Source organism: Luteimonas sp. RIT-PG2_3 (assembly GCF_054902115.1).
Window position 1 is genome coordinate 1 of sequence record NZ_JBUBPF010000007.1, and the last position, 57,464, is coordinate 57,464.

General features: G+C 67.3%; 50 protein-coding genes and 1 tRNA gene (1 of these 51 running past the window's edge). 32 read left to right on the forward strand and 19 right to left on the reverse strand.

Annotated elements, in window-relative coordinates; all coding sequences use genetic code 11:
- The 4 genes from ACYX7E_RS12230 to ACYX7E_RS12245 all read left to right on the forward strand — a co-directional run.
- The coding region (locus tag ACYX7E_RS12230; protein ID WP_462080863.1) for a hypothetical protein at nt 1-276 on the forward strand (276 nt) is incomplete at its 5' end.
- An 89-nt stretch (nt 277-365) separates the two neighbouring features.
- A complete protein-coding gene (locus ACYX7E_RS12235) occupies nt 366-1,925 on the forward strand; it encodes a phospholipase D family protein (protein WP_462080864.1) in 1,560 nt (519 codons plus the stop codon).
- Nucleotides 1,926-2,132: 207 nt separating this feature from the next.
- The gene (locus tag ACYX7E_RS12240; protein WP_462080865.1) at nt 2,133-3,233 is read left to right on the forward strand and encodes a Glu/Leu/Phe/Val dehydrogenase dimerization domain-containing protein; all 1,101 of its coding nucleotides are present in this window, start codon (nt 2,133-2,135) and stop codon (nt 3,231-3,233) included.
- A gap of 94 nt (nt 3,234-3,327) precedes the next feature.
- Nucleotides 3,328-4,485 carry an acyl-CoA dehydrogenase family protein gene (locus tag ACYX7E_RS12245; protein WP_462080866.1) on the forward strand — a complete coding sequence of 386 codons (1,158 nt, stop codon included), beginning with the start codon at nt 3,328-3,330 and terminating at the stop codon, nt 4,483-4,485.
- A gap of 348 nt (nt 4,486-4,833) precedes the next feature.
- Here the strand turns inward: ACYX7E_RS12245 and ACYX7E_RS12250 are convergent, their stop codons facing one another.
- Nucleotides 4,834-7,692, reverse strand: a complete 2,859-nt coding sequence (locus tag ACYX7E_RS12250) for a S8 family serine peptidase (RefSeq protein WP_462081017.1) — start codon at nt 7,690-7,692, stop codon at nt 4,834-4,836.
- Nucleotides 7,693-8,115: 423 nt separating this feature from the next.
- Between ACYX7E_RS12250 and ACYX7E_RS12255 the strand changes: the two genes are divergently transcribed.
- From ACYX7E_RS12255 to ACYX7E_RS12285, 7 genes are all read left to right on the forward strand, one after another.
- Nucleotides 8,116-9,288, forward strand: coding sequence for a thiolase family protein (locus tag ACYX7E_RS12255; protein ID WP_462080867.1), 1,173 nt, complete (start codon nt 8,116-8,118; stop codon nt 9,286-9,288).
- 125 nt (nt 9,289-9,413) lie between these two features.
- On the forward strand, nt 9,414-9,746 hold the full coding sequence (locus tag ACYX7E_RS12260; protein ID WP_462080868.1) for a hypothetical protein: 333 nt from the start codon (nt 9,414-9,416) through the stop codon (nt 9,744-9,746).
- 165 nt (nt 9,747-9,911) lie between these two features.
- Nucleotides 9,912-10,301 carry a hypothetical protein gene (locus ACYX7E_RS12265; RefSeq protein WP_462080869.1) on the forward strand — a complete coding sequence of 130 codons (390 nt, stop codon included), beginning with the start codon at nt 9,912-9,914 and terminating at the stop codon, nt 10,299-10,301.
- Nucleotides 10,302-10,689: 388 nt separating this feature from the next.
- The gene (locus tag ACYX7E_RS12270) at nt 10,690-12,297 is read left to right on the forward strand and encodes a carboxyl transferase domain-containing protein (RefSeq protein WP_462080870.1); all 1,608 of its coding nucleotides are present in this window, start codon (nt 10,690-10,692) and stop codon (nt 12,295-12,297) included.
- A 33-nt stretch (nt 12,298-12,330) separates the two neighbouring features.
- The gene (locus ACYX7E_RS12275) at nt 12,331-13,578 is read left to right on the forward strand and encodes a DUF6519 domain-containing protein (protein WP_462080871.1); all 1,248 of its coding nucleotides are present in this window, start codon (nt 12,331-12,333) and stop codon (nt 13,576-13,578) included.
- Nucleotides 13,579-13,783: 205 nt separating this feature from the next.
- Nucleotides 13,784-14,329: a bactofilin family protein gene (locus tag ACYX7E_RS12280; RefSeq protein WP_462080872.1), complete on the forward strand. Its 546-nt coding sequence runs from the start codon at nt 13,784-13,786 to the stop codon at nt 14,327-14,329.
- Nucleotides 14,326-14,709: a hypothetical protein gene (locus ACYX7E_RS12285; protein WP_462080873.1), complete on the forward strand. Its 384-nt coding sequence runs from the start codon at nt 14,326-14,328 to the stop codon at nt 14,707-14,709. The genes ACYX7E_RS12280 and ACYX7E_RS12285 overlap by 4 nt, the downstream gene beginning before the upstream one ends.
- Nucleotides 14,710-14,772: 63 nt before the next feature.
- Here ACYX7E_RS12285 and ACYX7E_RS12290 read toward each other — a convergent pair whose 3' ends face one another.
- Genes ACYX7E_RS12290 through ACYX7E_RS12300 form a run of 3 tightly spaced genes read right to left on the reverse strand, consistent with a single transcriptional unit; the run spans nt 14,773 to nt 17,113 of the window.
- Nucleotides 14,773-15,012, reverse strand: a complete 240-nt coding sequence (locus ACYX7E_RS12290) for a DUF6587 family protein (protein WP_462080874.1) — start codon at nt 15,010-15,012, stop codon at nt 14,773-14,775.
- Nucleotides 15,013-15,014: 2 nt separating this feature from the next.
- Entirely contained in the window at nt 15,015-16,871 is a 1,857-nt protein-coding gene (gene feoB, locus ACYX7E_RS12295) for a ferrous iron transport protein B (protein WP_462080875.1), read from the reverse strand.
- Complete coding sequence (locus ACYX7E_RS12300; protein ID WP_462080876.1) at nt 16,868-17,113, reverse strand: FeoA family protein; 246 nt, start codon at nt 17,111-17,113, stop codon at nt 16,868-16,870. Before ACYX7E_RS12300 ends, feoB begins: the two co-directional genes overlap by 4 nt.
- Before the next feature lie 117 nt (nt 17,114-17,230).
- Here ACYX7E_RS12300 and ACYX7E_RS12305 point away from each other — a divergent pair, with 117 nt between their 5' ends.
- The 7 genes from ACYX7E_RS12305 (at nt 17,231) to yeiP (ending at nt 25,489) form a co-directional block, all read left to right on the forward strand.
- A complete protein-coding gene (locus ACYX7E_RS12305) occupies nt 17,231-18,019 on the forward strand; it encodes an enoyl-CoA hydratase-related protein (protein WP_462080877.1) in 789 nt (262 codons plus the stop codon).
- A 2-nt stretch (nt 18,020-18,021) separates the two neighbouring features.
- Entirely contained in the window at nt 18,022-18,438 is a 417-nt protein-coding gene (locus ACYX7E_RS12310; protein ID WP_462081018.1) for a VOC family protein, read from the forward strand.
- A 7-nt stretch (nt 18,439-18,445) separates the two neighbouring features.
- On the forward strand, nt 18,446-20,440 hold the full coding sequence (locus ACYX7E_RS12315) for an acetyl/propionyl/methylcrotonyl-CoA carboxylase subunit alpha (protein ID WP_462080878.1): 1,995 nt from the start codon (nt 18,446-18,448) through the stop codon (nt 20,438-20,440).
- A gap of 2 nt (nt 20,441-20,442) precedes the next feature.
- Nucleotides 20,443-21,357: a hydroxymethylglutaryl-CoA lyase gene (locus ACYX7E_RS12320; protein WP_462080879.1), complete on the forward strand. Its 915-nt coding sequence runs from the start codon at nt 20,443-20,445 to the stop codon at nt 21,355-21,357.
- Nucleotides 21,354-23,960, forward strand: coding sequence for a sensor domain-containing protein (locus ACYX7E_RS12325; RefSeq protein WP_462080880.1), 2,607 nt, complete (start codon nt 21,354-21,356; stop codon nt 23,958-23,960). Before ACYX7E_RS12320 ends, ACYX7E_RS12325 begins: the two co-directional genes overlap by 4 nt.
- Before the next feature lie 26 nt (nt 23,961-23,986).
- A complete protein-coding gene (locus ACYX7E_RS12330; RefSeq protein ID WP_462080881.1) occupies nt 23,987-24,757 on the forward strand; it encodes an SDR family oxidoreductase in 771 nt (256 codons plus the stop codon).
- Between the two features lie 165 nt (nt 24,758-24,922).
- A complete protein-coding gene (gene yeiP, locus ACYX7E_RS12335) occupies nt 24,923-25,489 on the forward strand; it encodes an elongation factor P-like protein YeiP (protein WP_462080882.1) in 567 nt (188 codons plus the stop codon).
- Between the two features lie 63 nt (nt 25,490-25,552).
- On the opposite strand, the gene ACYX7E_RS12340 is transcribed toward yeiP, so the two are convergent.
- On the reverse strand, nt 25,553-26,971 hold the full coding sequence (locus tag ACYX7E_RS12340; RefSeq protein WP_462080883.1) for an FAD-binding oxidoreductase: 1,419 nt from the start codon (nt 26,969-26,971) through the stop codon (nt 25,553-25,555).
- Nucleotides 26,972-27,105: 134 nt separating this feature from the next.
- Between ACYX7E_RS12340 and serA the strand changes: the two genes are divergently transcribed.
- Nucleotides 27,106-28,341: a phosphoglycerate dehydrogenase gene (serA, locus tag ACYX7E_RS12345; RefSeq protein ID WP_462080884.1), complete on the forward strand. Its 1,236-nt coding sequence runs from the start codon at nt 27,106-27,108 to the stop codon at nt 28,339-28,341.
- 108 nt (nt 28,342-28,449) lie between these two features.
- On the opposite strand, the gene ACYX7E_RS12350 is transcribed toward serA, so the two are convergent.
- A complete protein-coding gene (locus ACYX7E_RS12350; RefSeq protein WP_462080885.1) occupies nt 28,450-29,028 on the reverse strand; it encodes an NUDIX hydrolase in 579 nt (192 codons plus the stop codon).
- 253 nt (nt 29,029-29,281) lie between these two features.
- Between ACYX7E_RS12350 and ACYX7E_RS12355 the strand changes: the two genes are divergently transcribed.
- From ACYX7E_RS12355 to ACYX7E_RS12380, 6 genes are all read left to right on the forward strand, one after another.
- Complete coding sequence (locus tag ACYX7E_RS12355) at nt 29,282-30,820, forward strand: amino acid permease (RefSeq protein WP_462080886.1); 1,539 nt, start codon at nt 29,282-29,284, stop codon at nt 30,818-30,820.
- Between the two features lie 111 nt (nt 30,821-30,931).
- A complete protein-coding gene (locus ACYX7E_RS12360) occupies nt 30,932-32,233 on the forward strand; it encodes an amino acid permease (protein ID WP_462080887.1) in 1,302 nt (433 codons plus the stop codon).
- A gap of 83 nt (nt 32,234-32,316) precedes the next feature.
- The gene (locus tag ACYX7E_RS12365) at nt 32,317-32,979 is read left to right on the forward strand and encodes a methylthioribulose 1-phosphate dehydratase (protein ID WP_462080888.1); all 663 of its coding nucleotides are present in this window, start codon (nt 32,317-32,319) and stop codon (nt 32,977-32,979) included.
- A 139-nt stretch (nt 32,980-33,118) separates the two neighbouring features.
- On the forward strand, nt 33,119-33,676 hold the full coding sequence (locus ACYX7E_RS12370; protein ID WP_462080889.1) for a 1,2-dihydroxy-3-keto-5-methylthiopentene dioxygenase: 558 nt from the start codon (nt 33,119-33,121) through the stop codon (nt 33,674-33,676).
- Between the two features lie 245 nt (nt 33,677-33,921).
- Nucleotides 33,922-34,626 carry an acireductone synthase gene (gene mtnC / locus ACYX7E_RS12375; RefSeq protein ID WP_462080890.1) on the forward strand — a complete coding sequence of 235 codons (705 nt, stop codon included), beginning with the start codon at nt 33,922-33,924 and terminating at the stop codon, nt 34,624-34,626.
- A 69-nt stretch (nt 34,627-34,695) separates the two neighbouring features.
- Nucleotides 34,696-35,610 carry a C13 family peptidase gene (locus ACYX7E_RS12380; RefSeq protein ID WP_462080891.1) on the forward strand — a complete coding sequence of 305 codons (915 nt, stop codon included), beginning with the start codon at nt 34,696-34,698 and terminating at the stop codon, nt 35,608-35,610.
- A 633-nt stretch (nt 35,611-36,243) separates the two neighbouring features.
- On the opposite strand, the gene ACYX7E_RS12385 is transcribed toward ACYX7E_RS12380, so the two are convergent.
- Nucleotides 36,244-37,842, reverse strand: coding sequence for a calcineurin-like phosphoesterase C-terminal domain-containing protein (locus ACYX7E_RS12385; RefSeq protein WP_462080892.1), 1,599 nt, complete (start codon nt 37,840-37,842; stop codon nt 36,244-36,246).
- Between the two features lie 281 nt (nt 37,843-38,123).
- On the opposite strand from ACYX7E_RS12385, the gene ACYX7E_RS12390 reads away from it, so the two are divergent.
- The gene (locus tag ACYX7E_RS12390) at nt 38,124-40,052 is read left to right on the forward strand and encodes a sensor domain-containing diguanylate cyclase (protein WP_462080893.1); all 1,929 of its coding nucleotides are present in this window, start codon (nt 38,124-38,126) and stop codon (nt 40,050-40,052) included.
- Between the two features lie 89 nt (nt 40,053-40,141).
- Here the strand turns inward: ACYX7E_RS12390 and hisIE are convergent, their stop codons facing one another.
- The 11 genes from hisIE to hisS all read right to left on the reverse strand — a co-directional run bounded on the left by hisIE (nt 40,142) and on the right by hisS (nt 49,808).
- Nucleotides 40,142-40,792, reverse strand: coding sequence for a bifunctional phosphoribosyl-AMP cyclohydrolase/phosphoribosyl-ATP diphosphatase HisIE (gene hisIE, locus ACYX7E_RS12395; protein ID WP_462080894.1), 651 nt, complete (start codon nt 40,790-40,792; stop codon nt 40,142-40,144).
- Complete coding sequence (hisF, locus tag ACYX7E_RS12400) at nt 40,789-41,562, reverse strand: imidazole glycerol phosphate synthase subunit HisF (protein ID WP_462080895.1); 774 nt, start codon at nt 41,560-41,562, stop codon at nt 40,789-40,791. Before hisF ends, hisIE begins: the two co-directional genes overlap by 4 nt.
- Entirely contained in the window at nt 41,556-42,290 is a 735-nt protein-coding gene (hisA, locus tag ACYX7E_RS12405; RefSeq protein WP_462080896.1) for a 1-(5-phosphoribosyl)-5-[(5-phosphoribosylamino)methylideneamino]imidazole-4-carboxamide isomerase, read from the reverse strand. Before hisA ends, hisF begins: the two co-directional genes overlap by 7 nt.
- Nucleotides 42,287-42,889 (reverse strand): imidazole glycerol phosphate synthase subunit HisH, encoded by a 603-nt coding sequence (gene hisH / locus ACYX7E_RS12410; protein WP_462080897.1) that lies wholly within the window; start codon nt 42,887-42,889, stop codon nt 42,287-42,289. The genes hisA and hisH overlap by 4 nt, the downstream gene beginning before the upstream one ends.
- Nucleotides 42,889-43,974 carry a bifunctional histidinol-phosphatase/imidazoleglycerol-phosphate dehydratase HisB gene (gene hisB / locus ACYX7E_RS12415; protein WP_462080898.1) on the reverse strand — a complete coding sequence of 362 codons (1,086 nt, stop codon included), beginning with the start codon at nt 43,972-43,974 and terminating at the stop codon, nt 42,889-42,891. The genes hisH and hisB overlap by 1 nt, the downstream gene beginning before the upstream one ends.
- Complete coding sequence (gene hisC, locus ACYX7E_RS12420; protein WP_462080899.1) at nt 43,971-45,071, reverse strand: histidinol-phosphate transaminase; 1,101 nt, start codon at nt 45,069-45,071, stop codon at nt 43,971-43,973. Before hisC ends, hisB begins: the two co-directional genes overlap by 4 nt.
- Complete coding sequence (gene hisD / locus ACYX7E_RS12425; RefSeq protein WP_462080900.1) at nt 45,068-46,390, reverse strand: histidinol dehydrogenase; 1,323 nt, start codon at nt 46,388-46,390, stop codon at nt 45,068-45,070. Before hisD ends, hisC begins: the two co-directional genes overlap by 4 nt.
- Nucleotides 46,387-47,301, reverse strand: coding sequence for an ATP phosphoribosyltransferase (gene hisG, locus ACYX7E_RS12430; protein ID WP_462080901.1), 915 nt, complete (start codon nt 47,299-47,301; stop codon nt 46,387-46,389). The genes hisD and hisG overlap by 4 nt, the downstream gene beginning before the upstream one ends.
- 11 nt (nt 47,302-47,312) lie before the next feature.
- Nucleotides 47,313-47,639 carry a YerC/YecD family TrpR-related protein gene (locus ACYX7E_RS12435; RefSeq protein ID WP_462080902.1) on the reverse strand — a complete coding sequence of 109 codons (327 nt, stop codon included), beginning with the start codon at nt 47,637-47,639 and terminating at the stop codon, nt 47,313-47,315.
- A gap of 309 nt (nt 47,640-47,948) precedes the next feature.
- On the reverse strand, nt 47,949-48,320 hold the full coding sequence (locus ACYX7E_RS12440) for a hypothetical protein (RefSeq protein WP_462080903.1): 372 nt from the start codon (nt 48,318-48,320) through the stop codon (nt 47,949-47,951).
- Nucleotides 48,321-48,437: 117 nt separating this feature from the next.
- Nucleotides 48,438-49,808 carry a histidine--tRNA ligase gene (gene hisS, locus ACYX7E_RS12445; RefSeq protein ID WP_462080904.1) on the reverse strand — a complete coding sequence of 457 codons (1,371 nt, stop codon included), beginning with the start codon at nt 49,806-49,808 and terminating at the stop codon, nt 48,438-48,440.
- A gap of 156 nt (nt 49,809-49,964) precedes the next feature.
- Here hisS and ACYX7E_RS12450 point away from each other — a divergent pair, with 156 nt between their 5' ends.
- From ACYX7E_RS12450 to pgaD, 6 genes are all read left to right on the forward strand, one after another.
- Nucleotides 49,965-50,708 (forward strand): Crp/Fnr family transcriptional regulator, encoded by a 744-nt coding sequence (locus ACYX7E_RS12450; protein ID WP_462080905.1) that lies wholly within the window; start codon nt 49,965-49,967, stop codon nt 50,706-50,708.
- Nucleotides 50,709-50,818: 110 nt separating this feature from the next.
- Nucleotides 50,819-50,895 (forward strand) — tRNA-Pro (locus ACYX7E_RS12455).
- A 365-nt stretch (nt 50,896-51,260) separates the two neighbouring features.
- A complete protein-coding gene (pgaA, locus tag ACYX7E_RS12460; protein ID WP_462080906.1) occupies nt 51,261-53,327 on the forward strand; it encodes a poly-beta-1,6 N-acetyl-D-glucosamine export porin PgaA in 2,067 nt (688 codons plus the stop codon).
- A gap of 44 nt (nt 53,328-53,371) precedes the next feature.
- Nucleotides 53,372-55,222 carry a poly-beta-1,6-N-acetyl-D-glucosamine N-deacetylase PgaB gene (gene pgaB / locus ACYX7E_RS12465; protein ID WP_462081019.1) on the forward strand — a complete coding sequence of 617 codons (1,851 nt, stop codon included), beginning with the start codon at nt 53,372-53,374 and terminating at the stop codon, nt 55,220-55,222.
- Between the two features lie 3 nt (nt 55,223-55,225).
- Nucleotides 55,226-56,473, forward strand: coding sequence for a poly-beta-1,6-N-acetyl-D-glucosamine synthase (gene pgaC / locus ACYX7E_RS12470; protein WP_462080907.1), 1,248 nt, complete (start codon nt 55,226-55,228; stop codon nt 56,471-56,473).
- Nucleotides 56,470-56,919, forward strand: a complete 450-nt coding sequence (gene pgaD, locus ACYX7E_RS12475) for a poly-beta-1,6-N-acetyl-D-glucosamine biosynthesis protein PgaD (protein ID WP_462080908.1) — start codon at nt 56,470-56,472, stop codon at nt 56,917-56,919. Before pgaC ends, pgaD begins: the two co-directional genes overlap by 4 nt.
- 72 nt (nt 56,920-56,991) lie before the next feature.
- Here pgaD and ACYX7E_RS12480 read toward each other — a convergent pair whose 3' ends face one another.
- Nucleotides 56,992-57,464 carry the 3' portion of an amidohydrolase family protein gene (locus tag ACYX7E_RS12480; protein ID WP_462080909.1) on the reverse strand. The gene runs 2,878 nt beyond the window's last position, so the window shows 473 of its 3,351 coding nt (coding positions 2,879-3,351); its start codon lies off the right edge, out of view — the gene reads right to left on this strand; the stop codon is at nt 56,992-56,994.

Consider the following 57,464-nt stretch of genomic DNA (forward strand, 5'->3'; position numbering starts at 1 on the left):
TGTGCGACCCGGTCCGGCCCGGTGAAGCACGCCGGGCGTTCGCATGGGCTGCGCGGCAATGCCGCGCAAGCAGCCCCTGCTTACCCTTGGCTGACTCGCCGCCGCGAGCCATCCGTGGCCCGCTTTCCGCAATTCCCGGCCGGGACACCGCCTGGTGCCGGATGGGCCGAGGTCTTCGACCGATCGAGCACGCACCGAAGAACTTTCACCGCGGCGATCATCATGTGGCAAATCACCCGGCATGACGCGCAGCGTATCGCCAACGATCAGCCCTAGGTTCGGGATACCTGCGGCCTTGTCCCTGACGGCAGCACTGCCCGCCGCCCGCATCTTCCGCTGCAAGCCGACTGCCCTACAATCGGGCGATGAAAACCCGCGCCAAACGCATCATCGGCTGGGGGCTCTTCAGCCTGCTGGCCCTCGTGGCCAGCGGCATGCTGCTGGCCGACCGGCTGATGCCACCGGCCGAGGGCAGCCCGAGCCACGCATTGCCGATCGCCGAGGACCAGACCGCGCTGGACCGCGAACTGGTGCCGCTGCTCGCGCGCCATCCCGGCAAGACCGGGGCGATCCTGCTGCCCGACGGCATCGACGCATTCGCCTCGCGTGCCCTCTCCGCTCGCCAGGCCGGGCGCAGCCTGGACCTGCAGTACTACATCTGGCACGACGATCTGACCGGCCACCTGCTGCTGCATGAGGCCTGGCAGGCGGCCGAACGCGGCGTGCGCGTGCGCCTGCTGCTGGACGACATCAACACCTCAGGCAAAGACGTCGCGCTGTTGGCGATGGACACCCACGAGAACATCGAGATCCGCGTCTACAACCCGTTCCGAAACCGCTCCGGCATCGCGCGCGTGCTGGAAATGGTGCAACGGATGTTCAGCATCACCCATCGCATGCACAACAAGGCCTGGATCGCAGACGGCCGCGTGGCCGTGGTCGGCGGCCGCAACGTCGGCGTGGAGTATTTCGACGCCGCCACCGACACCAACTTCCGCGACCTCGACGTGGTGCTGTTCGGCCCCGCCGTCAAGCAGGCCAGCACGATCTTCGACGAGTTCTGGAACAGCGAGGCCGTGGTCCCGATCGCGCAACTCAACCGCAAGCCGCGCAGGCAACTCGACAGCGTGCTGCAGCAGATCCATGACGAAGCCCGCAGTCCGGTAGCGCGGCGCTACCTCGACAGGATCGATGCTTCGCCAAGCGTGCGCCGTTACTTCGCGCAGGACCTTTCGCCGCACTGGAGCGACAGCATCCGCGTGGTCTCGGATGGCCCCCTGAAGTGGAAGAAGGACGACGCACGCCGCCATGGCCTGGTCAATGAACTGATCAAGGTCATGCAGACCACGCGCCACAAGGCGCTGCTGATCTCGCCATACTTCGTCCCCGGACAGGACGGCGTCGACGGCTTCACCGCGATGGTGCGCGAGCGCGGCGCCCAGGTCGGCGTCATCACCAATTCCCTGGCCGCCAACGACGTCATTGCCGTGCATGGCGCCTATGCACGCTACCGAAAACCCCTGCTCGAAGGCGGCGTGCAGCTCTACGAAATCCGCGCCCAGCTTGCGCAGGCGTCCAGCCTGTTCGGCAGCAGTGGCGCCAGCCTGCATACCAAGGCCTTCATCATCGACGACCGCCACGGCTTCATTGGTTCGTTCAACATCGACCCGCGCTCGATCGACCTCAATACCGAGATGGGCGTGCTGTTCGACGACCCGGCACTGGCGGTCGCATTGCGCGACGAATATCTGCACATGGCGAAACCAGATATCAGTTATTGGCTGTATCTTGAAAACGGCAAGGTGCGCTGGCTCGATCGCGACCACGATCCTGCATTTACGCTTGAAAATGAGCCAGATACGACACACTGGCAGAGAATCCAGGCCAAAGTCATCGGCTGGTTGCCGATCGAATCGCAGCTCTGAAACGCCATACGCCAGCGGCTGTTTCGTCGCTGCCGGGAAAGGCAAGCCAAACGCACAGGAAAATCCGCGAGCGGGCGCGTAGAATGCCGCGCTTCACGGGTTGGACCCGCGTCTGCACGACCGTCAACTCAATTCGATTCAATCACTTATCCCCAACCCGATCAGCCCCGCCGCATTCAGCTGCGCACGCGGGCTTTGGAGCGAGCCATGATTTTCGAACACCTTGAGACTTACGGCCACGAACAGGTGGTGTTCTGCCACAACAAGGACGCGGGCCTGAAGGCGATCATCGCGATCCACAACACCGTGCTCGGACCGGCACTGGGCGGCACGCGCATGTGGCCCTACCGCACCGAGCAGGACGCGCTCGACGACGTGCTGCGGCTGTCGCGCGGCATGACCTACAAGAACGCCGTTGCCGGCCTGAACCTGGGCGGTGGCAAGGCCGTGATCATCGGCGACCCCGCCAAGGACAAGTCGGAAGCGCTGTTCCGTGCATTCGGCCAGTTCGTCGATTCGCAGGGCGGCCGCTACATCACCGCCGAGGACGTCGGCATCGACGTCAACGACATGGAGTTCGTCTACCGCGAGACGCAGTATGTGACCGGCGTGCACCAGGTGCATGGCGGCTCCGGCGATCCGTCCCCGTTCACCGCCTACGGTACCCTGCAGGGCCTGATGGCCACCTTGAACAAGAAGTACGGCGACGAGGAAGTCGGCAAGTACAGCTACGCCGTCCAGGGCCTTGGCCACGTCGGCATGGAATTCGTCAAACTGCTCAAGGAGCGCGGTGCGAAGATCTTCGTCACCGACATTAACGCTGAGCGTGTCGAGCGTGCCGTCAGCGAGTACGGCGTCGAAGCGGTCGCCCCGGACGAAATCTACGACGTCGACGCCGACGTCTACTCGCCGTGCGCGCTGGGCGGCACCGTCAACGAGAAGACGCTCGACCGGCTCAAGGCCAAGGTCATCTGCGGCGCGGCCAACAACCAGCTGGCCAGCAATGCCATCGGCGACGAAGTGCAGAAGCGCGGCATCGTCTATGCGCCCGACTACGCGGTCAATGCCGGCGGCGTCATGAACATCTCGCTGGAGATCGACGGCTACAACCGCGAGCGCGCGATGCGGATGATGCGCACGATCTACCACAACCTCGGCCGTATCTTCGAGATCTCCGAGCGCGAAGGCGTGCCGACCTACCAGGCCGCGGATCGCCTGGCCGAAGAAAGGATCTCCGCGATCGGCAAGCTCAAGCTGCCCATGGGACGCGGCGCGCTGCGTTTCCAGGGACGTATCCGCGGCAGCTGATCGCACTTTGATGACACCCCTCTGACACGCGCAGGAACATGGAGCCCAGGCTCCCCATGCGCCAACAACCAGCGACAGGCAACAGGAGCAACGAATGCGGGCATTTCCACTGGGTGAAGAACTCGACGCGCTGCGCGACGCCGTCCGGCGTTTCGCGGAATCCGAGATCGCGCCGCGCGCCGAAGCCATCGACCACGACAACTGGTTCCCGCAGGAGCTGTGGCCGCAACTGGGCGAGCTCGGCCTGCTCGGACTGACGGTCCCCGGCGAATTCGGCGGCAGCGAGATGGGCTATCTCGCGCACCTGATCGCGATGGAAGAGATCTCGCGCGCGTCCGGCTCGGTCGGCCTGAGCTACGGTGCGCATTCCAACCTGTGCGTGTCCAACCTCTACGCCAACGGCAACCAGGCGCAGCGCGAGCGCTATCTGCCCAAGCTGTGCAGCGGCGAGTGGAAAGGCGCGCTGGCGATGAGCGAACCGGGCGCGGGCTCGGACGTCGTCGGCTCGATGTCGTGCCGCGCAGAACTGCGCGACGGCGTGTGGGTCGCCAATGGCAACAAGATGTGGATCACCAATGGTCCCGAAGCCGACGTGCTTGTCGTCTACATGCGCACCGCCGGCAAGGACGCAGGCAGCAAGTGCATGACGGCCTTCATCGTCGAGAAGGGCTTCAAGGGTTTCTCGACCGCGCAGAAGCTCGACAAGCTGGGCATGCGCGGCTCCAACACCTGCGAGCTGGTGTTCGAGAACTGCGAGATTCCGGTCGAGAACGTGCTCGGCGACGTCCACAACGGCGTCAAGGTGCTGATGAGCGGCCTCAACACCGAGCGCCTGGTGCTCAGCGGCGGCCCGCTGGGCCTGATGCAGGCGGCGGTGGACATCACCCTGCCCTACGTCCGCGACCGCAAGCAGTTCGACGTAGCCATCGGCACGTTCGGCATCATGCAGGCCAAGGTCGCCGACATGTACACCGCACTGCAGTCGTCGCGCGCGTTCGCCTACCAGGTCGCACGCGATTTCGACGCCGGCCACAAGTCGCGCATCGACGCTGCCTCGTGCCTGCTGCACGCCTCGGAAAGCGCGGTACAGGTCGCACTGGAAGCCATCCAGTCGCTGGGCGGCAACGGCTACATCAACGAGTACCCGACCGGCCGCATCCTGCGCGACGCCAAGCTCTACGCGATCGGCGCCGGCACCAACGAAATCCGCCGCATGCTCATCGGCCGCGAATTGTTCGAAGGGCGAAGCTGACCCGTTTGCGCGGCACTGCCGCGCGGGTCAGCTGAGCGCCCGGCGTGCTTCGCCGGGCCGGAACGAAGCTGACCTGCTTACGTAGCATGCTGCGTCGGTCGTGCGAGCGCCCGATGTGCTTCATCGGGCCGGAACGAAGCTGACTCGTTTGCGCGGCACTGCCGCGCGGGTCAGCTGAGCGCCCGCCGCGCTTCGGCGGGCTGGGTGAGAGGCCGCTGCTTGCGAGCCATTGGCTGGCGCGGCCTCGAACGCCCGGCGTGCTACGCCGGGCGGGACGAGCGCAGTCCATCGCGCGACATGCCATGCAGGCACTGTGGGAGCCTGGCGCCCGCTGACATGCTTGCCGCCTCAAAACTCCCACACATACCGCACCGACGCCCTGCGCTCACGGCCACGCGGACCAAACCGCTGATCCAGGCCGAACGACATGCGGGCATGGCGCGTGAGCCAGGCCTCCGCGCCCACGCCGAACAGGCCGCCCGAGCGCGCGGCGTCGGCCAGCGGCAATGGCGACCAGCTGTCGACACCGACGAAGCTGGCCGCGACGTCGAAACCACTGGACGCCAGGGTCTGCTGCCATTCCCCGTAGGCCTGCAGCGTGGCGCCTGCCCAGGCCTGTTCGATGCGCAGCCCTGCGATCGCCTGCGTGCGCGTCATCGTCGCCGCACGCGCCTGCAGGCCGAAGCCCTGCCCACCCCATTCGGTGAAACCGTCGCTGGCCACGCGGACATGTTCGCCGCCCAGGTAGGACGTGAGCTGCAGCCCGCCCAGGCGTTGCACGCGGCCGGTTTCCATGCCGAGGCTGGCGTAGTCGCCCGAATACGTGCTGGCCACGCCGCTGCGTGTGTCGGCCGCCACGGCAGCCAGCAGGTTGCGTTCGATACTGCGGTCGAAGCGTCCGAACCCCAGGCGCGTCATCGCGTAGCCGCCGGCTGACATGCGCGCGGCATAGAGCTGGGCATGCGCCTGGCGGTCGCGGCTGCGATCACGATTGCCGCCGATGCGATCGTCGACGCGGCTCTCGCCGAAGGCGAATCCCACCACCGCATCCCTGCCCCAGGGCTGGTCGCGGCCGAGCAGCCAGCCTTGCGGCGTCACGCTGCCGCTGGCGATGCCGGTGACGCCCCCCTCGCCCAGCGACTGCTTCCAGACCGCGACGCCCTCGCTCCGGCCATCGCCGCGCGAGAACCGTGACGACAGCGCGCGGCGGCCCATGTCGATGGCATCGAACGTCAGCGTGGTCGCCAGCGAATGCGATTCGCCGGACAGGCTGTCGAGCGCAGCCTTCGCGGCAGCCGCATCGTCGATCTGCTGGAACTGCCCGGCAATGCGGATGAAATCTTCGGCGACCGCCGCGGCACTGGACGCCTCGCCTGCCTGGGCGATGCCCCGCGCGTCCTCCATCCGCGCCGGCAGATCCAGCCGATCCAGGCGAGCGAACGCCTGCTCGACGCGTTGCGCCGCGGACACGCCCGCAGGACTGATACCGGGCAAGGACTTCGCCGCACTGGCGACGTCCATGCGCGTGATGTTGAGGACCACCTGCGAGGCGGTGTAGTCCAACGCGCCCTGCAGGAAGATGTTGCTTGCCGTCGACAAGGTCGCGAAGCGGCCGACGACATCGCCGGCCGCCAGCACGGTCACGGCCGACGTCGTGGTGTAGCCGCTGCGCCAGCCCAGTACCTGCAGATCGCCGTCGAGAAAGGCCGTGCCCGCGACCAGGAACTCGTTGCCCAGCAACACCGCCAGCCTGCCGCCCGCCGATTGCCGGTAGTCGCCCCGCGTCCCGAACGCTCCCCCATCCGACAGCACCGTGCCATTGTTGACGATGCTGTCGACGCGTCCGTAGCCGCCCAGCCGCCCACCCGACGCCACGGTGACGTCCGTGGTCCAGGAGTGGTTGCCTTCCAGCCTGAGCGTCCCGCCCTCGACGCGGGTGTCGCCGGTGAACGTGCCGCTTTCGCGCAGCACCAGCGTCCCGCTGCCGCGTTTGACCAGTCCACCGGCGCCGCTGATGGGATTGCGCCATTCGGACACCGCATTGTCGAAATCAGCGACGACATCGCCCCAGTCGAAGCGCGCCGGACCACGGACCGCGCTGGCGATGTCGAGCGCGCCGTACCCAAACACCGGATCGACGCCGGGCGCGCCGATGTCGATCGCGGTACCGAGCAGGGTCTGGCGGACCAGGTCGTTGTTGAAATACGGGAAGGCTTCCCAGACCAGCGCCGCCGCCCCGGAGACGATCGGCGCCGAGAACGAGGTCCCGCTCCAGCGCCAGTATTCGGGCCGGTTGGCCGGGTCGTTGGTTCCTGTCACCACGACCGTGCCCGGCGCCGCGAGGCAGTAGTGCATCGCCACGCCGCAGGCGTTGGCGTAATCGGCCAGCAGCACGCGATTGGAGGCGTCGAGGGCCGCGACCGCCAGCCAGCCGCGTTCGAGGTCGGCCGCGGGACGGCTGCCGCCGGGCCCGGCCTGGCTGGGCAGCGCCGCGGTGCTGGACGGATCGGCGAAGCCGGAATTGCCGGTCGAGAACACCACCAGGCCATCGCGATTGTGGATGAAGTCGCGGTATTCCTGCGCGATCGGATGGGTCGCCTCCGGGTTGGTCCAGTACAGGCCGCCCCAGGAATTGTTCATGATCCGCATGCCGCGCGCGGCCAGCTCGCGATGGATCGGCTCCAGTCCCAGCGCGCCGCTGACTTCGTTGCCCTGCCCGCTGCCGTCGTCGTCGGGGCGCTTGTCGTTGATGATGCGCGCCGACAGGATCTGCGCGCCCGGCGCGATGCCGCCCGGCCATTGTCCGAACGGCTTGCCGGCGATGATCTGCGCCACGGCCGTGCCGTGGCCGACGACGTCGTCAACGGCCAGATTGTTGGTCGCCGGGTCGACATAGTTGAGGTTGGCCAGTACCCGCCCCGACAGCGCCGGGTGGTTGCGATTGACGCCGGTATCGATGACGCCGATGCGGATGCCGGCACCGGTCAGCCCCTGCTGCTGGGCCAGGTTGGCCCCGCTCCATAGCCAGTGCGCGCTGTAGGCCGGGTTGGGCGTCTCGACCACGACGGTGGGTGTCGGCGGCGTGGGCGGCGGTGGCGGCGGCGCGACCGGAGGCGGGCTGGGCGCATCGGCGCGCGTCCCACCGCCACCGCCGCAGGCCGCCAGCAGCAGGCTGGCTAGCAACAGGCTGGCCAGCACGCACAGCATCCGCCCGGTCAGCGCGGGCGGCACAGGGCCCATGCTGGACGGCAACACGCTCCACTCGGTTCCAGGCGCCATGGCATCCCTCCTGTCAGAACCTGTTCACGATCTGTCGCGAGCGCCGGCAGATGACGTGCGGCGGAGCGCAGAAAGCGCAAGGTATATGCGAATACATGAGCATTTCGAGCACCGCACGCGCGCCAGCTGGCAAGCGCAGCAAGATCGTGGACAGGTTCTCAGCCCTTCGCCCCGGCACTGCCCCTCATCGCGCTGACGGTTGCGGCCCCATCCTATACCCGGCCCCTGCCTGCCGCGACGGCATCGCGGTATCTGTTTTCCGCAAGCCGGGTTTCAGCGCATTGGTTTGCCGCCCGGCCGCCGCGGGCGCGATAATCGATGACCTACCGCCCCCCCCTGGAGTTTGCTGTCATGAGTGACGTCGTCATCGTCGGTGCCAAGCGCACGGCCATCGGTTCCATGCTCGGTCAGTTCACCGGCGTCCCGACCACCACGCTCGGCGCCACCGCCATCCAGGCCGCCCTGGAACAGTCCGGTGTCGCCGCCGACAGCGTGTCCGAGGTCATCATGGGCTGCGTGCTGCCGGCCAACCTCGGCCAGGCCCCCGCCCGCCAGGCCGCGCTCGCGGCAGGCGTGCCGCGTGCTGCCGGTGCCACCACCATCAACAAGGTCTGCGGCTCGGGCATGAAGGCCATCATGCTGGGCCACGATCTCATCAAGGCCGGTTCGGCCACGATCGTCATTGCCGGCGGCATGGAGTCGATGACCAATGCGCCGCACATGGTCTCTGCGCGTCCCGGCCTGCGCTACGGCGACGCCAAGCTCGTTGACCACATGGCATGGGACGGCCTGACCAATCCCTACGACGGCCTGTCGATGGGCGTGTTCGCCGAAGCCACCGCCGACAAGTACGCGTTCACCCGCGAGCAGCAGGACGCCTACACGATCGAATCGGTCAAGCGCGCCCAGGCCGCGGTCGCCTCCGGCGCCTTCGCCGCCGAAATCGTCCCGGTCAAGGTGTCGACCCGCAAGGGAGACGTCGAGTACGCGACCGACGAGCAGCCGGGCAAGTCCGACACCGCCAAGATCCCGACCCTGAAGGGAGCGTTCCGCAAGGACGGCACGGTCACCGCCGCCAGCTCGTCCAGCATTTCCGACGGCGCCGCCGCGACCATCCTGATCGGTGCCGATGAAGCCAGCCGTCTCGGCCTCAAGCCGCTGGCCCGCATCGTCGGCCACAGCACCTTCTCGCAGGAACCCGAATGGTTCACCACCGCCCCGGTCAGCGCGATCCGCAACCTGCTGGCCAAGATCGGCTGGTCGGTCGACGAGGTCGACCTGTTCGAGGTCAACGAAGCGTTCTCGGTCGTCGCGATGGCGCCGATCAAGGAGCTGGGCATCCCGCACGCAAAGATCAACGTCAACGGCGGCGCGACCGCCCTCGGCCACCCGATCGGCGCCAGCGGTGCCCGCCTGGTCGTGACCCTGCTGTACGCCCTGCAGGCCCGCGGCCTCAAGCGCGGCATCGCCACCCTGTGCATCGGGGGCGGCGAGGCAACCGCAATCGCAGTCGAGATCGCGTGAAGGGGTTAACAACCCTTTCACGAAAAAATTTCAGGGCAACCGCTTGACACCCGATGGCGGCTTGTCATGATTGTCATCGGCGCGCAATAGCGCGTTGCCTAACCCACTGACGAGGAAGAATCACAATGACCATCAACAAGGCTCTGCTTGCCCTGGCTCTCGGCTTCGCCCTGGCCGCCTGCAGCAACCAGCAGCAGGCCGAGAGCGCGGCTGCTGACGCTGCCGACGCCGCTGCCGATGCCGCGACCGCCGCTGCCGACACCACCGCCGGGACTGCCGATACCGCGCAGGCTGCTGCCTCCGACGCCGCTGCCGCTGCTGACGCCGCTGCCGACGCCGCTGCCGACGCTGCCACCGCGACCACCGACGCCGCTGGCGAAGTGGCTGCCGACGCTGCTGCAACCGCGGAAGACGCGGCCAAGGCTGCGAAGGACGCTGCGGAAGAAGTCAAGAACTGATTTCTACGCGGTACCTGAGGTAACGAGGAAGTCGTCGGCATGCCGGCGACTTCCTTTTTTGTAGGCGAGGCTTGATTTACAACGGTTTTCACGCGCTCGCCGTTGCACGCTGTTGCTGTCGATCGCCCTCTTTTCCTTGTTCGATTTTCCTTTGGAGAGCTCACCATGAATGCCAAGATCCTGACCCTGGTCGCCGTCGGCGCCCTCGCCCTGTCTGCCTGCAACAACAACCAGAGCGCGCAGGAATCGGCTGACGCCGCTGCTGCCAGCGCGCAGGAAGCCGCCGCTGCTGCCGGCGATGCCGTCCAGTCCGCTGCCACCGCCACCAGCGAAGCGGCCACCGCCGCCGCCGACTCCGCCTCGGCCGCTGCCAGCGATGCCGCCGTTGCCGCCTCCGACGCCGCTGACAGCGCCCACGCTGCCGCGCACGACGCTGCCGCTTCTGCTTCCGATGCCGCCGCCAACGCAAAGGACGCGGTCAAGGACGCCGCTGCCGACACCGCCGGCGCCGTCAAGGACGCCGCTGCGAAGGCCGAAGACGCCGCCAAGAACTGATCGGCTCGCGCCGATCGGATCGAAAAGCCCGCCGCGTGCGGGCTTTTTTTTGGCTTCCATTCATCTTCAGGCCAAACGGCGGATAAACGGTTTTCGGATTTCGCCTATCCCGGGACCGAACGGGCACGAAACATGTAAACGTTTTCGCCGACATCGCCTGTCGCGGACGCAGACCGGCATGGCCACCGCCCCTGTCCTCCGCCGACCGTCGCCCCTCCAGTCGGCCTCGCGCTCGCGATCACAGGAACATCCGCAAGCCAGGCGAAAGCACCATCGGTATCGCCTCGACAGATATCCGTTCGCCGCTTCGCAGAACCGACGCCCCGATCCGGCGAGCGGCCGAGCCGCGACGGTATCCTGTGGCATTCACCTTGCCCGTGCAGATGCCATGTCGCTCCTGACCACCCAGCTCGACGCCCGTTCCCCTGACTTCATCGCCAACGCCGAGCACCATCGCGCACTGGTCGCCGAACTGGACCGCAGGCTGGCACGGGCGGCGGATGGCGGCGGCGAGAAGGCGCGCAACAAGCACACCGAGCGCGGCAAGCTGCTGGCCCGCGACCGCATTACCGCCCTGCTCGACCCGGGCTCGCCGTTCCTCGAAGTCGCTCCGCTGGCGGGCGAAGACATGTACGACGGCGCAGCGCCGGCCGCAGGCGTGGTCGCCGGCATCGGCCGCGTCCAGGGCCAGGAAGTGGTCATCGTCGCCAACGACGCCACGGTCAAGGGCGGCACCTATTTCCCGATGACCATCAAGAAGCACTTGCGCGCGCAGGAAATCGCCCGCGAAAACCGCCTGCCCTGCATTTACCTGGTCGATTCCGGCGGCGCCTTCCTGCCGCTGCAGGACGAGGTGTTCCCCGACAAGGAGCATTTCGGCCGGATCTTCTACAACCAGGCACGCCTGAGCGCGGAAAACATCCCCCAGGTCGCCGTGGTCATGGGCAGTTGTACCGCCGGCGGCGCCTACGTGCCTGCGATGTGCGACGAGAGCATCATCGTCAAGGAACAAGGCACGATCTTCCTCGGCGGCCCGCCCCTGGTGAAGGCGGCGACCGGTGAAGTCGTCGATGCCGAAGCCCTCGGCGGTGCCGACGTGCATACCAGCGTGTCCGGCGTGGCCGATCATTTCGCCGAGGACGACCGCCACGCGCTGCAGATCGCCCGCGACATCGTCGGCAACTTCAATCGCCGCAAAGTGCTTCCGGTCGCGGTGCGCGAACCGCGCGAGCCCGCCTATCCCGCCGAAGAGCTGTACGGCATCGTGCCGCGCGACACCCGCCGCCCGTTCGACATCCGCGAGATCATCGCGCGCATCGTCGACGGTAGCGGTTTCGACGAATTCAAGGCGCGCTACGGCAAGACCCTGGTCACCGGCTTCGCGCATATCCATGGCTACCCGGTCGGCATCGTCGCCAACAACGGCATCCTGTTTTCCGAGAGCGCGCTCAAGGGCGCGCACTTCATCGAGCTGTGCAACCAGCGCGGCATTCCGCTGGTGTTCCTGCAGAACATCACCGGCTTCATGGTCGGCCGCAAGTACGAGAACGCCGGCATCGCCAAGGATGGCGCCAAGATGGTGACCGCGGTGGCCTGTTCCTCGGTCCCCAAGTTCACTGTCGTCATCGGCGGCAGCTTCGGCGCCGGCAACTACGCGATGTGCGGCCGCGCCTACGGCGCACGCTTCCTGTGGATGTGGCCGAACGCGCGCATCAGCGTGATGGGCGGCGAGCAGGCCGCCAGCGTGCTGGCCACCGTCAAGCGCGACGGTATCGAGGCCAAGGGCGGGAGCTGGAGCGCCGAGGAAGAAGAAGCCTTCAAGTCGCCGATCCGCGACCAGTACGAATCCCAGGGCAGCCCCTGGTACGCCACGGCGCGCCTGTGGGACGACGGCATCATCGACCCGGCCGATACCCGCCGGGTGCTGGGGCTGGGCCTCTCAGCCGCGTTGAACGCGCCGATCGAACCGGCGAAATTCGGCGTATTCCGGATGTGATACAAGGCGTCTTCCACGACGCGTCCGGTTGCCATGCCCGCCGACATCTCCCGTGACAGTTTCGACGCACGCAAGGGCTACGCCTCGGTGCTGCTGCAGCAGGGCCGCATGCTGACGGATGCGGACTGGAACGAGCAGGCAGCGATCATGCAGCACGCGCTGCGCCTGCTCAGCCGCGACCTGTTCGGTACGCACGCAGTCCCTCCCCACGCCCCCGCCGACAGCTTCAGGATCGATGCCGTCGCGTGCTCGATGGGACGGATCCACGGACGACTGCTCCCTGGGCGCTACTGGGTGGACGGCATTCCCTTCGAGGCCCAGGCGCCATCCGCGTTCGCACTCGATGATCCCGGCACGCTGACCATGCTGGTCATGCTGCAGGCCAGCCAGCAGGAGATCGCACCCTGGCAGGATCCGGCACTGCTCGATCCCGCGCTGCAGGATGGGAATGGCCACCTGCGCACGCGCTGGCAATGGCAGCTGTCCCTGCTGCCATGCGATGCCCCGATCGACACCCATGCCTGGCCGGCCACTCCCGATCGCGGGCGCATGCGTACGCGCCTTCAGCAGGGCCATGACGCCCCTGACGACATCCCCACCGCAACCGGCTATCGGGGCATCGACAACACGCTGTACCGCGTGCAGATCCTGCGCGGCGGCGATGGGCACGTGGCTCCCACGTTTGCATGGGCGCGTGCCAATGGCAGCCAGCAGCAAATCCTGCGCGAGTGGATCGCGCAGTCCGATGGCCGTCTGCATGTCGAACTCGACGCCCCGGACGCTCTCGACGGCGCACGGGTCGGCGAATGGGTGCGATTCGTGCATGCCTCCGCGAGCGCGCTGGCGTTGCTGCAGGTGGTCTCAAGCGACGGCCAACGCATGGTCCTGCAACCGGCCGAGGGGACTTCGGCAGGCGACTATCCGCTCGACGGCCCGGCCCGCCTGCAGCGCTGGCATCACGCTGGCAGCGCGGCACATGGCGGCGGCGTCGCCATTGCGCCGGACCGCTGGTTCGCACTGGAACACGGCATCGAGATCGCGTTCGAGGCCGGCACGCCGTTACCTGCCGACGACTATTGGCTGATCCCGGCACGTGCCGGCGCCAGCCTGACAGGATGGGGGGACGACACCCCGCAACCCGCACATGGTCCCCAGCGCGTGCAAGCGCCACTGGCCCTGCTCCAGCGCGATGACCCCGACGCCGCGGCAATCTCGTGCATCGACCTGCGCTGGCAGGTCAGGCTGGAGCGAACACCCGCGGGAACGACACCACCCGCATAGGCAGTCGGGCGCGCGTCGAGACCGCATTCGAACCTCAACCGCCAGATTGTAAAAACGTCGTAAACCATTGGCGGACTCGGGTATTGTGTGAGCGTCGTCACAGCAAACCGTCACAATGGCCCGCTAGGCTCGGTGGAGCTGCATATCCCCTGTAGCCGGCTGGGCCGGCTGCGCAGACCCTTCCCCTGTTCAGGAGCTCCGACGCATGGCGATCTTCCCGCAAAGCCCCCCGAAGAAGGATGCACCCTCCTTTGCCGCGGACACCCCGCCGGTCCTTCCGCGCGAGGCGCCACCCGTCACCGATTTCAACCCGACCCAGGTCGCGCCGCCGCGTCCGGCCCCGCCGACGCAGTCGCAGCCGGAGCTCAAGGAATCGCTGATCGCCGCCGACATCACCATCGAGGGCAAGATCGAGGGCAGCGGCCATGTCCGCATCGCGGGCAAGTTCAAAGGCGACGTCAACGTGCAGGGCAACCTGCGCATCGAGAGCGGCGCCAAGCTCAGCGGCGGCGTGCGCGCCAAGCAGGTCGTCGTGGCCGGTGAGCTCGAAGGCAACATCGAATCGGCATCATTGGTCGAACTGCTGGATTCGGCGGTGCTGGTCGGCGACGTCAAGGCCGGATCGCTGACCGTCGCGGCAGGCTCCAAGATCCGTGGCCACATCGAGACCGGCTGGGACAGCAAGGATGCCGCCAAGCGCGACGGCGCTGCCAAACACGACACCAAGGCGGAGGCCGAGCTCGCTTCATGAGCACGGCGCGCCCGGGGACCGCAGGTGCCACGCGCACCTGCCCGCACTGCAAGACCACGATCCTGGAAAGCGCGGCGCGCTGTCCTTCGTGCATGCATTACCTGCGTTTCGATGCGACCACCACGCCCGGTGCGCCTGCACTGAAGACCACGACGGCGCTGCAGGTGGAAGGCAACATCCGCCACCCTGCGGAAGGCGGCGCCTGGGAATACGCCGTGGTGCTGGTGATCCGCGACGACGAAGGCAAGGAGATCAACCGGCAGGTCGTCGGCGTGGGCGCGCTGTTTGCCGGCGACGAACGCAGTTTCCAGTTGTCGGTCGAAGTCACGCCGACCAACGACATGCGCCGCCCACCGACCAAGCGCGGCGGACGCCACTAGACGCGCATCACGTCCGCAAGGGATACCCGGTTCGCGAGCGGTCCGGCGCGTGCCAGCAGGCGTTTACCTGCAGCTGTCGCAGCCGCCGCAGGCCTTGCCCGTGGCCAGCGGGATCGGCGCGATCCACTGGCCCAGCGTCCGCATCCAGGCCGGGCGTCCGTCGCGCAGCAGCCGGCGCGCGAGCCCGATGCGCGCATTGCGCAGCGATTGCGGCGCGTACTTCCGGAACACGACGAACGCGCTGAGCAGCACCGCGACCGCGACGATCGCGTACTGCAGCAGCAGGGCGCCGCCGGTCGTCATCCTCAGCCTCCGCCGAGCGCCACGGCGACCTGGTAGGTCACCAGTGACGCCAGGTACGCCAGCGCGAACAGGTAGCCGGCATTGATCGCCATCAGGCGCCATGAATTGGTTTCGCGCTTGATCGTCGCCCAGGTCGACAGGCACTGCGGCGCGTAGATGAACCACACCAGCAGCGACAGGCCGGTCGCCAGCGACCAGCCGTCGGTGATGATCGGCGTCAACGCCTGCGCGGCGGCTTCATCGTCGGCAGCCGACAGCGCATATACGGTCGCCAGCGATGCCACCGCCACTTCGCGTGCGGCCAGGCCGGGAATCAGCGCGATGCAGATCTGCCAGTTGAAGCCCAGCGGCGCGAACACCGCGGCCATCGCATGGCCGATCCTGCCGGCGAAGCTGTAGTCGATCGCGGCGCCGGTCGCGCCTTCGGGCGCTGCCGGGAACGACAGCAGGAACCACAGCAGCACGGTCAACGCCAGGATGATGCCGCCAACGCGCTTGAGGAAGATCATCGCGCGTTCGTAGAGGCCGATCGCCAGGTCGCGCAGATGCGGCAGGCGATACGACGGCAGCTCCAGCATCAGCGCGTGCTCGCTCTTGTCGCGCCGCCATTTCTTCATCACGTACGACACCGCGAGCGCGCTGAGGATGCCGGCCAGGTACAGGCCGAACAGCACCAGCCCCTGCAGGTTCAACACGCCCCAGACCTGCTGCTGCGGGATGAACGCGCCGATCAGCAGGGCATATACCGGGAGCCGCGCCGAGCACGTCATCAGCGGCGCCACCATAATCGTCGCGATGCGGTCGCGCGGATCCTGGATCGAACGCGTGGCCATGATCCCGGGGATCGCGCAGGCGAAGCTGGACAGCAGCGGGATGAACGATCGGCCCGAAAGACCGGCGCCCTTCATCAGGCGGTCGAGCAGGAACGCCGCGCGTGGCAGGTATCCCGATTCCTCCAGCGCGAGGATGAAGAAGAACAGGATCAGGATCTGCGGCAGGAACACGATCACGCCGCCAAGGCCGGCGATGATGCCATCGGCCAGCAGGCTGGTCAGCGGGCCATCGGGCAGCGTCGCCTTGACCCATTCGGCGAGCGCGCCGCTGCCCCCATCGATCAGGTCCATGACCGGCGTCGCCCAAGCGTAAACCGCCTGGAACACCAGGAACATGATCGCCGCCAGCGCGATCAGGCCGAACACCGGATGCAGCAGCCACCGGTCGAGCACGTCGTCGATCTTCGCGGTGCGCCGCGGCATCGTCACCGCCGCCGCCAACAGCGCGCGCGTGCGTGCGTGCAGGTCGGAACCCGCCGGCAGCGGACCCGGTGCCGCCGGCACGTGCGCGACCATCCTGGCCAGTTGCTCGAGCAGGTCCTTCGCGCCGTTGCGACGGATCGCGATGGTCTCCACGACCGGCACGCCGAGTTCGCGCTCCAGCGCCGCACGGTCGATGACGATGCCGCGACGCGCGGCGGCATCGGCCATGTTCAGCGCGACCACCATCGGCTTGCCCAGTTCGCGCAGTTCCAGCACGAAGCGCAGGTGCAGGCGCAGGTTGGTGGCATCGACCACGCAGACCAGCACGTCTGGCGCGGCCTCGCCCGGGTAGAAACCCCGGCAGAGGTCGCGGGTGATCGCTTCGTCGAGGCTCGCCGGCTGCAGGCTGTAGGCGCCCGGCAGGTCGAGCAGTGCCCAGCGTTCGCCCTGTGGGCCAAGGATGCGGCCTTCCTTGCGCTCGACGGTGACGCCAGCGTAATTGGCCACCTTCTGCCGGCTGCCGGTCAGCAGGTTGAACAGGGCCGTCTTGCCCGAGTTCGGATTGCCGACCAGCGCAAAGCGCGGTTCTGCGAGCGCGGTCATGCGCCGTCTCCCATACGGACCAGGACGCGCTCGGCTTCGCTGCGACGCAGGGCGAAGCGCGTGAAACCGATCTGGACCAGCAAGGGGTCGCCGCCGAACGGCGCGGACGTCATCACTTCGACCGGCTCGCCGTCGACAAATCCCAGTTCATGCAGGCGGCGCGCGATCGCATCGCGCGCTCCCCTGTGTTCTATCCGATCGACGATTGCTGGCGTACGCCGAGGCAGCTGGCAGAGGTTCAAGTGGGCGCGCTATGAATGGGAATTGTTATCGATATTTTATACTCTTATATCTGGTATGCGCAGTTAGGGGAAAGCCGAGTCGCTATGATGCGGCCCTGCCCCTGCTCCGGAGTCGCCATGCCAGATGCCCTTTCGATCGAACGCAGCGGGGCCGTGGCCCGGATCCGGATGCAACGCCCGGAACTGCACAACGCATTCGATGCCGGCCTGATCGCGTCACTGACGTCGGCGCTGGGCCAACTGGGTGCGGACACCTCGGTCCGGGTCGTGGTCGTGGAAGGCGCTGGCGCTTCGTTCTCGGCAGGCGCCGACCTCAACTGGATGCGCGCCATGGCCTCGGCCAGCGAGGCCGACAACCGCGAGGACGCCCTTGCCCTCGCCCGCCTGATGCGCACGCTGGACGAACTGCCCAAGCCGACGATCGCGCGTGTGCACGGCGCGGCCTTCGGCGGCGGTGTCGGCCTGGTCGCCTGCTGCGACATCGCCATCGGCGTGCCCGAGGCGAAGTTCGGCCTGACCGAAAGCAAGCTCGGACTGTTGCCTGCCGTGATTTCGCCGTATGTCATTGCCGCGATCGGCACGCGCCAGGCACGGCGGTGGTTCGCGACCGCCGAGATCTTCGACGCTGCGCGCGCGAAGGACATCGGCCTGCTGCACGATGTCGTGGCTGCCGATGCGCTCGATGCCGCGGTGGATCGCCAGATCGCCTTGCTGCTGAAGGCCGGTCCGGTCGCCAGCGCCGCGGCCAAGCAACTGGTGCGGCACGTGGCGGCCCTGCATGACCGCGACCGCATCGACCAGGACAACGCGGCGTTGATCGCTGCATTGCGGGTCTCCGCGGAAGGCCAGGAAGGCTTGACGGCCTTCCTCGACAAGCGCGCGGCCGCATGGAGCGCGTCCTCGTGACGGTGCTCGACCATGTCGGCATCCATGTCGCCGACCTCGCGCGCAGCAGCAGGTTCTACACCGGGGCATTGGGCGCACTGGGCCATGCCCTGGTGATGTCGCTGGACGGCAGTGCGATCGGCATGCCCTCGCAGCACGGCTTCGGTCGCGACGGCAAGCCCTCGTTCTGGATCATCGAGGCCGCCGCTCGCGGTGGTCCTGACGTCCATGGCAACCCCGTGGGCCAGGGCAGCCATATCGCGTTCACCGCCCCCGATCGCGCCGCCGTCGATGCCTTCCATGCCGCGGCGATCGCGGCCGGTGGACGCGACAACGGGCCACCCGGCCTGCGTCCCCACTACCACCCTGCCTACTACGGCGCGTTCGTCCTCGACCTGGACGGCAACAACATCGAGGCGGTCTGCCATGTCGCGGAATGACCAAGCAATGTTCGACAAGATCCTGATCGCCAATCGCGGCGAGATCGCCTGCCGGGTGATCCGCAGCGCGCGCAAGCTGGGCATCCGCACCGTCGCGGTCTACTCCGAAGCCGACGCCGATGCCCAGCACGTGCGCCAGGCCGACGAGGCCTACCCGATCGGCGGACCACGCCCGCAGGAAAGCTACCTGCGCGGCGATGCCATCCTCGAGGTCGCGTTGCGCAGCGGCGCGCAGGCGATCCATCCGGGCTACGGCTTCCTCAGCGAGAACGCCCATTTTGCCGACGCGGTCGAAGCGGCCGGGCTGGTCTTCATCGGCCCGTCGGCGGCGTCGATGCGCAAGATGGGCAGCAAGGCCGGCGCCAAGGAGCTGATGCAGGCGGCCGGCGTGCCGGTCGTGCCCGGCTACACCGGCGAGGACCAGTCGCAGGCGGTGCTGGCGCGCGAGGCGGCACGGATCGGGTTTCCGCTGATGATCAAGGCCGCCCACGGCGGCGGCGGCAAGGGCATGCGCATCGTGCGCGGCCTCGATGAGTTCCTGCCCAATCTCGAAAGCTGCCAGCGCGAGGCAGCCAACGCCTTCGGACGCGACCGCGTGCTGCTGGAGCGCTACATCAGCTCGCCGCGGCATATCGAGATCCAGGTCTTCGGCGACCGTCAGGGCGATGTGATCCACCTCAACGAGCGCGAGTGCTCGGCGCAGCGCCGCTACCAGAAGGTCTTCGAGGAATCGCCATCGCCGTTCCTGACCCCGGCCCTGCGCCAGGCCATGGGCGAGGCCGCGGTGATGGCCGCGCGCGCGATCGACTATGCCAATGCCGGCACCGTCGAGTTCATTGTCGATCCCGAAGGCCAGTTCTACTTCATGGAGATCAACACCCGCCTGCAGGTCGAGCATCCGGTGACCGAGCTGGTCACAGGGCTGGACCTGGTGGAGTGGCAGCTGCGCGTCGCTGCCGGCGAGGCGCTGCCGATGCAACAGCAGCAGGTGCAGCAGCAGGGCCATGCCATCGAAGTGCGCCTGTATGCCGAGGATCCGGAGGCAGGCTTCCTGCCCGGCTCGGGCAAGCTCAAGCGCCTGCGTTTCCCGGAGCCGTCGCCGCAGGTGCGCATCGATTCGGGCGTCATCGAAGGCGATACCGTCACGATCTTCTACGACCCGATGATCGCCAAGCTCATCGTCCACGACGCCGATCGCCCGCGCGCCCTCGCCCGGCTGCGCGAGGCGCTGGCCGACTGCGTCATCGACGGCCCGAAGTCCAACATCGGCTTCCTCGAGCAGCTGGTCCGCCATCCGGTCGTCGTCGAGGGCCGCATCGATACCGGCTACCTCGACCGCCATCTCGAAGAATTCGTTCGCGTGCCGGCACTGGACACCACGCTGCTCGCCGCGGCGAGCGCCGGCTTCCTGCTCGCGCACGAGCGCGACAGCCGCGATCAGGCCAGCGCGTCGAGCGATCCGGGCTCGCCCTGGGCGATCGCCGACGGCTGGCGGCTCGGTCATGCCGGCCAGCGCCGGCTGGCCTTCCTGCACCGCGGCGAGCGCATCGCCCTGACCGCGCACGGCGCCGCCGGCGAGTACCGGATCGAATACGACGGCACCACGGTGACGATCAGCGGGGCACGGCTGGATCGGGATATCCTGTCGGCGCGCGTGGACGGGCGTGCCGTCCGCGTGGTGCTGCGACTGGACGCGCAGCGGCTGGATGCCCACGATGGTGAACAACGGCTGGTCCTCGAACCGGTGCCGGCCTACCAGGCCAGCACCGCCGGGGACGCCGCCGGCGACGACCGCGTGCGCGCGCCGATGCCAGGACGTATCGTGGCGGTCAAGGCCGCGGTCGGTGACGGGGTGGTCGCCGGCCAGGAACTGCTGGTCATGGAAGCGATGAAGATGGAACTGACCCTCAAGTCTCCACGCGAGGGCAAGATCGCCGAGATCCGCGCGCAAGCGGGCGAATTCGTCGAGGCCGATACCGTCCTCGTGATCCTGGAGTCCTGAACGTGTCGTTTTCCAGCAAAACCCCTGCCAGCGTCCGCATCGTCGAAGTCGGCCCGCGCGACGGCCTGCAGAACGAAAAGACCATCGTCCCGACGCAGACCAAGATCGAACTGATCAACCGTCTGTCCAGGACCGGCCTGCGCACGATCGAGGCGACCAGCTTCGTCAGCCCCAAATGGGTGCCGCAGCTGGCCGACGCCAGCGAGGTCTTTGCCGCGATCGACAAGCCCGAAACGATCAGCTTCCCGGTGCTGGTGCCCAACGAACAGGGCTACGCCCGTGCCCTGGCGGTCGGCGTGCGCGAGATCGCGGTGTTCACCGCGGCCTCCGAGGCCTTCAACCGCAAGAACATCAATGCCGGCATCGACGAGTCGCTGCAGCGCTTCGCGCCGGTGCTCGAGCGCGCCCGCGCCGATGGCATCGCCGTGCGCGGCTACGTCTCCACGGTGCTGGGCTGCCCCTACCAGGGCGAGGTCGCACTGGTGGACGTGGTCCGCGTGGCCCGCCGCCTGCACGACATGGGCTGCTACGAGATCTCGCTGGGCGACACCATCGGCGTCGGCACCCCGGTCAAGGCCCGGGCGATGCTGCAGGCCGTGGCCACCGAGGTCCCGATGGCCGCGCTGGCGATCCATTTCCACGATACCTACGGCCAGGCGCTGGCCAATATCCTGGCTTGCCTGGAGGATGGCGTGGCCGTCATCGACGCGGCCGTGTCCGGCGCGGGCGGCTGCCCGTACGCCAAAGGCGCCAGCGGCAATGTATCCAGCGAGGATGTGGTGTATATGCTGCAGGGTATGGGGATCGACACGGGTATCGACATCGCGATGCTGGCCGAGACCGGCCGCTGGCTGGCGGGCGTGCTCGGCCGCGAAACCGGCAGCCGCGTCGGCAAGGCGCTGGAGTCGCCGGGATGAGCCTGCCGTCGCCGCCGGAAACGGCCGCGACCCTGCCCGACGACGATGGTCGGGCAGCGCTGCTGTCGTCGCTTGCGACGGCCAGCAGCGACCCGGCACTCCCCGAACAGACCCGCGCCTTGTTCGCCCAGGCGCACGCATCGCTGCAATCCGCGCTGGAAGACGCACGCACGGCCTACCTGAGGTACGTCGCGCTGTTCGACGCGGTGCCCGACCCGGTCAGCATCCTCGATGAGCACGGCATCGTGCTGGACCTCAACAAGGCCGGCATGACCGCCTATCGGCGTTGTCGCGACGAGATCGTCGGCAAGCCGATCGAACTGCTCAATCCCGACCTGCCCAAGGATCACCTGCAACCGGTCTGGGAAACCATCCGCCGCGGCGAAACCTACGTCATCGAAGTCACCAACATGCGCGGCGATGGCACGCGCTTTCCGGTGGAGGTGCACAGCGCCGGCTTCAAGCACGACGGCCGCGACTGCCTGGTCGCGGTCGCGCGCGACCTCAGCGCCCGCCGCGATGCCGAGGTGCGCTACGGGCAACTGCTGGAAGTGATCGACAAGGGGGTGCTGGTGCAGGACGCGCACGGCGCGCTGGTCCAGGCCAATGCCGCCGCGATGCGCATCCTGGGCGCCGAACCCCACCACGATTTCCGCGACTACCTGCGCCCCGAAGACTGGAACATCGTCAACGAGGCCGGGCACCGCATCCCGCTCGACGACCTGCCGACGATCCGCACGCTGCGTACCGGCATGGCGATGCAGAGCGGCGTGCTGGGCCTGTACCACAAGCCCGAGCGCCGGTTGCGCTGGCTGTCGGTGTCCACGGTGCCGCTGTTCCCGCCGGGTGGCAAGACGCCCAAGCAGGTGCTGGCGTTCTTCAGCGACGTCACCGCGCTCAAGCGCGACAGTGCCCTGTTCGACCGCGCGCAGGCGCTGGCGCACATCGGCGGCTGGGAGTGGGAAGTCGAGCGCGACGCGCTGTACCTGACCGAGGAAGCCATGCGCATCCTCGGCGGGCCGACGCTGCCGACCTCGATCAATACCCTGCTCGAACGCCTGTGCGCACCCGACCGCCAACGGCTGCAGGACGCGCTGCGGCTGACCATCGGCGCCGGCTCCACGCTGGACCTGGAAGTCCAGGGCACGCGCGACGACGGCCGCCTGTTCTGGATCCGCATCATCGGCCAGGTCGAAAGCGGGCAATCGGAAGTCATCAGCATCACCGGCACGCTGCAGGACACCACCGAACGCAAGCAGGAACAGGAAATCCTGCGCCTGCGCGCACGCACCGATCCGCTGACCGGGCTGTTGAACCGCGAAGCGATCCTGATGGAGCTCGGCGCGCGCATGGAGGACCCGGACGCGCGCCTGGCCGTGCTGTACATCGACCTCGACCGCTTCAAGATGGTCAACGACGTCCTCGGCCATTCGGCGGGCGACGAACTGCTGATGACCGCCGCCCACCGCATCAGCCAGGCGGTCGGCAGCCAGGGCTTGATCGCCCGTTTCGGCGGCGACGAATTCCTGGTCATCTGCGCCACCGCCGACGATCCCGACCGCCCGGTGAAACTGGCCGAAGCGATCATCGAATCGTTCACGCTGAGCTTCCGTTTCGACAAGGAAGAATTCTCGATCACCACCAGCATCGGCATCGCCTCGGCGCCGCGCGATGGCGATCGCCCGCAGCAGCTGATCCACAACGCCGATGCGGCGATGTACGACAGCAAGCGGCGGATCCGCAACGCCTGGCAGATCTACACGCCCGAACTGGCGCAGTCGCAGCAGGACCGCCTGCGCGTCGAGAGCCAGCTGCGCCGCGCGGCCGACAACGACGAGTTCCGCCTGGTCTACCAGCCACAGATCGACCTGCAGCACGGCGGCATCGTCGCCGCCGAAGCGCTGATCCGCTGGCAGAACCACCAACTGGGCGAAATGCGCCCCGACCATTTCATCGGCCATGCCGAGAGCACCGGCGACATCGTGCGCATCGGCAACTGGGTGCTGCGCGAGGCCTGCAGGCAGGTCGCGCAATGGCGCGACGACGGCCTGGGCATCATCCGCATCGCGGTCAACGTGTCCTACCGCCAGTTCCTGGGCGAGGACCTGGCCGAAAGCGTGCGCAGCGTCCTCGCCGAACACGGCCTTCCCGGCGAAGCGCTGGAACTGGAATTCACCGAGCGCGTGCTGATCGAAGACGCGCCGGAAACCCTGCGCACGTTCGCAACGCTGCGCCAGTTGGGCGTGATGCTGACGATCGACGATTTCGGCGAAGGCTACAGCGCGCTGAACTACCTGCGCCGGCTGCCGATCCATGGCCTGAAACTGAGCCAGCTGTTCGTCGCCGGCGTCCCCGGCAACCAGTCCGACGTCGCGGTCTGCCAAGCCGTGACCGGCATCGCCCGCAGCCTGGGCCTGGGCCTGGTCGCGGAAGGCATCGAATCGGAAGCGCAACGGCGCTTCATGGTCGAACTCGGCGTCCCGGTCGGACAGGGCTTCCTGTTTTCGCCGGGTCTTCCGCCCGAGGAATTCGCGCGCCGGGTCCAGACCCATCGCAGCCTGATCGCCAGCGGCGACGTCGGCATTGCCGAGCAGGTAAAATAGCCCTTTCGCCATCCGCAGGGCCTGTCATGCAACCCGATCAACTCCGCGCCATCATCACCGGTGGCGTCTCAGGCCTGGGCCTGGCCGTCGCGACCCGCGTGGTCGCCAACGGCGGCAAGGTCGCCCTGTTCGACGTCAACGACGACAAGGGTGCGGCCGCGGTCGCGGCACTGGGTGCGTCGCAGGCGCAGTACTTCCGCACCGACGTTACCAGCGAGGCCGAGGTCGCCGCCCATGTCGACGCGGCCAGCGCGTTCCTCGGCGGGCTCAACGCCGCGATCAACTGCGCCGGCATCCTCGGCGCCGGGCGCGTGTTGGGGCGTGAGGCGGCCATGCCGCTGTCGACGTTCAGCACGACGGTCATGGTCAACCTGGTCGGCAGCTTCAACGTCGCCAAGGCAGCGGCGGCCGTGATGCAGCACAACGCGGCCGGCGACGACGGCGAGCGCGGCGCGATCATCAATACCGCCAGCGTCGCCGCCTACGAAGGCCAGATCGGCCAGGCCGCGTACTCCGCATCCAAGGGCGGCGTGGTCGCGATGACGCTGCCGATGGCGCGCGAACTGGCCCGCTTCGGCATCCGGGTCAACACGATCGCACCCGGCATCTTCTGGACGCCGATGGTCGACGGCATGCCCGACGAGGTGCAGAAGTCGCTGGCGGCGTCGATCCCGTTCCCGTCGCGCCTGGGCCAACCCGAGGAGTTCGCCGACCTGGTCGCCTACATCCTCGGCAATCGCTACATCAATGGCGAGACCATCCGCCTCGACGGCGCGGTCAGGCTGGCGCCCAAGTAGCCGGGAATCGGAAAACGGGAAGCGACGAGCGGGAAGCAGGCATGGCGACGGCAGTTCACCGGCATTCCCGACCTTCCGGCTCCTGCACTGTCCGCTCCCGATCTACCGGCTCCAGCACGTCTGCCCTGTCCCTCCGATTTCCTACAACCGATTCCCGGTACCTACATGAAAGCCAACGAGATCAAGAAAGGCAACGTCGTCGAGCACAACAACGGCGTGTACCAGATCCGCGACATCGAGCGCAGTTCACCGCAGGGTCGTGGCGGCAACGTGCGTTTCCGCTTCACGATGTATTCGGTGCCCGGCGGCAACAAGACCGAAGCCAGCTTCGATTCCGATGACGACCTGCGCGAAGTCGAGCTGTCGCGCCGCCAGGCGAGTTTCTCGTACAAGGACGGGGACGCGTTCGTGTTCATGGACGACGAGGACTTCACGCCCTATGCGCTGGACGCCGACGTGGTGGGTGACGGCGCCGGCTACATCACCGATGGCCTCGGCGGTTGCTACGTGCAGATCATCGACGATGCGCCGGTCGGCCTGCAGTTGCCGCAGACCGTGGTGCTGGAAGTGGTCGAAACCCCGCCGGAACTGAAGGGCGGCACGGCGACCAAGCGTCCCAAGCCCGCGCGCCTCAACAGCGGCATCGAGATCCAGGTCCCCGAGTACATCGCCAACGGCGAGCGCGTCTGGGTCAACACCACGACCGGCGAGTTCAGCGGTCGCGCGGACTGACGGGGTGTGACGCAAAGGGGGTGACCTGGCAGGCGCTCCCTTGATGGCGGGTCTGGACCCGCCCTACGCGTCGAACAGCTTGCCGGGGTTCATGACGCCCTGGGGATCGAGCGCGCGCTTGATGCCGCGCATCACTTCGATCTCGGCCGTGCTGCGCGTCGACGACAGATAGGGTTTCTTGACCAGGCCGATGCCGTGCTCGGCGGAAATGCTGCCGGCATGCTTCTGCAGCGATGCCGCCAGCAGCTTGGTCACGCGTTCGCATTCGTGGACGAACGCCGGCAGCGCCATGTCGCCGGGCTTGAGGACGTTGATGTGCAGGTTGCCGTCGCCGATATGGCCGAACCAGACGACGTCGAACTGCGGATACTCCTGTTGCAGCAACGCCTGGGTCTCGGCCAGGAACGCCGGCATCGCCGAGATCCGCACCGAGACATCGTTCTTGTACGGCACGTGCGGCGCCAGGCTCTCGGTGATGCCCTCGCGCAGGCGCCACAGCTGCGCGGCCTGCGCCTCGCTCTGGCTGATCACGCCGTCGAGCACCCAGCCCTGCTCCATGCAGTGTTCGAAGGCGGCCAGCACCCTGGCCTCCTGCGCATCGTCGCCGCTGGCGAACTCGGTCACCACGTAATACGGATGGACCTCGTCGAACGGCTTCTGGGCACCATGCGCAAGCACGTGGTGCAACGCGCGGTCGGTGAAGAACTCGAAGGCTTCCAGCTGCAGTCTGTCGCGCAGCGTCGTGAACACCTGCATCAGCACGTCGAACGACGGCAGCGCCAGCAGCATCACGCTGGTCGGTGGCGGCGGGTCGGTCAGCCGCAGGGTCGCCTCGACGACGATGCCCAGCGTGCCTTCCGACGCGACCATCAGATGGCGCAGGTCGTAGCCGCTGGAATTCTTGACCAGGCCACGGTTGAGGTCGAGCACGTCGCCGGTCCCGGTCACCACCTTCAGCCCGGCAATCCATTCGCGGGTATTGCCATGCCGGATCACGCGGATGCCGCCGGCATTGGTCGCGATGTTGCCGCCGATCGAACATGAGCCGCGCGCCGCGAAATCGACCGGATACAGCAGGCCCTGCTCGCGCGCCGCGTTGTGCACCGCTTCCAGTGCGATGCCGGCCTGCACGGTCAGCGTGCGGTCGACGGCATCGAACGCCAGCACCTTGCCCATGCGCTGCAGGCTGACGACCAGCTCGCCGTTGGCCGCAACTGCGCCGCCGGACAGGCCTGTCCGCCCGCCGGAGGGCACCACGGCGACCTGATTCTGGTTCGCCCACAGGACGATCTGCCGGATTTCGTCCACGGAACCGGGCAAAGCCACGGCCAGCGGGGCCGGGGTCCAGCGTCGAGTCCAGTCACGACCGTAGTGTTCGAGGTCGGCCGGGTCGGTCCGGAGCTGCAGCCCGGGCACGGCCTGCAGCAGCGCCTGCAGGCGCGGATCGCCCGGAGGCGCGTTGGCGGCGGTCGAATCGGTCATGGGACACGGGACTCCGGGGGGCCTGCAAGCCTGCCAGTCCGGACCACGGGCGTCCAGCGCTGCAGCGCAACAAGGGCCGGGCGATTCTGGCAGTATTGCCGATCCCTCCCCCGCCCTTGCCACCTCCCCCGATCATGTCGAAGACCTCGTTCCCCAAGCAGGACATCCGTGTATTGCTGCTCGAAGGCGTCAGCCAGAATGCCGTCGACGTGTTCAAGGCCGCCGGTTACACCCAGATCGAGACCCATGCCAAGTCGCTGCCCGAAGACGAGCTGAAGGCGAAGATCGCCGAGGCGCATATCGTCGGCATCCGCTCGCGTACCCAGCTGACTTCCGAGGTGCTGGCCGAAGGGCGTCGCCTGATGGCGATCGGCTGCTTCTGCATCGGCACCAACCAGGTCGATCTCGATGCCGCCGAACTGGCCGGCATCCCGGTCTTCAACGCCCCCTATTCCAATACCCGCAGCGTCGCCGAGCTGGTGATCGCCGAGGCGATCATGCTGACCCGCGGCATCCCGGCCAAGAACGCCGAATGCCATCGCGGCGGCTGGAGCAAGTCGGCGGCCGGCAGCCACGAAGTCCGCGGCAAGACGCTGGGCATCATCGGCTATGGCCACATCGGCACCCAGGTCGGCGTGCTGGCCGAATCGCTGGGCATGCACGTGCTGTTCCACGACATCGAGTCCAAGCTGTCGCTAGGCAATGCGCGCGCCGCGATCAGCCTCGACGAGCTGCTGTCGCGCGCCGACATCGTGACCCTGCACGTGCCGGAAACACCGGCCACGCAGATGATGTTCGGTGCCGAGCAGATCGCCAGGATGCGCCGCGGCGCGCACCTGATCAACGCCGCGCGCGGCACCGTGGTCGACATCGACGCGCTGGCGGCGGCGATGGAATCCGGACACCTGGGCGGCGCCGCGATCGACGTGTTCCCGATCGAGCCCAAGGGCAACGACGACCGTTTCGAATCGCCGCTGCTGGCCTACGACAACGTGATCCTGACCCCGCACATCGGCGGCAGCACGCTGGAGGCGCAGGACAACATCGGCACCGAAGTGGCCGCCAAGCTGGTGCGCTACAGCGACAACGGCAGCACGCTGTCGTCGGTGAACTTCCCCGAAGTCACCCTACCCGAGCATGTCGGCAGCCATCGTATCCTGCACATCCATCGCAACGTGCCCGGCGTACTGTCGCGGATCAACGACGTGTTCTCGCGCGAAGGCATCAACATCGACGGCCAGTTCCTGCGCACCGATCCGAGCGTGGGTTACGTGGTCATCGATGTGACGTCCACACCCGACAAGACCGCGAAGCTGCGCACCGAACTGATGCAGATCGAAGGCACGCTGCGCACGCGCGTGCTGTACTGACGCACGCTGCACTGCCGCACGCGCTACTGATGCATGCGGCACTGACGGCCACGCCTGTTATCGGGCGCATCGACGGGGCCAAGCCGCGGTTCGCGGCCATGGCCCCTGCTACGGAGCTGCGCGACCCGCCCGCCATTTGCGCGCCATGCGCCGCAGCGATCCGTCGGCGGCGGCATCGTCGGCAAGCGCCGCGAGATCGCGCCACGCCAGTGACAGCGATTCCTCGCTGACCACGAAACGCTCGTCGGGGCCGGCCAGCACGACGTAGCGCACGTCGTAATGCCAATGCCCGGGGATGCCCTTGTGCTCCGGGATCCAGTGGCGGTCGAGATCGAAGATCGTCGGCAGCACCTGCAGGCCCTGCAATCCGGTTTCTTCCTCGGCCTCGCGCAGGGCAACGCGCGCCAGGTCGCGATCGCCATCGGCATGCCCGCCGGGCTGCAGCCACAGGCCCAGCTTGCGATGGTGGGTCAGCAGGGTCCGCGTGCCCTGCCCGCCGACGACCAGCGCCGATGCCGTGAAATGACCGGCCAGGCGTTCGCGCACGAACGGGTCTTCGGCATCGTCGAGCAGGTCGATAAACATCGCCACGACGTCGGCTTCTTCGGCGAAATCACGCTGGTAGCGTGCAAACGCCTCTGCGAGGGCAATGGTCTGCGCGTGGTTCGGATCGATCTGCTCGGTCATGTTTGCTGCAATGCGTCATTCTTGGAAAGGAGGATGCGGACCGCGATCCGGGCAAGCCGACGTCCACTTAGGGGTTTTCACCGGGCCTGCGGCCCGGGCATCGATTTTTGCCACGGATCGCTTGTGCCGCCGCACCCATGGCGGGTATGTTCGCACGGCTGTGGTCCGCGGGCATTTGCGCGGGGACTGCCTGTTGACAAGCAACCTCCAAGCAATCCCGAGCAATCCCAAGCAATCCACCGTGGAGAACCCAATGCTTTTCTGGCGCGTCAAGCCACTCGACAAGATTCTCGAAACCGCAGAGCGTAAATCGCTCACCCGCCAACTCGGCGCCTTCCAGCTGACGATGCTCGGCATCGGCGCCGTCATCGGCACTGGCATCTTCGTGCTGACGGCCGAAGCAGGACAGAAAGCCGGCCCGGCGATGATGGTGGCATTCGTGATCGCAGCGGTGGTCTGCGCACTGGCCGCATTGGCCTACTCGGAACTGGCCTCGATGATCCCGGTCTCGGGATCGGCCTACACCTACACCTATGGCGTGCTCGGCGAAGGACTGGCCTGGGTCGTCGGCTGGGCGCTCGTACTCGAATACGCCGTCGCGGCAGGCGCCGTATCAGTGGGCTGGTCGGGCTACATGAATGGCCTGCTGACCAGTGTCGGCCTGGACCTGCCACGCGCATTGAAGACCGGACCGATCGACGGCGGCAGCTTCAACCTGCTGGCCTTCCTGATCGCGCTGTTGGTGACGATGCTGCTGGTGCTGGGCACGTCCAAGTCGGCCAAGGTCAATGCGATCCTGGTCGGCGTCAAGGTGCTGGCGCTGATCGTCTTCATCTCGATCGCGGTCCCCGGTGCGCAGGCCGAGAACTTCGAGCCGTTCCTGCCGACCGGCTGGGGCAGCCCGATGGGTGGCATCGGCGTGCTCGGTGCGGCGGCGTCGATCTTCTTCGCCTACGTCGGCTTCGACGCGGTCTCGACCGCAGCCGAGGAAACCAAGAACCCGAACCGCAACATCCCGATCGGCCTGATCGGCTCGCTGGCGGTCTGCACGATCTTCTATCTGCTCGTCAGCTACGGCGCCGTGGGTTCGATGGGCGCGCAGCCGATGTTCGATGCCGCTGGCGTCGCGATCCATCCCGGCACGCCGGCGATGGCCGAAGCCTGCCTGGGCAGCGAGGCCCTGGTCTGCAGCCGCGAGCCGCTGGCGCACGTGATGCGCATGCTCGGCTTCCCGTCGGTCGGCAATGCGATCGGCCTGGCGGCTGCGCTGGCGTTGCCGTCGGTGATCCTGATGATGATGTTCGGCCAGACCCGCATCTTCTTCACGATGTCGCGCGACGGCCTGCTGCCCGAGCGTCTGTCGCGGATCCACCCGCGCTTCAAGACCCCGCACGTGGTCACGCTGATGACCGGCGTGTTCGTGTCGCTGTTCGCGGCGCTGTTCCCGGTCGGCATCCTGGCCGACATCTCCAACTCGGGCACGCTGTTCGCGTTCATCGCGGTTTCGGCGGCGGTGTTGATCCTGCGCAAGAAGGATCCGACCCGCCACCGTCCGTTCCGCACGCCATTCGCGTGGATCGTCTGTCCTGCGGCGATCGCCGGCTGCCTGCTGCTGTTCCTGAACCTGTCGGGCTACACGCTGGCGATGTTCTTCGGCTGGACCGTGATCGGCCTGATCGTCTACCGCGCCTACGGTTACCGCAACAGCGAGCTGGCGCCGGGTGGCGCACATGGCGGCGGTGGCCCCAAGCCGCCGTCCGAGCCGGACTTCCACGAAGGCCCGCAGGCCTGATCGCCGATCAGGACCGACTGACACTTCGCTGAAGTGCGTGTACAAGGGGCGGGACACTGGAAGGTGTCCCGCCTTTTTCTTTTGCACTGTCCCAGCCCACCGAGCCCTGCGATGACCGACGCCCCACGCAAGATTGGACCGATCCTGGCGACCTTCGTCGTCGCCAACAACATGATCGGTTCGGGATTCTTCCTGCTGCCGGCCACGCTCGCCGGCTCCGGCGGCGTCACCGCGTTCTCGTGGCTGATCGGCACCCTGCTCGCGGTCGCGCTGGGGGGCGCCTTCGCGCGCCTGGCCCGCCAGTACCCCGACCTCACCAGCCCGGACGATTACGTGCGCCCGTCGCTGGGGCGCGACATGGGTTTCCTGGCGACCACGCTGTACTGGGTGTCCTCGTGGATGGGCAACAACGCGATCGCCGTCGCCGCGTTCGGATACCTGGTCATCCTGCTGCCGATCGACGACAGCGGCAGCGTGCGGCTGGCCGGCCAGATCGTGCTGATCTGGCTGATGTTCGCGCTGAACCTGCTGGGCCCGCGCTCGATCGCCCGCTTCCAGTCGATGTGCGTGGTGTTCGGCCTGCTGCCGGTCGCGGTCGTGCTGGTCGCCGGCTGGGGCAGCTTCGACGGCGACCTCTACCGCGCTGCCTGGAACGTCACCGACAAGTCCGACCTCGCCGTGGTGTTCGGCTCGCTGGCGCCGGTGTTCTGGGCATTCGTGGGGCTGGAGACCGGCGCGATGGTGGCCGGCGTCGTCCGCGACCCGGACCGCAACGTGCCGATCGCCACGCTCAGCGGCATCGTCATCGCAGGCATCGTCTACCTGGTGTCGTCGGTCCTGATGATGGGCATCGTGCCGGCCGCCGAGATGGCCGCCTCCAGCGCGCCGTTCGCGCTGGTCGCCGGCAAGATATTCGGCGCCTGGGCCATCCCGATCATCGCCGCCGCCGCGGCGCTGAAGGCCACCGGTACGCTTGGCGGCTGGATGCTGGTCACCGGCGAATCGGGCGCGCGCGCGGCGCAACGCGGCTTCCTGCCGGCGATTTTCGGGCGGGTGCGCCGCAACGGCTCGGCCGGATGGGGCCTGCTGATCATCGCGGTGTCGATGACCCTGCTGGCGATCCTGACCCAGGCGCCGACGGTCTCCGGCCAGTTCAAGACCATCATCGACATGGTGGTGACGCTGGTGGTGATGGCCTACGTGGCCGCCGGCCTCAGTCTGCTGCTGGGCACGCGGGAGCGGCCGTCGGGGACCACCGAACGCCTGCTCGGCATGTCCGCGCTGATCGCCTGCGGCCTGCTGATCGCATCGACCGACAACGACATCCTGGTCGGCGCGCTGATCGTCGCCCTGCTCGCCTGGGCCGGCTATCGCGGTTTCGCGCGCCGACGCGAGCCGCCTGCCGGAGGCTGATCGGCCGTCGTCATCCTGCTGCCGCGCCCACGCGATCGCGCGCCTGTCACTGAAATGCGGGAGTGGCGCGCTACACTTTGCGCATGAGCCAGGATCAACTTTCCCACGACCGTCAGCCCTACGACCGCCAGCGCCTTTCGCAGCTGGCCAACGAGATCGCCAGCAACGTCGCCGAGCTGGCGCGGCTGGGCTGGACACCAGCCACCAGCAGCAACTTCTCCAGCAGGCTCGATGACCGCCACGCGGCGATCACCGTGTCCGGACGCGACAAGGGCAAGCTGGTCGAGGCCGATATCATGGTCGTCGATTTCGATGGCCAGCCGGTCGCGACCCAACACCGGCCCTCGGCGGAGACCCTGCTGCATACGCAGCTCTACCGGCGTTTCCCCGAGATCGGCTGCATCCTGCATACGCACTCGCCGAACCAGACCATCGCCTCGCGGCTGTTCTCCGGTGCCGGGCACATCCGCCTGGCCGGCTACGAGCTGCTGAAGGCCTTCGTCGGCAACGATACCCACGAGACCGCCATCGACGTGCCGGTGCTGCCCAACAGCCAGCACATGCCGACGCTGGCCGCGCAAGTCGACGCACTGCTCGACCAGCAATGCATGTGGGGCTACCTGATCGATGGCCATGGCCTGTACGCCTGGGGCCGCGACATGGCCGAGGCACGCCGGCACCTGGAGGCATTCGACTTCCTGCTCGGCTGCGAGCTGGAGCTGCGCAAGCTGCAGGCCGGCCGCTGAGGAACACCGGTGGCCCATCGCCATGCCCGGGCCGGGCTGGCGTTGCGCGGCTGCCACCTTTGCGTTCCGCTGCCGTCATCCTCCCGCCGCCGACGCCTGCTAGGCTGTTGCCCCCCACTTCCTCACGAGCCCGATCGCCATGAGCCGCCTGCGCATCTTCTCCGACGACACTCCGGACACCCCGCAGTTCAGCAGCCACGACGGTGACGAGATCGCGCGCGAGCTGAAGAAGATCAACGTGCATTTCGAGCGCTGGCAGGCCTCGCAGCCGATCGAGGCCGGTGCCAGCGCCGAGCAGGTCATCGCTGCCTACAAGACCGATATCGACCGCATCACCGCCGAGCGCGGCTTCACCACGGTCGACGTCATCAGCATCGCGCCGGACAACCCGAACCGCGACGAGCTGCGCAAGAAGTTCCTCGATGAGCATTTCCACAAGGAAGACGAAGTCCGCTTCTTCGTCGATGGCTCGGGCCTGTTCACGCTGCACGTGGACGGCAAGGTCTACGAGATCGAATGCGTCAAGAACGACCTGATCGCCGTGCCCGATGGCGCGCCGCACTGGTTCGACATGGGACCGGAGCCTCGCTTCGTCGCGATCCGCTTCTTCGAGCAGCCCGACGGCTGGATCGGCCATTTCACCGGCACCGACATCGCGCAGAAATTCCCGCGTTACGAGAATCCCAAATTTGATTGAGCAGGCTTGATTGAGCAGCTTGACTGGGCAGGCTCGACTGGGCAGCTGTTCGAAGCAGCGGATTCGTCCTGGCGAAGGCAGCTGAATGCGCTGCTACGCACGTCACTGTGCTCGCCGTGGCGGCCGCTCCACCCGCCCTCCCGCATTCCATTCCACCGCATCGCGCGGTCATTGCTGATCGCGCCCGTTGCAGCCGTGGCGTCAATCAGGATGATAGGGCGGGCATTCAGGACTACGACCCCGCCATGACCATCCGCCTGATCCTCACCGACATCGAGGGCACCACCAGCAGCATTTCCTTCGTCAAGGACGTGCTGTTTCCGTATGCGCGCCGCGAACTGCCGGCCTTCGTCCAGCAGCACGGGCAGGAGCCCCAGGTCCGGCAGTGGCTGGACCTGGTCGCGACCGAGAGTGGCGGCCTGTGCCAGGACGCGATGATCGTCGAGACCCTGCAGGGCTGGATCGACGAGGACCGCAAGCACACCGCGCTGAAGGCGCTGCAAGGGATGATCTGGGAGGCCGGTTACCAGGACGCCGATTTCACCGCGCACATCTATCCCGATGCGGCCGAGTCGTTGCAACGCTGGCATGACGAGGGCTATCTGCTGGCGGTGTATTCCTCCGGCTCGGTGCCCGCGCAGAAACTGTTCTTCGGCCACTCCGACGCCGGTGACCTGGGACCGCTGTTCTCGTCCTGGTTCGACACCGAGATCGGTGGCAAGCGCGAGCCCACCAGCTACGCCAACATCGCGCAGCGGCTGAATGCGTTGCCCGAGGACATCGTGTTCCTGTCGGACGTCGTGGCCGAACTCGATGCCGCACGCAGCGCCAACATGCGCACCGTGCTGATCGATCGGCTCGAGGATTATCCGGAGCCGCGCACCGGCCCCGAGACCCACGACCACCCGCGCGTGACCCGCTTCTCCGACATCCAGCTGCCGCAGGCCTGAACCATGCCCCGGCGCGGATGCAGGAGCTGGCCCAGGACACTGGCATCGGCCCTGTCCCTGCCGCTGCTCGTGGCCGCGCTGCTGCCGGCGGTGTTGCTGACGACTGCAGCGCAGGCCATCGCAAGCGATGACGGCGGCCGCGCCCCATCCGCTTCGAAAGACACATCGGCTTCGACCGACACGTCCGCCAGCACGCTGGCGCGGCGGGACCGTGCACTGCTGGAGCAGCAACTGGCGACGATGCCGGCCTCCAGGCCAGGCCACCCGGACCTGTACGTCATCGGTTTTGCCGGCGACGGCAACGAGGACGTGTTCCGCAACGAAGTGGACTATCTGGACACGCTGGCCTCGAAGCGGCTGGATGCCGACGGGCGCGTGATCGGCCTGGTCAATCACCCCGACAGTCTGCAGCGCACACCGCGCCCGCTCGCGACCCTGGCCAACCTGCGCATCGCCCTCGACGGCATCGGCGCGCGCATGGATCGCAACGAGGACATCCTGCTGCTGTACATCACCACGCACGGCAGCGAGGACCATCAGCTTGCCGTGCAACTGGAGGGACAACTCGATACCGGGCTGTCGCCGAAACAACTGCGCGGCGCGCTCGACCATGCCGGTATCGACTATCGCGTGCTGGTGGTGTCGGCCTGCTATTCGGGCGGATTCATCCCGGCGCTGCGCGGTCCCCGCACCCTGGTACTGACCGCGGCCCGGCGCGACCGGCCGTCGTTCGGTTGCGGCAGCGAATCCACGGTGACCTGGTTCGGACGCGCGTGGCTGGTCGAGGGGCTCAATCGCGACAGCGATCCGGTCGAGGCCTTCCAGTACGCCAAGCGACAGATCTCGCGCAGGGAAGCGATGGAGGATTTCGAGCCCTCGTTCCCGCAGAGCGACATCGGCAAGGGCATCGTCGAACAACTGCGCGCATGGCAGGCCACCCTGCCCGCCACGACGGCCGTTCCCTACCCGCACCCGATCGATTGATGCGCCCTGTGGTGCCCGTATAGGCCCGGCCCACATGCGACGGTTGTGAGTGATTCTCGTTTCGACATCATTTTTGCGGACTGCCTATGATCGCCCTGCGCTGCCAGCCAGCTATCGCAAGCCAGCCCGCGCAACGATCCGCCAGCCAGCCCGCACCCGTTGCCCGCTCGCCCGCCGGATCCACCGACCCGCGCATGTCGCGGGTTTTTCTTTGGTTCTTCTCCGAAGCCAGGGCGTTTCGCAGTACGTGAGTCTGTGTCGTGCCAAGCAGGCGGCGTCGCCGGCTTCGTAGTTCATGTCGCCCTTCAAATGCCGGGGCGTGCGCCGAACACCATTCAACGCCGCGATCGTCACGAGCAAGGCGGTGGTGCGTCGGGTGGAGGCTGCGTCAATCACGCCATGGATGGCGTGCGCCCGAGTCAAGGCAGGACGCCCTGACCGAGGGAGAGCGGGCTCCATCCGACGCGCCGCTGCAGATCCGAAGTCCGTGATCCGGCATCAGCCATCCCGAAGATCTTCGGTCTACACAGAGCAGGCGATTGTAATTGCGGCTCTGGATTGCGTTCGCTGATCGGGCCCAGGGAAGACACCTGTCGATGGCGTCGCCAACGATCGCATTGACCGCCGTCACGTTCATTCGGGCTGCGCCGCCTCGTCCAGCCGGTACTGCAGCTGCGCGCGTTGCTCGCCCTGCCAACGATCGAAAACACGCACCTCGATCGCGTGCTCGCCGGCCTCGAGATCGGTCGGCAAGGCGCCGCGCCACAGATGTGTCGAAGGCTCGGCTTCCGGCGAACGATCGAAACCGCGCAATGCATCGGCCTGGTCATCGCGGGCATTCTCCGCGCGCAACCAGGGATCGGGCGCGGACACTCTGCGCATCGCCTGCCAGTCGCCGTCGGCCACGCGGTACTCGACGCGCGTGTCGTCCTCGCCCATGAACACGTTCGCGTAGACGCCAAACGCCGGATAGGCGCCACGACGCAGCACCTTCGGCGCGTGCAGGCGCATCGCATCGGTGAAGCCGGGATCGTCCTGTGGGCGCCGCGCCGGATGCCAGGCCAGCGCGTAGGCCGCATCGGTGGCCACCGACATCGTCGCGTAACCGTTGGGCGTGCCATCGGCCATCGTCGCATCCGGAATGCCTGCGGCATCGGCGGCACCCGACCAGAACGCACCGCAGGCGGCACCGACGTTGTACTCGTGCAGCGGCTGCGCGCCATGCCAACCACTGGCCGCGCCATGGCGCACGTGTTGCTGGGTATGGCGATGGCCGCTGAGCAGCAGCACATGCGGGAACGGCTGCAGCAATGCGAACAGACGCTCGCGATCACGGGCACGCACGGTCTCGGCCGCCCCGCCTGTCGCGGTGTCGAACCAGGGGATATGCACGGCGATCACCAGTAACCGCTCCCGGCGCGCCTGCGCCAGGTACGCGGTAAGGAAATCCAACTGATCCTCGCGCAGTCCGCCGACATACGCAGGACGCTGGCCCGGCTGCGCGATCACGTTGTCGAGCACCACGAACGAGGCCTGCGTTTCTTCCCAGGCGTAGGTATCGGGACCATAGACGGCCTTGAACGACGACAGGGACGCGCCATCGCTGCGCGCGCCCACGTCCATGTCGTGGTTGCCGGCGACATGCAACCAGGGCACGCCGATCGAAGTCGTCGCCGCGTTCAACGCCGGATACAGGGCCGGCGCATCGTTGCCGACATCGCCCAGCGTCAGGCCCAGCGATATCCCGCGCTGCCGTGAGGCCGGCTGCGCGATGTCGCGCAGGTAGTAGTCGACCTCGCGCTGCGTGCCGGCCTGCGGATCGCTGAAGACCAGCAGCCGCAGCGGATCATCGGCGCGTGGCACGGCTTGGCGGACCTGGGTATCGGGCGTATCGGGCGTGGCCAGCGTGGGCGCGCGGCGCAACGCGAAATCGCCGCAGGCCGGCGCGTCCCCGCCCTGCACCGCGGGTTCGATCCGCCGCCAGGTATCGGGCAGTCCGTCGTCGCGTCGCAGCGCCGTGTAGCCCGCCGGCTTGACGATGAAGACATGCCCATCCAGCGGGGCCAACGCCGGATAACGCCCACGTGCATCGGTGCGCACGACCCGGCGGCCATCAGAGACTTGCACGCCGGCGATGCCGGCTGCCTGGCTGCGGTCACTGCTGCGATCGCCGCCGCCGTCGCTGCCGTCGCTGCCGTCGCTGCGGTCATCGCGCCCGTCAGCCAGCCACACCGTGCCGCCAGCGCACGCCACCCCCGCCACGGAAGCCGTCCCGGAATCCACCCTGGAACCGGCAGTACTCGCGCCCGCGGCTGCGGCCAGCGGCAGCAGCCACGCCATCGACAGGCATCGAAAAAGGCGGATATTCACCATCAATCTGGGACCCAGGTCGCACCGACGGCCGATTATGCCGCTCAAGCGCGTTAACCGAATGAACCTGGATTATTCTGTGGCGACAGGGAAGTGCGAGTCGGCCTTTGGGGGGTGATCGATCCGTGACAGCCGGAGTGGGAATGAATCGTTTTGCCGGACGGGCCTGCGCCCGTTCTGATCGGCGTGAAGGGACCGGTGCAGCGTGGGCGACGTGGGCCACATGGCCGGCGATCGCGCTGCTGCTGGCGATCCTTGCGGCCTTGCACGTGACCGGCATCGCGCATGCGCGCGCCCAGGACATCACGCCTGCCCCGCATGCCGCATCCACGCTGGACCTGGCCCCGGGCACGACCGACATCTCGCTGGCGCCGCACCTGCGCTACCGCCACGATGCGACCAGCAGCGACCGGCCCGAGGATGCCTGGCGGCTAGCCGGTGGCGATGCGTTCCAGCCGCTGCCCGACGGCAACGATGCCTTCGGCTTCCAGCGCGGTGCGTTCTGGTTCCATGCCCGCATCGTCAACCACGACGAGCGCGAACAGCGCTGGATCCTGGTGCAGGAATATCCGCTCAGCGACCGCCTGGACATCTACCTGCGCTACCCCGACGGCCGCATGGTCCAGCATGCCGGCGGCGATCATCTTCCATTCTCGTCGCGCAGCATCCGTTACCGTCATCCGAACTTCCAGGTCGACCTGCCGGTCGGCGTCCCCGTTGAGGTGCTGGTGCGCGTGGAGAGCGAGAGCTCGATGCAGGTACCGCTGCATCTGTACACGCCCAGCGCCTTTACTGAGACCTCGCGCGACGGGCAACTGGCGATCGGCCTGTACTACGGCATCCTGATCGCGTTGTTCTTCTACAACCTGGTGCTGTGGCTGTCGCTGCGCGATGCCAGCTATTTCTGGTACCTGAGCCACATCACCGCGTTCGGCCTGGTGCTGTTCACGCTCAACGGCTTCGGCTTCGAATACCTGTGGCCGCAATCGACCTGGCTGGCCGACCACGCGGTGCCGTTGTCGATCTGCCTGGCGTTGATCGCGATGCTGCAGTTCTCGCGGACCTTCCTGGCGCTTCCGCAACGCTGGCCGGTCGGCAACGTGGTGACGCTGGCCTTCATCGGTTTCTTCCTGGTGTTCGGCATCGCCTCGATCTGGCTGCCCTACCGCATTTCGACGCCGGTGGCCTCGCGCGCGGTACTGCTGGGCGTGTTGTGGATCGTGACCTCGACGATCGTGGTGCTGCGACGCGGCTACACGCCGGCCAAGCTCCTGCTGCTGGCGTGGTCGATGTTCCTGCTCGGCACCGCCGTGTTCACGCTGCTGGCGTTCGGCCTGCTGCCGAAGAACTTCGTCACCGAGTACGGCGTGCAGATCGGTTCGGCACTGGAGATGCTGCTGCTGTCGATCGCACTGGGCTATCGCTACGCCGCGCTGCGCAACGAGAACCAGCGCATGGTCGATGCCGCCAACCAGGACCTGGAACGCAAGGTCGCGCAACGCACGATGGAAGTCCGCAGTGCATTGTCGCAACTGGAGGAGGCGCATGGCCGCCTGCGCGATTCCAGCCGCCGCGACGGCCTGACCGGCCTGTACAACCGCGCCTATTTCCACGAACGCTTCGATGGACTGCTGGTGGATTGTCGCGACCAGCGCCGGCCGTTGTCGTTGCTGATGATCGACCTCGACTACTTCAAGCGCATCAACGACGAGCACGGCCACTTGGTCGGCGATGGCTGCCTGCGCTGGACCGCGCAGCGGATCGGCCAGGTGCTGCGCCAGTACGACGCCCTGCTCGCCCGCTTCGGCGGCGAGGAGTTCGTGGTCGTGCTGCCGGGGCGCGACCTGCACTCGGCCGTGCTGATCGCCGAAGAGGTCCGTCAGTCCCTGACCCGCGAGCCCTGCGACGTGCAGAACTGCAAGCTGCAGGTCTCGGCCAGCATCGGCGTGCACACGATCGCGCCCGGGGCGATCGATGACAGCGACGACGCCATCGACATCGCCGACAAGGCGCTGTATTCGGCCAAGGCCAATGGCCGCGACTGCATCAGGACGTCGATCAGCGCGGCTTGAGTGGTGTCATCGCGGCGATGGCCGCCGCGACGGTGCGACAGTGCGACAGTGCGAATGCTCGCGCGCCATGCGGGAGCATTCCGGCGTCCTCAGCGCTGGCGTTCGGCCAGCCTGGTTTCCAGCTGTTCCAGGCCCAGGCCACGCGCACGCAGCAGGACCAGCAGGTGGTAGACCAGGTCGGCGCTCTCGCCGATCAGTTCGGCATCGCCTTCGGCGACGGCTGCCAGCGCGGTCTCCACGCCTTCCTCGCCGACCTTCTGCGCGATGCGGCGGATCCCGCCTTCGAACAGGCGCGTGGTGTAGCTGCCGACAGGACGCTCGGCCTCGCGCGTGGCGATCAGGGCCGCGAGCCCACCGATGGTGCTGCCGGGCGCATCGGGGAAGCAGCTGGCACGCTGCAGGTGGCAGGTCGGGCCGTTCGGGCGCGCCAGTACCAGCAGCGTGTCGTTGTCGCAGTCGACGCGCAGGTCTACCAGGTCCAGCACGTGGCCGGAGCTCTCGCCCTTGGTCCACAGCCGCTGCTTGCTGCGACTGAAGAACGTCACCTGGCGCTTGTCGAGTGTCGCCGCCAGCGCGTCCTGGTTCATGTAGCCCAGCATCAGCACGCGCAGCGTCGCCGCGTCCTGGACCACGGCCGGCAGCAGGCCATCACCCTTGCCCCAGTCGAGGCCCTGCAAGGCCTGGGTGTCGATCGTCGCGGCGGTGCCGGACGCGCTGCCGGGAATGGACGTGGACGTCATTGGATGCGTACCTCGATGCCCTGCGCCTGCAGGTCCTGCTTGAGTGCGGGGATCGGAATGCGCCCGCTGTGGAAGACACTGGCCGCCAGCGCGCCATCGACGTCGGCATCGCGGAACACGTCCGCGAAGTGCGCCATCTCGCCAGCGCCGCCGGACGCGATCAGCGGCACATGGCACAGCTCGCGCGCCTGCCGCAATTGCGCCAGGTCGTAGCCACGGCGCACGCCGTCGTTGTCCATGCAGTTGAGCACGATCTCGCCAGCACCCAGGCGCTGCGCCTCGACGATCCAGTCGAGCGTGCGTACCGGCAGCTCGCGGGTCTTGTCGGGATCGCCGGTGTGGCTGCGCACGCGCCACTGGCCATCGGTTTCGCGGATCGAGTCGATGCCCACCACGACGCACTGCACGCCGAAGGCCGCCGCCAGTTCGCCGATCAGCGCCGGCCGCTCCAGCGCGGGGGTATTGATCGACACCTTGTCGGCGCCGGCATGCAGCACCGCGCGCGCGGTGTCGACATCGCGGATGCCGCCGGCCACGCAGAACGGGATGTCGATCAGCCGCGACACGCGCTCGACCCAGCCACGATCGACCGAGCGCCCCTGCGGGCTGGCCGAGATGTCGTAGAACACCAGCTCGTCGGCCCCCTGGTCGCGGTAACGCAATGCCAGGTCGACGATGTCGCCCATGTCGACATGGTCGCGGAAACGCACGCCCTTGACCACGCGGCCTTCGCGCACGTCCAGGCACGGAATGATGCGGCGGCTCAGCATGCGAGCGCCTCTGCGGCGCTGAAACGGCCTTCCAACAGCGCACGCCCCAGCACGATCCCGGCGCAGCCGCGCGCGCGGGCATCGCCGATGTCCGACAGCGCACGCACGCCACCGGAGGCCTGCACCTGCAGGCCCGGCACCAGCGCGTGCAGGTCCGAGTACAGGTCCAGGTTGGGACCCGACAGCATGCCGTCGCGGGAGATGTCGGTACTGAGCAGGTGGCGCAGCCCGGCCGCGTCGTAGCGTTGCGCCAGTTCGCCCAGCGTTTCGTTCGCAGTCTCGGTCCAGCCGTGGACCGGCAGGCGCCACTCCCCCGCCGCGTCCAGCCGCGTATCGAGCGCGACGGTGATGCGTTCGGCGCCGAACTCGGCGATCCAGTCGATGACGCTGGCGCTGTCGCGGACCGCCAGCGAGCCGATCACCACACGTGCCGCGCCGGCCTCGAGGATGCGCGCGACATCGTCGCGCGAACGCACGCCACCACCGGTCTGCACCTGCAACGCTGTCTGCGCGCGGATCTGCGCCAGCAACGGCGCCAGCGTGTAGCCGCCAGCCCGCGCGGCATCCAGATCGACCAGGTGCAGCCACTGTGCGCCGGCCTCGGCGTACTGGCGGATCTGCGCCATCGGGTCGTCGCCGTAGCGCGTCTCGGCGTCGTAGTCGCCCTGGGCCAGGCGCACCACGCGACCATCGCGGATGTCGATGGCCGGATAGATCGTGAAACTCATGGCGTGACTCCGCGTTCGATGAAGTTCCCGAGCAGGCGCGCACCGAGCACGGCCGAACGTTCGGGGTGGAACTGGGTGCCGGCGACATTGTCGCGCTGCACCAGCGCGGCGAACGGAGTGCCGTAGTCGCAGCTGGCGACGCAGTCGTCGGTGACATCGGCCGCATAGCTGTGCACGAAGTAGGCGCGCATGCCGGCATCGATGCCATCCATCAGGGCGCTTTGGCTGCGTGACTGCAAGGTATTCCAGCCCATGTGCGGTACCCGCAGGCCGGACGCGGTGCTGAGCTTGCGCACGGTTCCTTCCAGCAGGCCCAGGCCTTCGATGTCGCCTTCCTCGGAGCGCGCGTACAGCAGCTGCATGCCGACGCAGATGCCCAGCAGCGGCGTGCGCAGCTGCCGCAGGGTCTGCACCAGCCCCAGCTCGCGCAGCCGGCCCATGACCTGGGCGGCCGTACCCACGCCGGGCAGGACGACGCGGTCGGCCGCCTCGATCGAGGCGGCATCGGTGACCAGGGCCGCGTCGATGCCCAGCCGCTCGAAGGCATAGCGCACCGAACCTGTATTGGCGCCGCCGGCATCCACGATGACCACGCGCATCACAGCGTGCCCTTGGTGCTCGGCAACGCGTTGCCCTCGCGCTTGATCGCCTGCCGCAACGCGCGGGCGAACGCCTTGAAGCAGGCTTCGACCTTGTGATGGTCGTTGTCGCCGCGGACCTGGAGGTTGAGGTTCAGGCCGGCGGCATCGCAGATCGAACGGAAGAAGTGCTCGACCAGTTCGGTGGGCATGTCGCCGACCTTCTCGCGCTTGAATTCGCCCTCGAACACCAGGTACGGACGCCCGCCGAAATCCAGCGCCGCACTGGCCAGGGTCTCGTCCATCGGCAGCGTGAAGCCGTAGCGTCCGATGCCGCGCTTGTCCCCAAGCGCCTCGCGCAGGGCCTGGCCGAACGCGATGCCGGTGTCCTCGATGGTGTGGTGCTCGTCGATCTCCAGGTCGCCCTTGGCCTCGACGGTCAGCGCGAAGCCACCATGCTTGCCGATCTGGTCGAGCATGTGATCGAAGAACGGCAGGCCGGTCGAGATGCGCGCATCGCGGACCAGGTCCAGGTCGATCGCGATCCGGATCTGCGTCTCCTTGGTGTTGCGGACGACTTCGGCGCGGCGCGGCGCATCGGCCAGCTCGTGCGCAATGCTGGCCCAGTCCCATTCGCCACCGAACTCGTCGGTACGCAGCTGGAAGCCGCGGATGCCGAGGTTGTCGGCGAACTGGATGTCGGTCGGTCGGTCGCCGACCATCGCCGAGCCATCCAGGTCGATGCCGCGATCGCGCAGGTAGTGCAGCACCAGGCCGATGCCGGGCTTGCGCGTGGGCTTGTCCTCGTGCGGCCAGCTTTCGTCGACCAGCACTTCGCGGAACGCGATGCCCTGGCTCTCGAAGATCTGCAGCATCAGGTCGTTGGGGCCGTCGAAGGTCGCGCGCGGGTAGCCTTCGGTGCCCAGCCCGTCCTGGTTGGTGACGATGACGAACACATAGCCGGCATCGCGCAGTTTCAGCATCGCCGGGATCACGCCCTGCACGAAGCGCAGCTTCTCGTAGGCATCGATCTGGTGATCGGCCGGTTCCTCGATCAGGGTGCCGTCGCGATCGACGAACAGGATCCTGGTGGCTTTCGCGCTCATCGCGCACGCTCCGTGGCGGTCTTCAATTCCGGGGATTCCAATGCCGCGATGACGCGGTCGTTCTGTTCGACGCTGCCGATCGTGATCCGCAGCGCATCGTCGAGTTGCGGCGCGGCGCGCTGGTCGCGCACCACGATGCCCGCCTGCAGCAGCCGCGCGAAGGCGGCATCGGCGTCGGCAAAACGCACCAGCAGGTAGTTGGCCTGCGAAGGATAGACCCGGCGCACGCCGGGCGCGGCCTGCAGGCGTGCATGCAGGCGCTCGCGTTCGGCGATGACGATCGCGACGCGTTCGCGCGTGCGTGCCAGCGCAGCCGGCTGCAGGCCTGCCGTCGCCAGCAAGGCGCAGGGGGCGGGAATCGGATACGGCGCCTGGCAACGGCGCAGCACCTGGATCAACGCCGGCGCGGCGATCGCCACGCCGATCCGGGCCGCTGCCAGCGCATGCGCCTTCGACAGCGTCCGCAGCACCACGATGTTGTCGTGGGCCGCCAGCAGCGTCGTCGCCGACGGCTGGTCGCTGAACTCGCCATAGGCTTCGTCGACCACGACCAGCGCCCGCGAGCGCAGGCGCTCTGCCAGTGCCGCGATCTGGTCGAGCGCGATCGCGCCGCCGGTCGGGTTGGCGGGCGAGCACAGGAAGGCCAGCTTCGCGCCACGTGCCAGCACGGCATCGCCGATCGCCTGCAGGTCGGCCACGAAACCCTGTTCGCCATCCACCAGCGGGACCTCGACCAGCGGCGCATCCTGCAGGCGCGCACTGACCGCATACATGCCGAACACCGGCGGCGTGACGACGACCGCGTCGACGCCCGGACGGCAGCAGGCGCGCACCAGCAGGTCGATGGCCTCGTCGCTGCCGCGGCCGAGCAGCAACTGCCCTGGGGCCACGCCATAGACCGCAGCCAGCGCATCGCGCAGCGGCTGCGGCTGTGGATCGGGATAACGACGGCAATCGCCTCCGGCATCGGCCGGGTTGGTCCAGGCCGACTCGTTGGCGTTGAGCCAGAGGTCACCGGTGACGGTGGCGCTGCGCGCCGACGAATAGCCGGCGAAGTCGCGCAGGTTGTCGCGGATCAGGGACAGGACGTCGCTCATGCCGCCGCCTTCGCCAGCCGCAGGCGCACCGCGTTGCCGTGCGCATCCAGTCCTTCGGCATCGGCCAGCGTCACCGCGCAGGGTCCGATGCCGGCCACGCCCTCGCGGGTCGCCGACTGCACGCTGACGAAGTTCTGGAAACTCGCCACGCTGACGCCGCTCCAGGCATGCGCGGCGCCGCCGGTCGGCAGCACGTGATTGGTGCCGCTGCAGTAATCGCCCAGCGCCTCCGGCGTCCAGTCGCCGAGGAACACCGAGCCCGCGGCCTCGACGCGCTCGAGCCAACGATCGGCATCGCGCAGCGCCAGGATCAGGTGCTCCGGCGCATAGGCATTGCTGATGTCGAAGGCCTCGTCGAGCGTGTCGACGCGGATCGCGCGCGATTGCGCCAGCGCCTGGCGCGCGATGTCCGCGCGCGACAGCAAGGCCAGTTGCCGCTGCAGTTCGGTGTCGACGGCCGCCAGCAACGGCGCGCTGTCGGAGATCAGCAGCACCTGCGAATCCGGCCCGTGCTCGGCCTGCGACAGCAGGTCGGAAGCGACGAAGGCCGGATCGGCACCGGCATCGGCGATCACCAGTACCTCGGATGGGCCGGCCGGCATGTCGATCGCGACCACGCCCGACTGCGATACCTGCTGCTTGGCCTCGGTGACGAAACTGTTGCCGGGCCCGAACAGCTTGGCGCAACGTGGCACGCTGTCGGTGCCGAAGGCCATCGCGGCGATCGCCTGTGCGCCGCCGAGCTTGAACACGCGGTGCACGCCGGTCAGTCGCGCGGCAACCAGCACCGAGGGATCGGCCGTGCCGTCCGCGCGCGGCGGCGTGCACAACACGACCTCGCGGCATCCGGCCAGGCCCGCCGGCACGCCCAGCATCAAGGCGGTCGACGGCAGCGGCGCGCTGCCCGCAGGCACGTACAGGCCGACGCGCACGATCGGGCGCACGACGCGCGCGCAGTGCACGCCAGGCGCGGTCTCGACCGAATAGCCCTGGGACTGGCCGGCGCGGTGGAAGCGCTCGATGCGCCCGGCGGCTTCGCGCATGGCGGCGCGCAGCTCCGGCGCGACCTGTGCCTCGGCGGCGGCGAATTCGTCGTCGCCGACTTCGAAGCGGTCCAGTGCGACTTTGTCGAAACGCAGCGTGATCTCGCGCAGCGCGGCATCGCCGCGCGCACGCACATCGGCCAGCAGCGTCGCGACCGCGGCACGCGTCTGCCCGGCGACCTGTTGGGTCGGCCGGCGCAGCGCGGCGTCACGCGCATCGGTCGCCAGCGTCGTCCAGTCCAGCGATGTGACGCCAGACACCCCGGTTCCACTCATGCCAGCATCCTCTCGACAGGCAGTACCATCAGGCCGCGCGCACCGGCGTGCTTGAGGTCTTCGAGCCGCTGCCAGGTCATCGCGCCGTGGCACAGCACCTGCACCGCCAGCGTGTCGCCACCGTCGACCTGCAGCAGCGTCGGCGTTTCGGCGTCCGGCAGCAAGGGCATCAGCAGCGGCAACTGGTCGCGGCGGGCCTGGAACATCAGTAGGCGGCTGTCCTTGAGCCGCAGCACGCCGTCCAGGCGACGCAGCAGCAACTGCGACAGCTCCGCACGCGCGTCCGAGAACGGCTGCACGGGGCCGGCCAGCACGGCCTCGCTGCGCATCAGCGTGGTCACCGGCTTCAACTGGTTGGCCAGCAAGGTAGCGCCACTCGAGACCAGGTCGCAGACGACCTCGGCCTGGCCGAGTCGCGGCGCGATCTCGACCGATCCCGACAACACCACGATGCTGGCATCGACGCCCTGCGCCGCCAGCCACTCGCGCAGCAGGCCCGGATAGCTGGTGGCGATGCGACGCCCCTGCAACTGCGCCGGTCCCTGCCAGTCCCAGCTGTCGGGCACGGCGATATCGAGCCGGCAACCGCCGAAGCCCAGCGCCAGCACTTCGGTCGATACCTTGGGCAGGCCGGCGTGGCTGCGCTCGGCGGCCTGTTCTTCCAGCACGTTGCGGCCGACGATGCCGTAGTCGCAGACGCCGTCGCTGAGCAGGCCGGGGATGTCGTCGTCGCGGACCAGCAACAGGTCGACCGGCAGGGTCTCGCCGTAGCAGAACAGCTTGTCGCGGCTTTCGCGCCACGACAGCCCGCACGATGCCAGCAGGGCACGCGCCGGATCGCTGAGGCGGCCGGATTTCTGGATGGCGATGCGCAGGCGGTCACGCGCCGCGTGTGCGACTTGGGGAGTCATCTTGGATTACCTCAATGCGACGGAGCGAGTCGCGGATATTGTTGTTTGATGGCGATCGCATAGCCGCCGCTGCCACGCTCGAGCGTACGTGCGACGCGGCCGATCGTGGTCACGCTGACCCGGGTGCGGTCGTGGATTTCGCGGTACGGCACGCCCTGCAGCAACAGCGGTACCACGCGCCAGCGGTCGGTCATCGCCTCCAGCTCGGCAGGCGTGCACAGGTCTTCCAGGAAGGCGCGGACGGCGTCGGGCTTGTCGAGCGCAGCCAAGGCCTTGGCCAGAGCCTTCATCGCGGCCTCGGCGTCGGTCTTGGGTACGGGATCGGGTCGCTGCTTCATTCCGTCTGTCGTCCGGCGGATCGGACCGGCCGGCCCTGTCGGGATGCCGTGGTCGATCTAGTTAATGTAATAACGCGCTAACACATGATGCCAGACAATTCCGGGGCGTCAATGCCTCCGGCATCCGCGTTCAGTCCAGGATCGGGATCCAGTCGCCGCCGGGATCGGGCGGCGCGGACGCCAGCCGCCCTTGCTGCGTGCCCGGGCGTCTGGGCCTGCCTGCTAGCCAGCCCGGCCAAGCCCACCGGTGCGGCCCGCCAGCGCGGCTCGCCCGTGCGATCGGCCAGTCCAACCGGCCACCCGGCCAGCTCAGCCCTGCCCCACGCCCTCGCGCCTGCGCTCCATCAGTACCCAGGCCGCGGCCACACCCGTCAGCGCGCCGAGGATCTCGAACACCACGCGGTTGGCCAGGCTGTCGGCGTCATGGATGCTGGCCAGCGCGATGCGCGCGTAGACCGGCGACTCCAGCTTCACCACGCCCAGGTAGAACAGGTTCCACAGGTCGATGCCGGCCGCGATCGCGACCGACACCAGGCTGGCCCAGCCCAGCGCGTGACCCGGCGTCCAGCGCTGGCGCGCGGCAAGCCAATGGAACACCAGGTAGACGATGAAGCCGACCAACAGGGCGATCAGGCCGGCCTCGAGCGCGCCCAGCCAGCCCAGGTGCAGCGGCAGGTTCATGTCAGCCCCGGCCTGTCGGCGACAGCGGGCGTCGCCACGCCCGGCGGTGCGACGGCATGCAATGCAACGCCAGCCACTTGGCTGGCATCAGGACGGCCTCGGACCGGGGCCGCAGGCTCATCTCATGGCCTGCCACTGTTCGCGCTCGACCCGCAGCGTGCTGGCCAGGTCGGCCTCGGCGACTTCGAACTGCTCGCCCCGGCGCAGATCCTTGACCGCGACCACGCCCTTGGCGGCTTCCTCGTCGCCACGGATGACGACGAAGCGGATGCCGGCACGGTCGGCGTACTGCAGCTGTTTGGCCAGCTTGCGCGGCTCCAGCTGGGTCTCGACATTCAGGCCGCCGGCACGCAGCTGCTGCGATACCCGCAGCGCATGCGGCAGGCCGGCGTCGTCGAACAACGTGACCAGCACGTCGACCGAACTGTCGGCGGTCGCGACCAGGCCGGCCTCGCGCAGCTGCCAGAACAGCCGCGTCAGGCCGATCGAGATGCCGACGCCGGGCAGCTTCGACTTCGTGTAGTGGCTGGCCAGGTTGTCGTAGCGGCCACCCGAGCAGATCGAGCCGATCTGCGGATGCGCATCGAGGATCGTCTCGTAGACCATACCGGTGTAGTAGTCGAGACCGCGCGCGATCGAAAGATTCAGCGCGTAGCGCGTTTCCGGCACGCCCAGCGCACGCAGCTGGTTCAACAGGTCGCGCAGCTCGTTGCGGCCTTCCTCGAACAACGGCGTGCCGCTACCCAAGGTATCGAGCTTGGCCAGCGCGTCGTCGTGGCTGCTCGAACGCACGCGCGAGAACGCCAGCAGGCGCTCGGCGACGTCGTCGGTCAGGCCGAACTCCTCGCCGGTCAGCGTCGCGCGCACGGCATCCTCGCCACGCTTGTCGAGCTTGTCGATCTCGCGCAGCACGGTCATCTGGCGGGCATCGTCGATGCCCTGCCCTTCGAAATAGCCGCGCAGCAGCTTGCGGTGGTTGAGCTGGATCGTGAACTCCCCGATGTCCAGCGCCGAGAACACGGCGTGGATGACCGCGGGCACCTCGGCGTCGTAGCGCGGCGACAGCGAGTCCTTGCCGATCACGTCGATATCGCACTGGTAGAACTCGCGGAAGCGGCCGCGCTGGGCACGCTCGCCGCGATACACGCGCTGCATCTGGTAGCGACGGAACGGGAACGCGAGGTCGTGCTCGTGCTCGGCGACATAGCGCGCCAGCGGCACCGTCAGGTCGAAGCGCAGCGCCAGCTCCGGCAGGCCTTCGCTGTCCTTGCCGAGCGCGCCGGTGGACTGCACGAAGTACACCTGGCGCTCGGTCTCGCCACCGGACTTGGTCAGCAGCGTTTCCGACAGCTCGAACACCGGCGTCTCGATCGGCAGGAAACCGAAGCCCTCGAACGTGCGGCGGATCGTGTCCATCATCCGCTGGAATGCGATCTGGTCGCGCGGCAACAGTTCCATGACACCGGGCGGGGTCCGGGGCTTGATCATTCGGGACATCTCGGGAGCGTGACGAGCTGCCTATTCTAGAGGATGGCGCCGCGATCCGCCGACGTGGGAGGGCACAAAACCCCCGTCTCCGCGGCCATCGCGCGGCAATGCCGGTATGATGTCGGCATTGCCCGGAGCTCTTCTTGGCAGGACGCGATGGCCAGACCCAATACCGCAAGTTGCCGCCAGCACCAATACGCGGCCAGCACAGCCAACTGTACGCATTGCAGCGTCCGCGAACTCGCCGTGTGCGCCGTCCTCAACCCCGACGAGAGCATCGAGCTCGAACGCCTGGCCTCCAACGTGGTGCTGACGCCCAACGCGGTGCTGGCGCGCTCCGGCCAGCCGAGCCGTCACGTCTACAGCGTCACCGAAGGCATGCTGCGGCTGGTCCGCTCCCTGCCCGACGGCCGGCGCCTGATCACCGGCTTCAGCCTGCCGGGCGATTTCATCGGGCTCAGCGAGGCCACCAGCTACCGCCACAGCATCGAAGCGGTCGGCGCGGCGCGGGTCTGCGTGTTCGACATCGACGACATCCGTGCGCTGGGCGCGCGCTTCCCCAAGCTCGAGCACAAGCTGCTCGAGCGCGCCTGCATCGAACTCGACACCACCCACGACGCCATGCTGATGCTGGCCCGGCTGTCGCCACTGGAACGCCTGTCGAGCTTCCTGTTGCGGGTCGGGCGCCAGTTGCAGGAACAGGGCGCGCCCGCGGACGGCGCGATCTCGCTGCCGATGAGCCGCAACGACATCGCCGACCATCTGGGCCTGACCGTCGAGACTGTCAGCCGCACGTTCACACGCCTGCGCGAGATGGCCCTGATCGCCCTGCCCGACCCGCAGCGGGTCGAAATCCTGGACCTGAAGGCCCTGGAAACGCTGGCCAGCGCGAACGGCTGAAGACCGTGGCAAACGAACGCGCGCGTAGCGTATCGCCTGCGACGGATTTTTTTGCAGAAGCCTCTTGCCCGGGCGCGTCCGGCTTATTAGAATGAGCGGCTCGATGAAGTCGGGGTGTAGCTCAGTCTGGTAGAGCGCTACGTTCGGGACGTAGAGGTCGCAGGTTCGAATCCTGTCTCCCCGACCAATCCATCGCAGATCAGAAGACCGGCCCAGTGCCGGTTTCTTTTTTTGTGCCAGGCAAAATCCTGAGCGACGCCCATCCCGGCTTGATACAGCGCCGAGACAATCCTCCGGATAATGCCTTGCGCATGCAGCGCATGACCGGCCGCGCCCGCACTGATGCGGCGTTGGTGCGCGGCCGGATCGGCCACCTCCTCTCCCAGACTCGCAGCGCCTGTAACAGGGCGAAATGCCGGCAGCGCGCGACGGTCCGCGCTGCATCCGCACGCGAGTTGGCACGGAATCTGCTTGGAGTCCATCCGCGGAAAATGTGACTTAAGTCTCATTTATGAATGCCCGCCAATTTTTCGACTCCGGACGGACCCCAGCATGACTTCTCTGCGCTTGCATCGCCTCGCCCTGCCCGTTCTGGTGGCGCTCGGCAGTACGGCACCCGCCGCATGGGCACTATCTGACCCCGATCGTCACATTTCACTGCCTGACGCCATTCACCAGATCAAATCCCTGCGCGATGCGCAGGCGTGGATGCCTGCACTCTCCCTGATCGAACGCACCTCGCTGGACTACCCTGGCAACGACGATCTGCATGTGCTGCGCGTGCATACGCTGACCGAGGCCGGTGCCGCCGAAGAGGCGTGGCGGCTGTACCGGCAGCGGCCGCAGTTGTTCAGCGAGTCCGAGCGCAGCCGGCTCGAAGCGGACCACTACGCGCGCCGGGTAACCTGGAGCTCGCAGTACGCGGAGAGCGATCTCGCGCCGCGCGCGGACGCCCAGGCCGCCGAGGACATCCTCTCGACCTATCTGCGCGACAGCGGGCTGTCGATCCCTGAACTGCCCGCACGCACGCAATTGGACCGACTGGTGGCGCTGAACCGGCTCGCTCGCTACCAGGAGGTGGTCGACGAATACGATCGCATCACTGCCGCCGGACACGCAGTGCCGGCTTATGCGATGGCCGCAGTGGCCGACGCATTGATGGCGCTGCAGCATCCCGAACGGGCCGCCCACGTGCTGGACTCCATCCTCCCGACGGCGTCGAACGAGGATCCTGCGACCGCCGACCTGCGTATCCAGCGCGCCTACGCCGCACTGGAAAGCGAACAGCACGCGCAATCGCGCACAATTCTGCGCAGCCTGCGCGACGAACATCCCGCGTGGCGGCTTGAGCCGGGTGCCAAGGGAGGCTGGGAGAACTGGCCGCATTACGAAGCCGATCGCAATCTGGCGCTCGTGCACGCTTTCGGTGAGGACCACAACGGCGCGCAGCAGCGACTGGAATCGCTGGTAGCGGTCGGTCCGGCCAATCCAACGCTGCAGACCTCGCTGGGCATGGTCTATATGTTCCGCGGCTGGCCCGAGCGCGCACTGGAACGCTATCGCATCACCGAAACCCTGGACGATCGTGACCTGCAGGCGCGGATCGGCCAGGTCAACACCTTGACCACGCTGCAACGCGACGATCTGGCACATCCGATCCACGACCGCCTGCTCGCACGCTATCCCGACCAGTTAGCGGTGCGTCGCATGGAGCGCGAATGGCGCATCCATCGCGGCTGGCAATGGCGTGCCTACGCGACTGGGGGGCGCAGCGAAGGTGGAGACGGCCTGTCTCCGCTGGGCAGCCACGACCGCGCATACGGCGTCGAGTTGCAGTCGCCGATCATCGGCGACCGCTGGCGGATCGTCGCTGGACGCGAGCAGCGCTGGGCCGACTTCGAACAACAACGCGCCCACAATGATCGCAACAGCATTGGCGTGGTCTATGCCTATGACCAGTTGAATCTGGGCCTGCGCGCGAATCGCGCCAGCGACAATCTCGGCGGCATGGGGCTGGCGCTGTCCGCCGGCTGGCGCTTCAACGACCAGTGGAACGCTTCCGCCGAACTGCGCCAGAACGACGTTGATGGCTCGATGCAGGCCAGGATAGCCGGCATTACCGCCGACAGCCTGCGCCTTGGCGCCCAGTACCGTCCCAGCGAGCTCACCGACTGGAGCGCCAGCGTGTCACGACTGCGCTACGACGACGGCAATACCCGCAACACACTGTCGGTCACGCTCGATCAGCGGCTGTCCACGCACCCGCACTTCCTGCTCAACGGTATCGCCGGCCTGTACGCCAGTGAAGGCAGCCGCGATGACACACCCTACTTCAATCCCTCGCGCGATGCATCGCTGGAACTTGGCGTGCGTGCCGACCATCTGGTCTGGCGTCGCTACGATCGCCACTTCCGTCATCGTTTGACGCTGGGCGCCGGGCCGTACTGGCAGGACGGCCATGGCAGCAGCATCGTGCCCGCGGCGCGCTACGAACATCAATGGCAGTTCGCGCTTGGCCGCCGCCTGATCTATGGCCTGAGCTGGTCGCGACCGGTCTATGACGGACAACGCGAGGAACGCATCGGCCTGGATGCCGAATTCAAGTGGGGAGAACAATGATGTCGCACAAGAACATGCTCACGTCCCGGCTGCGCCGCTGGGGCATGGCGGCCCTGCTGCTGGTCGCGAGCAGCCTGTCGATGGCCAGCGACGACCTGCTGGTCCTGAGCTACCACGATATACGAGACGATGTCGCCGCCAACGGCGATCCCGATCTGTACGCCACCGGCACGCAGAACTTTATCGCCCACCTGGACTGGCTGCGTGGCCATGGCTATACGCCGGTCTCGCTGTCACAGGTCGAGGACGCCGCCGCCGGACGCATGCCACTGCCCGCCAAACCGGTGCTTCTGACCTTCGACGACGGCCTGCGCAGCGTTTACACGCACGCGTTTCCCGTGTTGCGTGCCTATAACTATCCTGCCGTCGTCGCGGTGGTCACCGACTGGGTCGACCTCCCGGCATCGCGCAGCGTCGACTATGGTCACCGGAAGTTCGGCCGCGACGATTTCGTGACTTGGCCGCAGTTGCGCGAAATGCGTGCGTCCGGGCTGATCGACATTGCATCGCACAGCCATGACCTGCACCAGGGCATCACCTCCAATCCCCAGGGAAACACGTCGCCAGCGGCGATCACCCGCCGCTACGACGCGACCAGCGGGCGCTACGAGAGCGAAGACCACTGGCGCGCACGCGTGCAAGCAGATCTTGCCCGCAGCATCGATTTGATCAGTACGCACACAGGTGCGGCGCCGCGCGCGGTGGTCTGGCCATACGCTGCCTACAACAGCGTCGCGAACGACATTGCCGATGGCCTGGGCATGCGGGTCTCGTTCGACCTGGAGGGTAGCGTCACCCGCATCGGTCCGCAGCAGAACGACGGCGACCTGCACGGCCTCGCACGCTTGCTGGTGATGAACAACCCGTCTTTTAGTGACATCGCCTACGAACTGCGTCGCGACAAGACCCACACCAGCATGCGCGCCCTGCAGATCGATCTGGACATGGTGTACGACGCCGATCCCGCACAGCTCGAGCGCAATCTCGACGCACTGGTCGAACGCGTCAAGCGGATCGCTCCCAGCCATGTGTTCCTGCAGGCATTCGCAGATCCGGACGGCAACGGCTCAGCCGACGCGCTGTACTTCCCCAACCGCCACCTGCCGGTGCGGGCGGACCTGTTCAATCGCGTGTCCTGGCAGTTGAAGACACGGACTGGCGCTACCGTCTACGCATGGCTGCCGATCCTCGGCTTCGAGCCGGCGGACCCGACACAGCGCCAGGCCTGGGAGATCGCCAGTCCGGAACACGACGCCCTGTTTCGTCTCGATTTCACCCGCGCCGACGTCAGGACGTATGTCGCGGACATCTACGAAGATCTGGCTGCCAACGCCTATTTCGAAGGCCTCTTGTTCCACGACGATGGCTACTTGCGTGACACCGAGCTGCCCACGCTTGGCAACGGCGAACCCGAGTCACGCACCCGCGCCTTGATCGCCTTCACGCACACGCTCCGCGACTCGGCCCAGCGCTTCCGACCCAAGCTGAAGACCGTGCGCAATCTCTATGCGCGGCCGGTTCTCGATCCTACAAGCCAGGCCTGGTTCGCGCAGCGCCTGGATCTGTTCAAGACGGGTTATGACCACACTGCGCTGATGGCGATGCCCTGGATGGAAGGCAGTCGCCATCCGGCGACATGGATGGACACGTTGCTGGAAGCCGTCCGCGTGCACGATCCCGGGCTGAGCCATACGATTTTCGAGCTGCAGACAGTCGATTGGCGCAACGACAGACCGATCCCCGGCGACATCCTGAAAGCACAGGTTCGCCGACTTCTGTCGCAGGGCGTTCGCCATCTCGCTTGGTATCCGGACGACTTCGTCGCTAACCAGCCCTCGCTCGAAGACGCACGGGAAGCAATGTCCGCGCGCGTGTTCCCCTATGAGGAGCGTTGAGCCATGCATCCGATCATCTCGATTCTATTCTCGTTCGCATTCTTCTACCCAATCATCATGGCTTTCATCTGGATGTCGGGAGGGCTCTATTACTACCTGCGCAAGGAGCGCAAAGGGCGCCGCCGATCCGACCCGCCACCACTGGACGCTTTCCCGAAGGCGAGCATCCTGATCCCCTGCTTCAACGAGGCGGACAATGCCGAAGAGACGATCGCAGCCGCGCTGGCCCAACGCTACCCCGACTTCGAGGTCATCGCCATCAACGACGGCAGCAGCGATGGAACCGCTGACGTGCTCAATGCCCTGGCCTCCCGGCATGGACAGCTGCGCGTGATCCATCTCGATCGCAACCTGGGCAAGGCCAATGCCCTGCGCATGGGTGCACTGGCGGCTCAATCCGAATATCTGGTCTGCATTGATGGTGACGCACTGCTCGACGAATACGCCACGCACTGGATGGTGTCGCAACTGGTATCGGCCCCCCGTGTCGGCGCGGTGACCGGGAATCCGCGTATCCGCAATCGCTCGACCATGCTCGGTCGGCTGCAGATCGGCGAGTTCTCCTCCATCATCGGCATGATCAAGCGGGCCCAGCGCGTGTACGGCCGCCTGTTCACTGTTTCCGGGGTCATCAGCGCATTCCGTCGAAGCGCGCTACATCGTATCGGCTATTGGTCCGACGACATGGTTACCGAGGACATCGACATCAGCTGGCGGCTGCAGATGGACCACTGGGACATTCGTTACGAACCCAACGCGTTGTGCTACATCCTGATGCCGGAGACTCTGCGTGGCCTGTGGAAGCAACGCCTGCGCTGGGCACAGGGCGGCGTCGAAGTATTGCTGCGACACACCTCACAGCTGTTCTCATGGAAGCGCAGGCGCATGTGGCCGGTGCTGTTCGAGTATCTGCTCAGTGTGACCTGGGCCTACGTCATGCTGCTGATCTTCATTCTGTGGGCCGTCGGCAAGCTCATGCCATTGCCTGATTATCTGTATGTACGCAGTCTCCTGCCGTCATGGCATGGCATGGTCCTGGCGCTGGTGTGCCTGCTGCAGTTCGCCAGCAGCATCATCATCGACCGGCGCTACGAAGCTGGTGTGGGACGCAACTACTACTGGATGATCTGGTACCCGATGCTGTACTGGATGCTCAACATGTTCACCACCGTGGTCGCGTTGCCCAAGACGCTGCTCGGCCAGCGTGGCCGGCGCGCGACATGGATCAGTCCTGACAGGGGAATCCGATGAATCACAATGCACACCTCATCAACAAGCCGCAAGCACAGCCCGCACTGCCGCGTACGTTCTGGCAACTGCTGACTGGCGCCTTCTGGATCCTGTACCTGTACCTGCTGACGCCGTTGCTGACCTTGATCCTGTGGCTGTTCGGATTCAACACCGGCTATGTCGAGCTGTACCAGCGCGATGCGCAGATCGAGCCGTTCCTGCTGTTTTCACTGCCGCTGATTGCGCTGGTATGCGCGTTCGCATTGATCGGATGGGCCGAGTACAACCGGGCGCGGTTCAGCAGCAAACACCGGCGGACGGCAGTGGACAATGTGCCGATCAGCGAGATCGCGAGCGCACTCGGCGCGAACTCATGCATCACGGGCACGCTGGGCAATAGCAAGGTGATTCGGTTGGTGATGGATGACGCTGCCCGGCCGATGCGGGCCACGCAGCTGTCCATCTGAAGTTGAAGGCGCTGGTGGGCCGGACAGTCCCATGACGCAGCAGACGGATACGCCCCAGCTCAACCGCGAGCTTCAGCAAGGACCGACTTTCTCCAGCGTATCGGCGTTGTACAGGCAGCCGTTCTTGACCAGTTGCCTGAACGCGCGGGTATCGTGGATGTCGAGCAGAGGATTGCGGTCGAAGATGATCAGGTCGGCGTACTGGCCGGCCGCGACCGTCCCCATGTCCTTGCGGCGATCGAGGACACTCGACGAACCGCGGGTGGCGATCTGCAGCACCTCGTGCGGACGCAGGCCACCCATCGACAGTGCCTGCATTTCCCAGTGATAACCCAGGCCCTGCAGCTCGCTGTGGCTGCCGAGGCCGACATTGCCGCCGGCACGGAAGATCGTGGCGGCCGACGCGGCGATGCGTTCGAACGCGAAATCCTCCTTCGGTGCCCAGTCCGCGCGACGCAGGCGTTGATTGAGTACGAAGCGCGGCGTGAAGCGGTTGAGCTTGGCGTCGTCGAGCGCATTCTCGCGGGCGATGAAGTAGTCCACCG

Coding starts and splice junctions, on each gene's coding strand:
- ACYX7E_RS12440 (WP_462080903.1), bottom strand. CDS start 48,320: ATGAACCTGCCGCTGCACCTGGGCTGGCTGGGCGCGCTCGAGGCCGGC.
- ACYX7E_RS12390 (WP_462080893.1), top strand. CDS start 38,124: ATGAATCGTTTTGCCGGACGGGCCTGCGCCCGTTCTGATCGGCGTGAA.
- ACYX7E_RS12350 (WP_462080885.1), bottom strand. CDS start 29,028: ATGACCGAGCAGATCGATCCGAACCACGCGCAGACCATTGCCCTCGCA.
- hisIE (WP_462080894.1), bottom strand. CDS start 40,792: ATGACGTCCACGTCCATTCCCGGCAGCGCGTCCGGCACCGCCGCGACG.
- ACYX7E_RS12450 (WP_462080905.1), top strand. CDS start 49,965: ATGGCCAGACCCAATACCGCAAGTTGCCGCCAGCACCAATACGCGGCC.
- pgaB (WP_462081019.1), top strand. CDS start 53,372: ATGGCGGCCCTGCTGCTGGTCGCGAGCAGCCTGTCGATGGCCAGCGAC.
- hisD (WP_462080900.1), bottom strand. CDS start 46,390: ATGAGTGGAACCGGGGTGTCTGGCGTCACATCGCTGGACTGGACGACG.
- hisC (WP_462080899.1), bottom strand. CDS start 45,071: ATGAGCGACGTCCTGTCCCTGATCCGCGACAACCTGCGCGACTTCGCC.
- pgaC (WP_462080907.1), top strand. CDS start 55,226: ATGCATCCGATCATCTCGATTCTATTCTCGTTCGCATTCTTCTACCCA.
- pgaA (WP_462080906.1), top strand. CDS start 51,261: ATGACTTCTCTGCGCTTGCATCGCCTCGCCCTGCCCGTTCTGGTGGCG.
- ACYX7E_RS12255 (WP_462080867.1), top strand. CDS start 8,116: ATGAGTGACGTCGTCATCGTCGGTGCCAAGCGCACGGCCATCGGTTCC.
- ACYX7E_RS12340 (WP_462080883.1), bottom strand. CDS start 26,971: ATGACCGATTCGACCGCCGCCAACGCGCCTCCGGGCGATCCGCGCCTG.
- yeiP (WP_462080882.1), top strand. CDS start 24,923: ATGAAAGCCAACGAGATCAAGAAAGGCAACGTCGTCGAGCACAACAAC.
- feoB (WP_462080875.1), bottom strand. CDS start 16,871: ATGACCGCGCTCGCAGAACCGCGCTTTGCGCTGGTCGGCAATCCGAAC.
- ACYX7E_RS12270 (WP_462080870.1), top strand. CDS start 10,690: ATGTCGCTCCTGACCACCCAGCTCGACGCCCGTTCCCCTGACTTCATC.
- ACYX7E_RS12285 (WP_462080873.1), top strand. CDS start 14,326: ATGAGCACGGCGCGCCCGGGGACCGCAGGTGCCACGCGCACCTGCCCG.
- pgaD (WP_462080908.1), top strand. CDS start 56,470: ATGAATCACAATGCACACCTCATCAACAAGCCGCAAGCACAGCCCGCA.
- ACYX7E_RS12265 (WP_462080869.1), top strand. CDS start 9,912: ATGAATGCCAAGATCCTGACCCTGGTCGCCGTCGGCGCCCTCGCCCTG.
- ACYX7E_RS12330 (WP_462080881.1), top strand. CDS start 23,987: ATGCAACCCGATCAACTCCGCGCCATCATCACCGGTGGCGTCTCAGGC.
- ACYX7E_RS12260 (WP_462080868.1), top strand. CDS start 9,414: ATGACCATCAACAAGGCTCTGCTTGCCCTGGCTCTCGGCTTCGCCCTG.
- ACYX7E_RS12305 (WP_462080877.1), top strand. CDS start 17,231: ATGCCAGATGCCCTTTCGATCGAACGCAGCGGGGCCGTGGCCCGGATC.
- ACYX7E_RS12435 (WP_462080902.1), bottom strand. CDS start 47,639: ATGAAGCAGCGACCCGATCCCGTACCCAAGACCGACGCCGAGGCCGCG.
- hisS (WP_462080904.1), bottom strand. CDS start 49,808: ATGATCAAGCCCCGGACCCCGCCCGGTGTCATGGAACTGTTGCCGCGC.
- ACYX7E_RS12245 (WP_462080866.1), top strand. CDS start 3,328: ATGCGGGCATTTCCACTGGGTGAAGAACTCGACGCGCTGCGCGACGCC.
- serA (WP_462080884.1), top strand. CDS start 27,106: ATGTCGAAGACCTCGTTCCCCAAGCAGGACATCCGTGTATTGCTGCTC.
- ACYX7E_RS12280 (WP_462080872.1), top strand. CDS start 13,784: ATGGCGATCTTCCCGCAAAGCCCCCCGAAGAAGGATGCACCCTCCTTT.
- ACYX7E_RS12250 (WP_462081017.1), bottom strand. CDS start 7,692: ATGCTGTGCGTGCTGGCCAGCCTGTTGCTAGCCAGCCTGCTGCTGGCG.
- hisB (WP_462080898.1), bottom strand. CDS start 43,974: ATGAGCGCGAAAGCCACCAGGATCCTGTTCGTCGATCGCGACGGCACC.
- ACYX7E_RS12235 (WP_462080864.1), top strand. CDS start 366: ATGAAAACCCGCGCCAAACGCATCATCGGCTGGGGGCTCTTCAGCCTG.
- hisG (WP_462080901.1), bottom strand. CDS start 47,301: ATGACTCCCCAAGTCGCACACGCGGCGCGTGACCGCCTGCGCATCGCC.
- hisF (WP_462080895.1), bottom strand. CDS start 41,562: ATGCTGAGCCGCCGCATCATTCCGTGCCTGGACGTGCGCGAAGGCCGC.
- ACYX7E_RS12315 (WP_462080878.1), top strand. CDS start 18,446: ATGTTCGACAAGATCCTGATCGCCAATCGCGGCGAGATCGCCTGCCGG.
- ACYX7E_RS12355 (WP_462080886.1), top strand. CDS start 29,282: ATGCTTTTCTGGCGCGTCAAGCCACTCGACAAGATTCTCGAAACCGCA.
- ACYX7E_RS12370 (WP_462080889.1), top strand. CDS start 33,119: ATGAGCCGCCTGCGCATCTTCTCCGACGACACTCCGGACACCCCGCAG.
- mtnC (WP_462080890.1), top strand. CDS start 33,922: ATGACCATCCGCCTGATCCTCACCGACATCGAGGGCACCACCAGCAGC.
- ACYX7E_RS12275 (WP_462080871.1), top strand. CDS start 12,331: ATGCCCGCCGACATCTCCCGTGACAGTTTCGACGCACGCAAGGGCTAC.
- ACYX7E_RS12365 (WP_462080888.1), top strand. CDS start 32,317: ATGAGCCAGGATCAACTTTCCCACGACCGTCAGCCCTACGACCGCCAG.
- ACYX7E_RS12290 (WP_462080874.1), bottom strand. CDS start 15,012: ATGACGACCGGCGGCGCCCTGCTGCTGCAGTACGCGATCGTCGCGGTC.
- hisA (WP_462080896.1), bottom strand. CDS start 42,290: ATGAGTTTCACGATCTATCCGGCCATCGACATCCGCGATGGTCGCGTG.
- ACYX7E_RS12240 (WP_462080865.1), top strand. CDS start 2,133: ATGATTTTCGAACACCTTGAGACTTACGGCCACGAACAGGTGGTGTTC.
- ACYX7E_RS12360 (WP_462080887.1), top strand. CDS start 30,932: ATGACCGACGCCCCACGCAAGATTGGACCGATCCTGGCGACCTTCGTC.
- ACYX7E_RS12325 (WP_462080880.1), top strand. CDS start 21,354: ATGAGCCTGCCGTCGCCGCCGGAAACGGCCGCGACCCTGCCCGACGAC.
- hisH (WP_462080897.1), bottom strand. CDS start 42,889: ATGCGCGTGGTCATCGTGGATGCCGGCGGCGCCAATACAGGTTCGGTG.